Genomic DNA, 51,493 nt, shown 5'->3' on the forward strand with positions numbered 1-51,493 from the left:
GGATGCCTTGCTGCCGCGTCTGTTGGAGCGGGCCCGTGGCTGAAGCCTATCCGTGGCAAGACAGCCTTTGGCAGCAACTGGCCGGTCGCGCCCAGCACGCCCACGCCTATTTGCTGCATGGCCCGGCCGGGATCGGCAAGCGTGCGTTGGCCGAGCGGCTGATGGCCAGTTTGCTCTGCCAGCGCCCAACCGCAGAAGGCGCCTGCGGCGAGTGCAAATCCTGCCTGCTGCTCAAGGCCGGTAGCCACCCCGATAACTACATCCTGGAACCTGAAGAAGCCGACAAGGCAATCAAGGTCGATCAGGTGCGTGATCTGGTCAGCTTCGTGGTCCAGACCGCGCAGATGGGCGGGCGCAAAGTCGTGCTGATCGAGCCCACCGAGTCGATGAACATCAACGCCGCCAACGCCTTGTTGAAAAGCCTCGAAGAACCCTCGGGCGATACCGTGTTGCTGCTGGTCAGCCACCAGACCAGCCGTCTGCTGCCGACCATCAAGAGTCGTTGCGTGCAACAGGCCTGTCCGTTGCCAAGCGAAGCCATGAGCCTGCAATGGCTGGCCAAGGCCTTGCCCGATTGCACGGAAGAGGAGCGTGTCGAACTGTTGACCCTGGCCGCGGGTTCGCCGCTGGCTGCGGTCAAGCTGCAAGGGCAGGGTGTGCGTGAGCAGCGTGCGCTGGTCGTCGAGGGCGTGAAGAAGTTGCTCAAGCAGCAACAGTCGCCGACGCAACTGGCTGAAGAATGGAAATCCATTCCGATGTTGCAGCTGTTCGACTGGTTCTGCGACTGGTCGAGCCTGATTCTGCGTTATCAGCTGACTCAGGACGAAGCCGGGCTCGGTCTGGCGGACATGCGCAAAGTGATTCAGTACCTGGCGCAGAAAACCGCCCAGGAAAAAGTCTTGAATATTCAGGACTGGATTCTCGCTCAGCGGCAGAAAGTGATGAGCAAGGCCAATCTCAATCCGGCATTGTTGCTGGAAGCGCTGTTGGTGCAATGGGTGTCTTTGCCTGGCCCGAAGTGAGCGTCTACGCCTAGACTCTGATCATCAGCCATGGAGGTCAGCATGAATGAACTTGTCAGCCTGGGCCCGCGTAACGGCATCCTGTCCCTGACCATCAAGGACAAATCCGTGCTTTATGCGGCCTACATGCCGTTCATCAAGAACGGCGGTCTGTTTATCCCGACCAACAAAAGCTACAAGTTGGGCGACGAGGTATTCATGCTGCTGCACTTGATGGATGAACCGGAAAAAATTCCGGTGGCCGGTACCGTGACCTGGATTACCCCCAAAGGGGCTCAGGGGAATCGCGCTGCCGGTGTCGGCGTGCAGTTCAATGAAGGCGATGACACCGCTCGAAGCCGAATCGAAACCTACCTGGCCGGAGCCCTGAAGTCCGACCGTCCCACTCATACGATGTAGTTGCCGTCTTTTATGCTCGTAGATTCCCATTGTCACCTTGACCGTCTCGACCTCGCCGCACACGACGGCTCGCTGGATGCTGCACTTGCCGCTGCTCGTCAGCGCGGGGTAGGGCACTTTCTGTGTATCGGAGTCAGTGTCGACAACGCCAAGGACGTCAAGGCCCTCGCCGAGCGTTACGACGATGTCGATTGTTCGGTGGGCGTGCATCCACTGGATGTTCAGCCGGGCGCCGCGCCGGCGCTGGACTGGCTGCTGCAGGAACTCAATCACCCGCGGGTGGTGGCAATCGGTGAAACCGGTCTGGATTACCACTACGAGCCGGAAGCGGCCGAGTTGCAGCAGGAGTCCTTCCGTTTGCACCTGCAAGCGGCCCAGCAGACCGGTAAGCCGGTGATTGTCCACACCCGTGGCGCCCGCGCCGATACGCTGGCGTTATTGCGTGAGGCAGCATTGCCGCAGGCGGGGGTGTTGCATTGCTTCACCGAAGATTGGGACATGGCCAAGGCCGCACTGGATCTGGGTTTTTATATTTCGTTGTCGGGGATCGTGACGTTCCGTAATGCGGACGCCTTGCGCGATGTGGCCCGGCAAGTACCGGCGGACCGCCTGCTGGTGGAAACCGATTCGCCGTACCTGGCGCCGATCCCTCATCGCGGCAAGCCGAACCTTCCGCAGTACGTGCGGGATGTGGCGGAATTTCTGGCCATGTTGCGCGGCGAATCCTACGAACGCTTTGCCGAGCAGACTACGGAGAACTTCAAGCGGCTGTTTCCGTTGGCGCACGTCAAGTCGATTTGACAGGTTGAGCCGCCGGCTCAAATCGCAGGCAAAAAAAACCCGGGTTCTGGGGGGTGAATCCGGGTTAAGACCATTAGGAGTAAAACAAAGGTACGCGGTCCTTTGGTACCTTCATCGGCGCAACACTTGGGGGAGATGCCACGCCGACAGTTCAAGTATTGATCACTATTGCGCCGAGTCCAGTTTGCTCCTGCTGTTTCTTAAACAGATTTGGAATACAGGCGCTTCGCTTGGGTTCTCACTGCTTGGCGATCGACGCGACAATGGCGACAGTTTCGTCAATCACGCGCTTTTCGGTGTAGAAGTGTGGCGAAAAACGAATGCCTGGGCCACGTGGGATACAGACCACCTGTTCGGCTTTCAGGGCCTCATAAACGGTCTGAGTATCGATGCCATCGATACTGAACGAAAGAATCCCCCCGCGCCGGGCTGGATTCAGCGGGCTATGCAGTACGACGCCGGGAATTGCGCTCAGGCCGTCCTGCAGCCATTTCACGCGCTCGGCGATCAGTGCGGCGACGTGCTCCATGCCGACTTCTTCCAATAACGACAGGCTGGCTTCCAGCGCCATCGCCCCGAGCATGTTCGGGCTGCCGCATTCAAAGCGTCGTGCACTCTTGGCCGGTTCCCATCCGGTGCGAGTGTAATCGCCCATGTGTTCGAGCATGTGCCAACCGAATTCGTGCAGTTTCAGTTGTTCACGCAATTCGCTACGTACATAGAACACCCCCAGGCCTTCTGGCCCGAGCAGCCATTTGTGGCCGTCGGCCATGGCGAAGTCGCATTGATAGCTCTGGACGTCGAAGGGCAGGGCGCCCAGCTGCTGGATGGCGTCGATGCAAAACAGCACGTTCTGTTGTTTGCAGCCGGCACCCAGGCGTTGCAAGTCGAGGCGCAGACCGCTGGCGAATTGCACCGCGCTCACCGACATCAAGCGGGTGCGCGGTCCGCAGGCTGCCAACAGGGCGCCTTCCGGGTCATCGCCGGTGAGACTGGCCTGCACCACTTCCACGCCTTGTGCCGCCAATGCTTCCCAGACAATGCGATTGGAAGGGAATTCTTCATCGCTGATGACGATCTGGTCGCCGCTTTGCCATGGCAGTCCGAAGGCGACAAAAGACAATGCTTCAGAAGTATTTTTGACCAGCGCCACATCATCCGTCGACGGTGCATTAAGCAGGCGCATCAGCCGTTCACGCAGGCGTTGTTCCAGGTCCATCCAGTCCGAATAGTCCCGTGCGCCCAGTAAAACGTTCTCTTGAGCGAAGCGTGTCACCGCCATGGCGGCGCGATTTGGCCAGGGTGCAACGGCTGCATGATTCAAATAACGCAGGCCTGGAGCCTGTACAAATTCATCAAGAAACATAGTCATGGTCGGATGATCCGTGCAATTTGGCGCAAGTTAGGCATAATACGCGGCTTCGTATTTTGACCCCTACAGACCTTTTCTTATGCATAAAGAACCTCGTAAGGTCCGTGAGTTTCGTCGCCGCGAGCAAGAAATTCTCGACACCGCGCTCAAGCTGTTCCTCGAACAAGGTGAAGACAGTGTCACCGTCGAGATGATCGCTGATGCCGTGGGTATCGGCAAAGGCACCATCTACAAGCACTTCAAGTCCAAGGCGGAGATCTATCTGCGCCTGATGCTCGATTACGAGCGTGACCTGAACGAGCTGCTGCACTCTGCCGATGTCGATAAGGATAAGGAAGCCCTGTCCCGGGCCTATTTCGAATTCCGCATGCGCGATCCGCAACGTTACCGGTTGTTCGATCGCCTGGAAGAGAAGGTGGTCAAGGGCAATCAGGTGCCGGAGATGGTCGAGGAGTTGCACAAGATTCGCGCCTCCAACTTCGAACGCCTGACCTTGTTGATCAAGGGCCGCATCAGCGAAGGCAAGCTTGAAGACGTGCCGCCGTACTTCCACTACTGCGCTTCCTGGGCGCTGGTGCACGGCGCTGTCGCGCTGTATCACTCGCCGTTCTGGAGCAACGTGCTGGAAGATCAGGAAGGTTTCTTCCAGTTCCTGATGGACATCGGCGTGCGCATGGGCAACAAGCGCAAGCGCGATACCGACACACCGAGCAGCTGAACCATTCAGATGCCTTATTGCGCCATGTTTTCTCTGTATGGCGCAGTGCCCCAGGAATATACTCAGGCTTAGGTATTGCTAAAACTTGATTTGTGAGTCAAGTTTTAGCGCTTCCGAATCTACTTTCGCCGGAGTGATCCATGATCGTTGACCGACAAGGCAGGCAGTTCCGCAATTTGCGGGTCAGTCTGACCTCCGCCTGCAACTACGCCTGTACCTATTGCGTGCCCAATGGCAAGCGACTGGTGGCTGCGCAGGATGAACTGTCGGCCGAGGCCATGGCGCGCGGCGTTGCCTACCTGATCGAAGCCGCGGGCATCGAGCGCTTGCGCATCACCGGTGGCGAGCCGCTGGTGAGCCCGAAGCTGGAAACCTTCATGACGGCTGTCGGGCAGATGGGCCTTGCCGACATCAGCCTGACCACCAACGGTCAGCTGCTGGCGAAGAAACTGCCCTTGCTGGTGGATGCCGGCATTCGGCGGATCAACGTTTCCCTTGATACCCTGGACGCCGATGCATTCCGCAGCATTGCGCGCGGTGGCGATCTGGCGACGGTGCTCAACGGCATGGACCAGGCTCGCGCAGCGGGCATCAAGATCAAGGTCAACATGGTGCCGTTGCGCGGGCAGAACCTCGATCAAGTGATGCCGTTGCTCGATTATTGCCTGGAGCGCGGTTATGAATTGCGCTTCATCGAGCTTATGCGCATGGGCCATCTGGCCAGCGATTCGAACGCATTCCTGCAGCAGTTTGTCAGCCTCAAGCAGTTGCTGGGCCTGATCGGCGAGCGTTATGAGTACCTGCAGGCCGACGCGCCGGTGGATGCCACAGCCGTGCGTTACGAAATTCCGGGGCGCGGCTATTTCGGTGTGATCGCCAATGAAAGCGTGCCGTTCTGCCGCACGTGCTCACGCTTGCGGCTGTCCTCCACTGGCTGGCTGCATGGCTGCCTGTCGTCGAGTAACCGCCACTATGTCGGTGACTTGCTGGACAAACCCCGTCATCAAGCATTGCCGGCGCTCCAGCGTCTGCTGGTGAAAGCTCTGGGCGACAAGCAGGAAGTGGCATTCTCTGGTGGCGCAACAATCATGAAGATTATCGGCGGCTGATAAATCTCTGTGGCGAGGGAGCTTGCTCCCGCTGGGTCGCGAAGCGGCCCTGAAAACATATCCCCGCGACCTGTCGGGCATACCGCATTTGCCTGTTTTACGACGGCTGCGCCGCCGAGCGGGAGCAAGCTCCCTCGCCACAGGAGCTCATTCTCAATCTGGAAATGTTCAAGTCCTCAAGGACTGGCGCGGAAGCTGCATCCTGCCGACATTCGCCGGTTTTCCGTCACCGGCCTCTGGAGGATAGGATGCGTAGCCTGGTTTTGCTGCTGGCCTTTTTGGCGCTTGGCGGCTGCATGAATGTCAGCGACATGGGCGAAGGGGTTCGCTACCACATGAGCGACTCTGGTCTGCTTGATCACAGCGACAGCCATCGCGTGAATAATCTGCGCATCCAGCCGGACTCGTTTATCTACATCGCCCAAGGTGCTTTTGCGCCGCCGGGCAGTGCCTATCCGCGGCCGAACGTGGTCGCTGAAGAAGCCTTCAACGGCTTCATCGAATATTTCCCGATGGTTCGCCGTGCCCGCGCCCCCGAAGGTCTCGACACCGCCATGGGCGAGGCGCGTGCAGCTGGCGCGCATTACCTGCTCTACACCCGATTTGCCAAGGCCGACGACCGTATCGGCAACTCGGATGAATTGCTCGATCAGGGTGCCGTGGATCGCCTGGGGATCGACAGTGGAGTGATTCAGATCATGCTGATCGAGACCAGCACCCAGTATTTGATCGATACTGCACGAATCAAGAGTCGTGGCGGTTTACTGACGTTCCACGACAACAAGCCAGAAGACTTGATCGCTCAGCCGCTTGCGCAATACGCTCGTAGCCTGCTGGGCATGAGCGATCAGTAACTCACCAGGAGAGCAGCATGAATGGTCCGCAAAAAGCTAATGATCTGTTGGGGCAAATCCCCAAGTCCAAAGGCTTGCCACCGGTCCATTTGTGGAACCCCGACTTCTGCGGCGATATCGACATGCGCATCGCCCGCGACGGCACCTGGTATTACCTGGGCACGCCGATCGGGCGCAAGCCGATGGTCAAACTGTTCTCCACCATCATTCGCCGCGACGGCGATGATTACTTCCTGATTACTCCGGTCGAGAAGGTCGGGATCAAGGTTGATGACGCGCCTTTCATTGCTGTGACGCTGGAGGTCGAAGGCGAGGGCGAAGCCCAGTTGTTGCGCTTCACCACCAATGTTGATGAGCAGGCCGAGGCGGGTGCCGAGCATCCGTTGCGGGTAGTGATCGATCCAGTGACCCAGGAGCCTGCGCCTTACGTGCATGTACGCACCAACCTTGAAGCGCTGATCCATCGCAACGTGTTTTATCAACTGGTCGAACTGGCCGTGACCCGCGAAATCGACGGGCAACGCTGGTTGGGTGTCTGGAGTGGCGGCGAGTTTTTCCCTATCGGCCTTGAGCCGTAACCTGGAAAACGGCCCAGTGTTTAAACCGGGCCATGGCCGATGGGCTTACAAGCCTTTGCTCTTGAGCCTGGCAGCATGTTCCAGATAGAGACTGACCGGGCTCACGTTCCAGCTGGTGATCCCGGCCATTTGATTGACGGCGTCAAAATGGTCCATGGGGTAATCCGAGCGAATCACTTTCCCCAGGTGTGAGCTGTATCGTCCGACCAGTCCGTCATTGGCGTGTTTCTCTTTATAAAATAACTTTGACAGCACAATGCAGTTGATGTGGGTTGGATCGAGTACTTGCGGGGTTTGGAAGTTCTGCAGGATCCCGCTCCAGGAGTAGTAATACACGCCGTTTTCAATTTCGTTGCCTTCACCGCCCCAGACTTCCGGCACCCCTTGCGGGTACTTGCGATTGAATTCAGCCAACCCTGCGCTGGTCAGCGATTCGAATGCTGCTTGAGGGTCCTGAGGGTTTTGCGGGTGGCCACTGATCAGCGAAATGAACGTGCCGACTGCGCTGAACAAGGCCAGTACGAACGCTTCGGGCAACTCTCCGGGTGTCAGCGCCTTATGCAATTGGTCGGCAATCTCGGAGCCGTGATTGGGGCAGCTGACAGAGGTGACCGACGCGACCTTTTCCGGGTGCAGCGCTGCTACGTAGCGTGCGGCCAGGGGACCTTGGCTATGGCCGATCAGATTGACCTTGGCGGCGCCTGTTTCCTGCAAAATGCGGTTGACCTGTTCGAGCAGTTTTTCACCGCGTTCTTCATTGCCGTTGACGGCTGGAATATTGACCGTAAACACCCGAGCGCCAGCGTGTTCCAGGGCTTCCTTGATATCGAAGAAGTAGGGATAACCGGCAATCGTATCGAAACCGAAAAGGCCGTGAACCAAAACAATCGGGTATTGCGTAGACGCATCCATGTTCATGCTTATACCTGTCGATAGCGGATTCAAGTGGAACAGATGCTATTGACTGCTTGATCTGTCGCGGCTAACCGTAGTTTACAAAGCACGATGGTACAAATTGCTCCGGGTGGAGCAATGACCCCAGGTCGTGCTGGATGGTCAGCCGATTTCTTCGATGAATTCGTCCATGAAACGCTTCAGGCGTTCATGACGCAACTGAGCCAAATGCTTGCCGGTTGGTGTCTGGAAGCCATTGGCGAGGTGCAACAGCTTGGTCTGGAAGTGGTCGAGGCAAAAGCGTTTGTCGTCGTACTCGCGGGATATCGCCGTGGGATCCTGCGGATCATACAGCGTGCTGCCCATGCGCCCGGCGATGTAAAACGTGCGGGCAACACCGAGCATGCCAAGGGAGTCGAGGCGGTCGGCGTCCTGGAGGATTTGCGCTTCCAGGGTCGTCGGCGTGATGCTCGCCGAAAAGCTATGGGCCTCGATGGCGTGAGCGACTGCTGCGCTTTTGTGCTTGGGCCAATTCAACTGGCTGAGGATTGCCGAGGCTTTTTTCGCGGCCAGTTGCGATGCTCGAGAACGCAGCGGCGAGTTCTTTTCCACCGCCACGCAGTCGTGCAGTAACACCGCTGCCAGCAGTACCTCAAGGTCTCCACCTTCCTCGGTTTGAATCTGCTGAGCGTTGCGCCACACCCGTTGCAAGTGCGACAGATCATGGGCGCCATCCTCGGACGGCTCCAGCGCATGGGGCAGCAAGGTTGAGGCGAGGTTTTGCAGTGGCGCGAAGGCAACGAGGCTCATAACAATCCTTTTGTGGCGACGCCCGTAGATTAAGTTTTGAAGTGACATGTGACGAGCGCTGATTGCCGACATAGTATGGCGGTTTCAACTGTTCACAAGGCACGTCCATGTCGATCGAAATCCGCCCGGCCACCCCCAGTGATGCGCCACAAATACTCGCGTTCATCACCGAGCTCGCTGACTACGAACGCGCCCGGCATGAAGTCATCGCCAGTGTCGCCGACATCGAGCGCAGCCTGTTCAGCGAAGGCGCTACCGCCCATGGTCTGATCTGTCTGCGCGACGGCTTGCCGATTGGCTTCGCGGTGTTTTTCTTCAGCTACTCGACCTGGCTCGGCAGCAACTGCCTGTACCTCGAAGACCTCTACATCACCCCCGAACAACGCGGTGGCGGCGGCGGCAAACAACTGCTGCGCCACCTCGCAAAAATCGCCTGCGCCAACGACTGCGGCCGCTTCGAATGGAGCGTGCTGGAATGGAACACCCCGGCCATCGACTTCTACAAATCCCTCGGCGCCCAGCCGCAGGAAGAGTGGGTGCGTTACCGCATGGATGGGGAGGTGTTGCGGGGGTTTGCCGAGGGCAGATGATTTGTCGCGAGGACCTGTTTGAAGGTCTTCGCGAATAAGTTGTGGAGGCCGTTTTAGTCCGGCATTCTGTTCGCCCTTTGCGCGCTCACGGACGACACCTGCAATGCCTTTGGCACTGTTTTTTTCCCCGTCCCCCGTGAGGCCTTCGCCGCATCAGCGAGCGAACGGTGATGAGCGGATTTTGGGCGTCAATGCGTCTGTATGGACTGGTGAAAAACCTTGGTTCCACTGACGTCATCCTTCAGCAGTCTGTAGAAATTCTTTGCACCGTCAGCTGCGCTGGCAGCAAAGCCATTCGCGCGTTAGTGTCGCGTCTGGATGCCGAGTTAGTGGTGCACAGGGTCGATATTGAGCTATTTCAGGGAGAAATAACGGTGCGCAAGTTTGTTTTTTATATATTCGTCTCATTGTGTGCTTCGTGTTCTTTTAATCATGGAAGAGCAATAGCGACGTTAAATTATTCGGGTGTTGAACATACTCCTGGCAGCGTGGCTTATCAGATTGGCTTTACAGCGGATACAGACCTTTTAGGGCTGTTTGAGTCTGCAATCGGTGAGGGGTTGGTGTGCGCGCTGGAGGATGATGTTGATTTTTCCATTGGGCATTACATCAAGCGTTCAGGAAGAGGGGCGGTGGAGTATGTGAAAGACCCTGTTGGTGGGCATTACGTCTCAAGAGTGATGTTTCGAGAGACTGGAGAGTCGGAGGGGGAAGAAAATCTTCTCACAGGTGAAGCGTTGGGTGAGGTCTTGAAAACACGGGAGTTCATCGTTTGCAGTTTCAGGGTTCATACGACTAAATATAAAACCTATTTTTCGAATCCAATGCCTGTACCTACCTCTGATCTGTTGGGGGTGCTTGGTCGGTGAGCCATTTTTCGGTGCGGAAGTTGAGCTTGTGGGGCTTGATCCTGGCGTGCTCTTCTTGCTCGCTTGATCATGGAAGGTCTGTCGCGACGCTGGAGTACTTAAGCGTCGAGGAACTTCGTAATACGGGTATTTATCAGATTTATTTTCATTCGAGTGAACCTGTTCTTGAATTGTTTAAGTCTCGAATTGGCGAAGGGCTTGTTTGTTCGCTGGATGATGATCTCGACTTTGCGCAGGCGCATCACATTAAGCTCTCAGGCTTTGGGTTAGTTGAGTTGGTTAAAGATAAAGAGCAGACCAGCTACAGGGCAAATATGATTTTCACTGACTCTGAAGAGGGTAAGGGCAGAGAGAGCTATCTCGAGGGAGATACCTTGAAACCGTTGTTGCTCAAGCGAGATTATATTTCTTGCGTGTTTCGAGTCCATACCACCCGCTACAAGACCTACTTCTCAACAGTTATGCATGTTCCTACGGCAGACTTATTGAAAGCAATTAGCAAGAAATAAAGGTGTTGGTTCTTTCAGTCAGACTGGCAAGTGAAAGGGGCGCACCGTCCCTACGTCAGGACGAACGGTTCGAATTTGAGCATCAATGGATCAGGTGAGGGGGATACCGATCGGCTTGGTATGGGTGAATCTGCTGCGGTGAAATTTTGCTCAGAAAGCATCGGGTTCGGAGCGAAAGATCAAGAATGGTTTTTACTGCATCCCAATATGTGGGAATTAAATTTACATATTGAGATTTTTCTTCCGCAAGGTTTATAGTCCAGCTCACTCACTGCCAAAAACAAAACAGGTGAAGCGATGCTGGCGCAATTGATCGCGCTCGATTGGGGGACGACGTCCCTTCGTGCGTACAGGCTCGGCCCGAATGCTGGCGTCCTTGATCAGCGGTCACTGGCGTCAGGGATCATGCAGTTGCCGAAAGCGCCGCGGGTGATCGCCGGCCTGTTGTGTGCCGACGGTTTTGAACTGGCATTCGACGAGGCCTGCGGTGATTGGCTCGATGCACAGCCTGCTCTTCCGGTGATTGCCTGCGGCATGGTCGGCAGTGCTCAGGGCTGGCGTGAAGCGGCTTACTGCGATACTCCGGCGAATGTCGCCAACCTCGGCACTTCCCTGCAAACCGTCCGCAGCTTGCGCGGCGTCGATGTGCATATCGTGCCCGGTGTCATCCAGCGTTCGCGGCTGCCGAATGTGATGCGCGGCGAGGAAACCCAGGTCCTTGGCGTGCTGCAAAACCTGCCTGCCGGGGCAGGGGACAACCTGTTGATCGGCCTGCCGGGCAGCCATTCGAAATGGGTCGAAGTGGTCGAAGGCTGCATCACTCATTTCGACACGTTCATGACTGGCGAACTGTTCGCTGTGCTGAGCGAACACAGCATTCTCGGGCGCACGCAACAGCGCGGCGCAGCCTTCGACTGCGCAGCCTTTGATCGCGGCGTGCAGGTGGCGTCGTCGGCGGATGGTGAGATCGGCCCATTGTCGACGCTGTTCAGTTCTCGCAGTCTCGGCTTGACCGGTGAACTCAGCGCCGAGCAGCAGCCTGACTATCTGTCTGGTCTGTTGATCGGCCATGAACTGGCGGCGCTGGCAACGGTGCATCGCCACCACAGCGCAAAGCTTGCTTCGATCGTTCTGATCGGCAATGCCCAACTCTGCACCCGCTATCAGCGTGCGCTCGCTATCTGCGGTTTTCCTCATGTGACCTTGGCCGAACAAGCCACCGAACGCGGTTTGTGGCAACTGGCGGTCGCAGCCGGGCTGATCGGTAAAACCGCTCCCGTTCAACCCGACTAGAGGTCTGACATGCTCAAGCAAGCACTGGCAACAAACGGACTGATCGCGATCCTTCGGGGCCTGCGCCCACAAGAGGCGGCGGCCATCGGCGAGGTTCTGTACCAGTCCGGTTTTCGGGTTATCGAAGTGCCGCTCAATTCTCCTGAACCCTATGAAAGCATCCGCATTCTGCGCAGCACCTTACCCGCCGATTGCCTGATCGGCGCGGGTACGGTGCTGACTCCGGAGCAGGTCGCGCAGGTGAAAGCCGCCGGTGGACAGGTGATTGTCATGCCGCACAGCGATGCCGAGGTCTTGCGTGCGGCAAAGGCGGCCGGCTTGTATCTGGCGCCGGGTGTGGCGACACCGACCGAAGCGTTCGCAGCACTCGCAGAAGGCGCGGATGTGTTGAAGATGTTCCCGGCCGAGCAGATGGGACCGGCGGTAGTGAAGGCCTGGCTCGCAGTATTACCGGCCGGGACCATGCTGGTGCCAGTGGGCGGGATTACTCCTGACAACATGCAGGCGTTTGTCGAGGCAGGGGTCAAAGGCTTTGGCCTGGGTTCCGGGTTGTTCAAGCCGGGTCTCACGCCTGCGGAAGTGGCCATTCGGGCCGGGGTGTATGTCGCAGCCTGGAGCGCGCTGCACTTCGAGTTGTAGTGACGGCACGGGGGCAACCATAATGCCGCCCGTTCACTCGCTTAACGGTAAGGCTGGACTATGCAGGAAGAGCTCTCGAAAAATGCCGCGCCAACCGGCACGCAAACGTTGCTGCGCGGTTTGGCTGTGGTGCATGCCGTGGCTGGCGGTGCTCGTGATCTCAAGGAAATCGCCCGGCTGATAGGCACTACCCGCAGCACCACGCACCGCTTGGCCAGTTGCCTGGTGGACGAGCGATACCTGCGCGTGGTGCCGCAAGTGGGTTACCTGCTCGGGCCCAAGTTGATCGAGTTGGGTTTTCAGGCCCGCGAAGAGCTGCCGCTGGTGACCCTTGCCGGGTCCTATCTGGACGAGTTGTCGGCGTTGACCGGCGACACCATCCATCTGGCGATCCGTGAAGGCGACGAGGTGTTGTACTTGCACAAGATTCCGGGGCGCAATGGCCCGGAAATGCGCTCGCGAGTCGGTCATCGCATGCCACTGGCGCGCACCGGGATCGGCAAGGCGCTGATGCTCGATGACTCGCAGCAAGAGTGGCAGCGGTTGTATCAGATCAGCTTGCCGGCGGGTGGGAAGAGTCAGTTCTGGCCGCAGCACCCGGAGCAATCCTGGGAGCAGTTTCAGCAGCGCATGCTGGAATATGTGGCGGGTGGTTATGCCTTCGACCTGGAAGACAACGAACCGTCGATCCGCTGTGTGGCGGCACCGGTTCGCGACGCCAGTCGGCGGATCGTCGCGGGCATCAGCATCGCCAGCACGGTTCCGTACATGCCGCTGGAGAAAATGGCCGAGCTTATTCCCTTGATCAAAGGAGTCACGGCTCGGCTGTCGGCAGAGCTAGGGGCCAGGTTATAAGCCGCTAACGTCTGATCAGACGTGCGGTGGGTTGAGCAGGTTTTTGGGGAATGGAGCGTTATCTTGGGAATGAAAATGGTACGGATGCTATGGGTGTTGATGGTTGTTTTGTGTTCGTCGTGCATGCAGTTACACGTACCGGATGCGCGGGTTGAGTTTACCTCGATCAAACACCAAGGCTATGGTCAGTATGAGTTACGTTTCAGGTCCGATCGGGACGTGGCGAACATCTACAAGTCCAACGGTATCAACGATGGTGTCAATGCGTGGATTACGTGCTCACTGGACGGTGATAGGAACTTTTCAAACAATCACACTATGACCTTGTCGATGCAAGGTTTTCTGGAGGATGCCCATCTTGTTGAGGGTGATCGTCGCTACGAGTTCTGGACCTCGGTCAGATTTACCGAGGATAGCGATCATCACAGCTCTCAACGTGACATCAGGAAGGAAGTGCTGCTCCCGTTGCTGAAATCCCGGGAGTACATTCCCTGTAAAACCGTGAGTGTTGCGTGGTTTTTCAAGACGTACTATTCAACGATCATGTATATCCCGACGTCGCGCATCATTGCCGAGGTGGATAAACAGATCCTTTCACCCGCCTATGTGATTCTGCCGCCAGAAGATCGTCCGTTTTCCTGGTTGTTGTTTGAGCCTGTTTGTATCAACGAATGGGTTTGGAATGGCGGTGAGACCATTGTCCATGGCGGTGTATGCAGCAGTTTGCCTTACAGTGGGCTGTTGAGTTCGTTTGCGCCCTATAAAGACAAGTACCGCGTTGTTAACCAGGAAACCGGCTTGGCGAAACCGGACGCTCCCTACATTATTGTGCGCATGGATGGGCGTCAGGAGGCGGGTGTGACCGACTCCTTGGGCTACACCCATCAAGTGGGGGCCGATGAGCCTGAAACAATAAAGCTCTATGTCCCTGACAAGGGGCTCTGATCCAGGGTGGATTGGCAGGCTCAAATGAAAAAAAACGGGCGGGACTCTTGGGTCGAAGAGCCCACAGCCCGGTGGATTGCTCCGCTAAGCGACAGGGCCTGACTCAGGCTTTAAGCGTTGCCATGTCGATGACGAAGCGGTATTTCACGTCACCGGCGATCATGCGGCTGTAAGCCTCGTTGATCTGGCGGATGTCGAGCATTTCGATGTCGCAGGTGATGTTGTGCTCGGCGCAGAAATCCAGCACTTCCTGGGTTTCTGCAATACCCCCGATCAACGAGCCGGCCAGCACCCGACGACCCAGCACCAGTTTGGCGGCGTGGACGGGCGGGTCAATCGGCTCGATCAGGCCGACCAGGATGTGCACGCCGTCGAAGCGCAGCGTATCGAGGTACGGGTTGAGATCGTGCTGCACCGGAATGGTGTCGAGCAAAAAGTTGAACTGTCCGGCTGCGGCCTTCATCTGTTCGGCGTCGGTGGAGACGATCACGTGGTCCGCCCCCTGGCGGCGACCTTCTTCGGCCTTGCTCGCTGAGCGGGTGAACAACGTCACTTCAGCGCCCATGGCCTTGGCAAACTTGATGCCCATGTGACCGAGGCCGCCCATGCCGAGAATCCCGACTTTGTCGCCGGCTTTCACGCCATAGTGTTTGAGCGGCGAGTAGGTGGTGATTCCCGCACAGAGGATCGGTGCGGCGCTGGCCGGGTCGAGTTTCTCGGGGATACGTACGACGAAGTGCTCGCTGACCACGATGCTATCCGAGTAACCGCCCATGGTGTTGCTGCCGTCGACCCGGTCCGGGGTCGCGTAGGTCAGGGTCGGACCTTCGAGGCAATATTGCTCGAGGTCGGCATGGCAGGCTTCGCAGTGGCGGCACGAGTCGACCATGCAGCCGACGCCGACCAGATCACCCACCTTATGGGCGGTGACATTGGTGCCAATGGCGGTGACTTTGCCGACAATTTCGTGGCCTGGCATCAGCGGGTAAACAGCAATGCCCCATTCGTTGCGGGCCTGGTGGATGTCGGAGTGGCAGACGCCGCAGTAGAGAATCTCGATCGCTACGTCGTCGGCACGCGGGCTGCGACGTTCGAAGGTCATCGGGGCGAGGGGAGTGGTGGCCGACTGGGCGGCGTAACCGATGGCGGTGTACATGGTGAACCTCGCAAAAGCAGTGACGGGTGAGGTGGGGGATTTTCCGCGCCGCCCGCTTCACCGGCCATGACGATTCCTCCGCGTCTTATGCCTATTCCTCCGGCATCCTCGGTGGAGCGGTCGCATTGGCGCTCAGACCTGCGATGATGCTTTCATCCTTTTTTCGCGAAGTTTTTGCCATGTTGTTAACCCGTCATCTCGATGCCAATGCTGCGCTGGTTGGGCTGATTCAGCCGTTGGCGACCCGTGATGGTTTCGTGCCGACACGCTTGCCCGGCGTGCACGTACTCAGAGCCAGTTGCGATGTGGCGCGTGGCCCGCAGATCTATGAGCCGAGCCTGATGATCATTGCCCAAGGCAGCAAAGTCGCCTATCTGGGCGCGCGTACGCTGGAATACGGTGCCGGGCATTACCTGATTCAGGCACTGCCGGTGCCGTTCGAATGCGAAACCTTTGCCATGGCTGATGCGCCATTGCTCGGGGTTTCGATTGCCATCGACCGCGCGCTTTTGGGCGAACTGGTGTTGGCCATGGGGTTGGTGCATGGGCGCAATACGCCTGCGCAAACCCCCGAATCCATGACCTCGGCGGTACTCGATGACGGCATGCGTGGCTGTGTCGAGCGCTTGTTGCACTGCCTGCACGATCCGCTGGAGTGTCAGGTCATGGGGCAGGCACGGTTGCGTGAGTTGTTGTTCGTGGCGTTACGCGGTCCGCAGGCTGATGTGCTACGGGCGTTGGTCGAGCAACAGGGACAATTTGCCCGGATTGCGGCGTCCTTGAGTCATTTGCATGCGCACTTCACCGAGCCGCTGAACGTCGAGACGCTGGCCAGTTGCGCGAACATGAGTACGTCGACCTTTCACGAGCATTTCAAGCGCAGCACCTTGTTGTCGCCGGTGCAGTATTTGAAGCGCTTGCGATTGCTCAAGGCGCAGCAGTTGTTGCTGTCGGAAGGGCTGGGGGTGGCGCAGGTTGCGCATCGGGTGGGTTATCAGAGCACGTCGCAGTTCAGTCGCGAGTATAAGCGCTACTTCGAGCGTAATCCGGGGGATGAACGGGTGGCTTAGATTTCAGGCGCAGTTACAGAGGGCGGTGTCGTTTTCTCCGGGCAACAAAAAGGCCCCCATTTCGGGAGCCTTGATGTTTGGCAATTTGACTTACATGTTCGGGTAAGTCGGGCCGCCAGAACCTTCCGGCGTTACCCAGGTGATGTTCTGCGCAGGGTCCTTGATGTCGCAGGTCTTGCAGTGCACGCAGTTCTGGGCGTTGATCTGGAAGCGCTTCTCGCCGTCTTCCTTGGTGATCACTTCATACACGCCAGCCGGGCAGTAGCGCTGAGCAGGCTCATCGTACAGCGGCAGGTTCTTGCTGATCGGGATGCTCGCGTCGGCCAGTTTCAGGTGGCAAGGCTGTTCTTCTTCATGGTTGGTACCGGAGATGAACACCGAGCTGAGCTTGTCGAAGCTGAGTTTGCCGTCCGGTTTCGGGTAGTCGATCTTCTTGCTGTCGGCCGCGAGCTTGAGGCAAGCGTAGTCCGGCTTGGTGTCGTGCAAGGTGAACGGCAGTTTGCCGCCGAAGATGTTCTGGTCGAGCCAGTTGAAGCCAGCGCCAATGATGGGGCCGAATTTGTGCATCGCCGGGCCGAAGTTGCGGCTGGCGAACAGTTCTTCGTAAAGCCAGCTGGCTTTGAACGATTCAACGTAGCTGTTCAGTTCATCAGCGCCTTCGGAGCCTGCGAACAGGGCGTCGGCCACGGCGTCAGCGGCGAGCATGCCGGACTTCATGGCGGTGTGACTGCCTTTGATCTTGGCGAAGTTCAGGGTGCCGAGGTCGCAACCGATCAGCGCGCCGCCCTTGAAGACCATCTTCGGCAGCGAGTTCAGGCCACCTTTGCAGATCGCGCGCGCACCGTAGCTGATGCGCTTGCCGCCTTCCAGGTACTGCTTGAGCACCGGGTGATGCTTGAGGCGCTGGAACTCGTCGAACGGCGACAGGTAAGTGTTGCTGTAGGACAGGTCGACGATAAGGCCGACTACAACCTGGTTGTTTTCCAGGTGATAGAGGAACGAGCCACCGGTGTTTTCGGTGCCCATGATGTCCAGCGGCCAACCGGCGGTGTGCACCACCAGACCTGGCTGATGCTTGGCCGGATCGATTTCCCAGATTTCTTTCAGGCCAATGCCGTAGTGCTGGGCGTCGGCATCGGTGTCGAGGTTGAAGCGCTTGATCAGTTGCTTGCCGATGTGGCCACGGCAGCCTTCGGCGAACAGCGTGTACTTGCCACGCAGCTCCATGCCTGGGGTGTACAGGCCTTCTTTCGGATTACCTTCACGGTCAACGCCAAGGTCGCCGGTGATGATCCCGCGAACCACGCCGTTTTCGTCGAACAGTGCTTCCTGAGCGGCGAAGCCCGGGTAGATCTCTACGCCCAGGTTCTCGGCCTGCTGAGCCAGCCAGCGGCACAGGTTGCCCAGGGAGATGATGTAGTTGCCTTCGTTGTGCATGGTCTTGGGCACAAAGAGGTCTGGAATCTTGATCGCGCCATCGGCGTTTTTCAGAACGAAGATGTCATCGCGAGTGACCGGAGTATTCAGCGGCGCGCCGAGTTCTTTCCAGTCCGGGAACAGTTCGTTCAGCGCCCGAGGTTCGAACACCGCGCCAGACAGAATGTGAGCGCCGACTTCGGAGCCTTTTTCGACCACGCAGACGCTAATTTCCTTACCGGCTTCGGCGGCCTTCTGCTTCAATCGGCAGGCGGCGGAAAGACCAGCGGGGCCGGCACCGACGATGACCACGTCGAATTCCATGTATTCGCGTTCCACAGGTTATCTCCTACTCAAGGCTCAACAGTTTTTTTTCTAATTGGAGGTTTGGTGTCGCATCCATGAATCCCTGCACAACGCTGGGAGAGGACAATCGATGAGCCACCTTTCTCTCTAGGCGGCGCATTATATCTACACCACTCTTAGCGTCCAATACAAACGTTTGTTTGAATTTGCTCCAGCCCAGAGAAATCAAAGAAGCGCGGCTTATGACTGGCCATTTTGGCGTATTGACCGGAATAGGTGTTCCGGTCAAGATACGGGCGGTTTTGCGCTCGCCGTAGGCTGACTGTTGGTTTCAAGAGCACCTCTAAAGACAGGGCGAAGGCGGTACAAGGTGACGCGCAGCACGGGGTTGTCGCGAAGTTTACACGTCGCGACAAAGAATGACTCGTTAGTCACCACTGACGAACGGTCATTACGCTTCGTGAGCTGGGTCACCCAGTACAAATGCCGGCGTTTTTAGAGGTGCCCTTGTGCCCGATGAGTATCAACCGCCAGGTTCGCCTAGGCGACTTTCTTTTCACCGGAGAGTAACGAGGAATCCATGAAGGTTCTTGTAGCTGTCAAACGAGTGGTCGACTATAACGTCAAGGTTCGCGTCAAAGCGGACAACTCCGGCGTCGATCTCGCTAACGTCAAGATGTCGATGAACCCTTTCTGCGAAATCGCAGTGGAAGAAGCCGTACGCCTGAAAGAGAAAGGTGTTGCGACTGAAATCGTCGTCGTCTCCATCGGCCCGTCCACCGCTCAAGAGCAACTGCGCACCGCGCTGGCTCTGGGTGCCGACCGCGCCATCCTCGTCGAATCCGCCGAAGACCTGACTTCCCTGGCTGTTGCCAAGCTGCTCAAGGCTGTTGTCGACAAGGAACAGCCTTCGTTGGTGATCCTTGGCAAACAAGCCATCGACAGCGACAACAACCAGACTGGCCAGATGCTCGCAGCACTGAGCGGATACGGTCAGGGCACTTTCGCTTCGAAAGTCGAAGTCACTGGCGACAAAGTTGCCGTGACTCGCGAAATCGACGGCGGCGCGCAGACCGTTTCGCTGAAACTGCCAGCCATCGTCACCACCGATCTGCGTTTGAACGAGCCGCGCTACGCGTCCCTGCCAAACATCATGAAAGCCAAGAAGAAGCCGCTTGAAGTGCTGACTCCTGACGCTTTGGGCGTTTCCACCGCCTCTACCAACAAAACCCTGAAAGTCGAAGCGCCGGCTGCACGCAGCGCAGGCATCAAGGTCAAGTCGGTGGCTGAACTGGTCGAGAAACTGAAAAACGAAGCGAAGGTAATCTGATCATGACTATCTTGGTAATCGCCGAACACGACAACAAAGTAGTGGCCCCAGCCACGCTGAACACCGTGGCGGCTGCCGCCAAAATCGGTGGTGACATCCACGTTCTGGTTGCCGGTCAGGGCGTTGGCGCTGTAGCTGAAGCTGCCGCGAAAATCGCTGGCGTGGCCAAAGTGCTGGTCGCCGATAACGCTGCCTACGCACACCAACTGCCAGAAAACGTTGCACCGCTGGTAGCGGAGTTGGGCAAGGGCTACAGCCACATCCTGGCTGCTGCCACCTCCAACGGTAAAAACATCCTGCCGCGCGTTGCCGCTCAGCTGGACGTTGACCAGATCTCCGAGATCATCTCGGTTGAAAGCGCTGACACCTTCAAGCGCCCAATCTATGCCGGCAACGCCATCGCGACCGTTCAGTCCAACGCTGCGGTAAAAGTCATCACCGTGCGTGCTACCGGTTTCGATCCGGTTGCCGCCGAAGGTGGTTCGGCTGCCGTTGAAGCGGTTGCGGCTGCTCACGACGCTGGCACTTCCAGCTTCGTTGGCGAAGAACTGGCCAAGTCCGATCGTCCGGAACTGACCGCTGCCAAGATCGTCGTTTCCGGCGGTCGCGGCATGCAGAACGGCGACAACTTCAAGCACCTGTACGCCCTGGCCGACAAGCTCGGCGCTGCTGTTGGCGCTTCCCGCGCCGCGGTCGACGCAGGTTTCGTACCGAACGACATGCAGGTCGGTCAGACCGGCAAGATCGTTGCGCCACAGCTGTACATCGCCGTCGGTATCTCCGGCGCGATCCAGCACCTGGCCGGCATGAAAGACTCCAAAGTGATCGTTGCGATCAACAAGGACGAAGAAGCGCCGATCTTCCAGGTGGCCGATTACGGCCTGGTAGCGGACTTGTTCGAAGCCATCCCCGAGTTTGAGAAGCTGGTCTAATCCAGCGGCTTGACTTATAAAGAGCCCGGCCTTTTGGCCGGGTTTTTTATTGTCTGCGATTTGAGTGTGGGGAAATACGCCATGGATTTGCGTCGCTGGAGCGCCTTGTGGGTGCTGCTGAGCCTGTCGGCTTTGCCCTTGCTGTCAGTCGCTGCGGGCAAATGCGAGCGTCTGGTGGTGACCGGCAGTCCGGATGCACCACCGTATCTGTGGCAAGACCCGCAAGACCCGACGCACTTGATCGGTACCAGCGCCGACTTGTTGCAGCAGATGGCGGGGGAGTTGGGAATCAAGGTCGAGTTGCTGTACGCCGGCAATCGATCTCAAGCGTTGGATGAAGTGCGTAGCGGGCGTATCGACATGCTGGCCGACGCGCCTCTGATGGACAATCAACTCGAATCACTGGACTACATCCAGCCGCCATTGCTGGAAAACGACTACCTGGTCTGGACCCGCAAGGGCTCGGCATGGGTCTACAACGAAGCGCAGGATTTGCGTGGGCATGTTGGCGCAGTCTCGGCAAAGGCTCGTTTGACACAACCGTTCGAGGCCTACGCACAAGAGCAATTGACCTTGATGAGTCTGCCAAACCTGACACAGGCTTTTCAGAAGTTGCTGCTGGGTGACGCGGACTATGTGCTCGCCGGGCGTTATGCCGGGATAGCCATGGCGCAGACATTGGGCATGGCCAACGATGTGCAAGCGTATCCGCAACCGATCGACCGACCGGGGCTGTTCCTTGCCATTTCCCGCAACTCTGCCTGCAACGATCCATGGTTACGCGGACAGCTGTCGAAAAAGATGACAGAATTGCCCGCGTCCGGCCTGACGGAGGCCGTGCTGCAGCGCAATCTGGAGCGCTGGAAAGCACACTTGCAGCAACCCGTCAGCACACCAAAACAGTAGGGATTTTTAGTGACTCTTCGACCTCTTTTCGCTGCCATGGCCGTTATGGCCCTGGCGGGTTGTGCTGCCGATCCGGCGCCGAATGAACAATTGCGTTTGACCGAACGGGCCCTGGAACAGGCCGCCGCTGTCGGGGCAACGACTGAAGACGTGCCAGAGCTGAAACTCGCTGAAGGCAAGTTTGCTCAGGCTAAGGCCGACATGACCACTCAAGCCTTCAAGGATGCGCGGATGCAGGCCGAACAGGCAGAACTGGACGCGCGTCTGGCCGAGGCCAAGGTTCTGACAGTGAAGAGCCAGGAAAAGCTGAACGTGCTCAACACCCGCATCACTCGCCTGCGCAAGCAACTGGGAGATGCCCAATGAGCCTGAAAAACACCATTCTGGGCGGTTTGCTGCTGGTGGGTTGCGCAGGGCTTGCCGGCTGCGCAGGTCAACACAGCGCGGCGGCATTGCAACAAGCCAGCGCTGACTTTCAGAAGGTCAAGGAAGATTCGAACGTGCTGCGCATCGCGCCCAAGGACGTGATTCGGGCGGGTGAGTCGCTTGCCCGGGCTGATCGTCTGTCGACCTACTGGGGCAGCGGCCCGGATGTTAAGCATTACGCTTACCTGAGTCAGCGTTACAGCGAAATTGCCCGTCAACACACCGAGCAAGCGCTGAATGACGAACGTGGGGCCAAGCTTGAGCTGGAGCGTCAGCGCCTGCAGTTGGCGTTGCGCGAGAACAAACTGCTCAGCGTGCAACAACAGGGTAAATGGCTGGAAGAGCAAATCATCAACCTGGCTACGACCCAGACTGATCGCGGTCTGGTCATGACCCTGGGGGATGTGCTGTTCGACACCGGTGAAGCCGAGCTGAAAAACTCGGCAAATCGTACCGTATTGAAAATTGTCCAGTTTCTGCAGCTCAACCCCAAGCGCGTGGTGCGTATCGAAGGTTATGCCGACAGCACCGGCGGCAAGCAGGACAACCTGAAGCTGTCTCGCGATCGCGCCCAGTCGGTGGCGGACATGCTGATCGATCTGGGGATCGAAGATAAGCGCATTCAAGTCGAAGGCTACGGCGATGAATACCCGGTAGAGGCCAACGCTTCCGAGCGGGGGCGTGCGCAGAACCGCCGGGTCGAAATTGTGTTCTCCGACGAAAAAGGCCAGCTCGGCGCTGCCCGCTAAGGTCAGCGTTACTGGAAAACCCGGCCCCCTCAGCGGTGCCGGGTTTTTTTTGCCTGCGAATTGGATCGCGCCATATCCAAAAAAGCAGTACAGTTTTTGCTGTCACTGCACTGTATGGTCGACTATTGTGGCAACTGTCCCAGTACACTTCTAAACTGTTCCGGTAAAGTTTCACACAAGAATAAAATGCCCGTGAAATCGAGTGCTGCGTCATGACCAATCTCTTGCTCTATCAACGAATCGCTCAGCAATTGGCTGAGGATATCCGGCGTGGTGTCTATCAGCCCGGCGAGCGCGTGCCTTCTGTGCGCAAAATGAGCTCGCAGCTCAATGTCAGCCACGCGACGGTGCTTCAGGCATATGCCAACCTCGAAGATCAGGGGCTGATTCGCGCACGCCCGCAGTCGGGTTACTACGTCCACCAGACCCCGGCACTGACCGCGCCGACGCCGGATATCGCGCGTGTCGAACGTCCCGGCCTGGTCACGCGCAGCAGTATCATTCAGCAAGTGTTGGTCGAGTCGCGTCGCGAAGGGGTGTTCCCGCTAGGTGCTGCGGTGCCCAGTGTCGACTATCTGCCGGTACGGGCACTGCACCAGCAATTGGCCAAGGTCACGCGGTTTCACAGCCCGCGGGCGTTCAGTTACATGTTCAGTCCGGGTTTTGAACCGTTGCGTCGCCAGGTGGCGATCCGCATGCGTGATGCCGGTGTAGTGGTCGACCCATCGGAAGTGGTCATCACCCATGGTTGCGTCGATGCGCTGCAAATGTCGTTGCGCGTCCTGACGCGTCCTGGCGATCTGATCGCGGCTGAGTCGCCGACCTACTACGGCTTGTTGCAGCTTGCCGATTTGTTGGGTTTGAAAGTCATCGAGATCCCCAGTGACCCGGCGACGGGCATGAGTCTGGAAGCCTTGCAACTGGCCGCCAACCAGTGGTCGATCAAGGCGTTGGTGCTGACCACGCGCCTGAGCAACCCACTGGGTGGCACCATGCCGGAAGAGCGGCAAAAACAGCTGCTGCGTCTGGCTTCGGACTTCGATATCCAAGTGGTCGAAGACGATATTTACGGCGAACTGATGTTCGAGCAAGGCCGTACCAAATCGCTGAAAGCCTATGACCGGCTGGATCGGGTCATCTATTGCTCAAGTTTCTCCAAGACCCTGTCACCCGGTGTGCGCATCGGCTGGATGATTGCCGGCAAGTACCAGCAGGAAATCCAGCGGCTGCAGACCTTCAGCACCCATTCGGCGTGCAGCGTGACGCAGATGGGGATCGCAGCCTATCTGGAGAACGGCGGCTACGATCGTCATTTGCGCTACATTCGCCAGGAATACCGCAAGAACCTCAGCGCCTTCCAGTTGGCGGTACAGCAGTATTTCCCTGAGGGAACTCAGATAACCCGGCCCACGGGTGGCTTCATTCTATGGGTCAGCCTGCCGGGGCGGGTCAATACGCAGGAACTGCATGTCCGTGCGTTGCAGCAGGGCATCAGTATCGCGCCGGGGCTGATTTTCAGTAACACCGAACAATTCAATCACTGCATTCGCTTGAACTGCGGCACGCCGTGGAATCGTGAGGCCGAGCGGGCGCTGATGACACTCGGGATGCTGGCCACTCAGCTTTGTCAGGAGACGGCTGGCGGTTTTTGACGTGCACCAGGGGCTGGATTGCTATGCGAGCTTGTCAGGAGCCTTACAACAAGCGAGCATATGGCCCTCTGCCGTTAGCGCTGTAGTGTTCATGAAAGCGATTTTTCCTGCTGGTTTGATGTTGGCGTGCCTCTTGAGTGTCTTCATGCCGGGTAGCGCAATAGCTGCGGTCGCCCCGGATAAAGGGGGCATCAGCACTTCTGAGGTGAAGGCAAAGCCCGTTGTGCCGACAAAAAAACACATACCAGCCAAAAAGGCCGAAGCAGTAAAGAAGCCGAAGTCACAAAAGAAACGCCCACCCATTGCCTCAAAATCAAAATCCGCGAGCGAGGTGGTCAGAACCACGTACTTGCCTCCAGCCAAGCTGGATTTGAGCCTGCCGCCGGACATGGTTAAGCAGTTACAACCTGTTGGCACTGTTCCGCTAGTCAAACATGCCCCTTTGCTGCCGCCCATGTTTGGTGAAAAAATCAAGGCTGACAGCCCGTTCCAGCTTAACGGTCGCCTGCTCAGTAACGAAATGCAGTTGCAAATGCGCAAGGAAGAGCACCGAGAGGTCGACGGTGCGGCACTGGAATTCCAGTTCAAGCAGTAAAATCGCACATTGCTCTGTGACCCGCGCACCTGACGCTTGGTCGGAGACTGGTCAGTCACGCGTGTTTGAGCGAAAAACCTCTATCCGGCCAATTTCAAACGGCTGTTTTAGCGGGTACTCTAGTCCACGTTATCCAACACATTACCCGTCGCGAGGAGCGTGTCGTCATGAACTGCCGTGAAGGCTGTGGCGCCTGTTGCATTGCCCCTTCCATCAGCACACCCATCCCCGGCATGCCAAACGGCAAAGCGGCGGGAGAACGTTGTGTGCAACTGTCTGTCGATAATCTGTGCCGTATTTTCGGCAAGCCTGAACGGCCGGCGGTCTGTGGCGCGTTTCAGGCGGATGTCGAGGTGTGTGGCAACAGCCGGGAAGAAGCCATCAAGTTGATCGGTTGGTGGGAGAAAATGACCGCGGCGTAGTGTGTTCAACGAACGGAACTTCAACAATAAGGAATAAGACTATGGGTTCGCTGCATCGTATCGCTGTGTTGTGTGGTTTGACCGTTCTGTTGGCCACGACAGCCCAGGCCGAAGACTGGAAAACTGCCAAGGATGAGGACGGAATCAAGGTTTCCCTGAGTGAAGTCGCCGGGTCTCAGTACAAGGCCTACCGCGGTGTGACCGTAATGAAGACCTCCGTGGCCAAGTTGCGCGCGCTTCAGGAAGACGTGTCTGGCGCGTGTGCCTGGATTCATGAGTGCAAGGTGCAGAAGTTGCTCAAGCACGAAGGCGATCAAAGCTGGACCTACACGCAGTTCAGCACCCCATGGCCGGTGACTGCTCGTGACTCGGTATTGCACGTGACTACTGTCGAAGGCGCCGATGGCAGCCTGACGCGTAAGCTTGAAGGCGTACCGACCTACCTGCCTGAAGAAAAAGGCTTTGTTCGTGTCACCCAGGTCCAGGGTTTCTGGAAACTTGTTCCAAAAGGCGCGGACCAGGTCGAAGTGACCTATCAGGTTCACACCGAACCAGGTGGTAGCGTGCCGTCCTGGCTGGCCAACAAGTTTGTGGTCGACGCCCCCTTCAATACCTTGAAAGCCCTGAAAGCACGCGCCGAGAAGTAATGCCGTGCTTTTCGCAAAGAGGCTGCCAACCGGCGGCCTTTTTCATATCAAACCGATGGATTCAGGAGGAACGATTTTCCGGTATTCGGGGTCGAGATGTTGTAAGCCCATCTGTGGGTTTTACCAAGGAGGCACCGATGCAAAAGTGGGAAGTCACCTTCGTAGATGATCACGGCGTGCAGACCGTGGAGCAATTCGATTGCGAACAAAAACCCACGATGGAGCGGGCCGCGCAATTGATTCGCTCAAAACTCCTCCCTGTTCCGGCCGAGCTCGATCTCAATGATCTGGAGGGGCGAACCGAGGACCCGACGGTCAAAAGCCTGAAAGATCAGAACAGCATTGAAATTCTCAGTATCACTCCAATTGCATAACCACTTGATGCGACTCGCAAACAGGCCTTGGCAGCAACTCTGACTTGGGGCTACTCTGCAAACGAGATCAGCGAATGGATCGCTAAGGTCTGGTCTTGTCAGCTACATGCTTGTTTCCCGGCGGCAATTTGATTGCCGTATCGCCCTCACCATTCGGTTGCGGGCGCAGGGAGTACGGAAAGTCTATCCATCAGTTTGAGGAGGACGTTTCATGAGCACAGCCTATCAAGAAGACATCAGCAGCAGTGTGCTGCGCCGCATGAAAGAAGGCGGTTTTGATTTTTCACGGTTCCATCCCATCGAGTTCTACGCCATTTTTCCGGATGAGGAGCGGGCACGCAGGGCGGCAGGGCATTTTCGCGGTGAGTCCTTGAATGCGCAGGTCAGCGTGCGTGATGACGGTGCCTGGCATTTGGAGTTGAGCAAGGTGATGTACGCCACTTATGGCGGCATCGGTGACTTTGAACAGGACTTTGAGGCGGTGGTCGAGCCTTTGGGGGGGATTATCGAAGGATGGGGCGTCAAGCAGGAGGTACGAGGGCTACTCGCATAACACTATGAACAGCGACAACACTCAGCAACGGCTGACCTCAGGGTTGGCCGTTTTCGTTTTCGGACATTGAGAAGTCAAAGGATCGCAACCGCACACAGGCCGTGAAATCAACTCTGGCTAGGCGGGTATTGACCATGAGCATTGCTTCGCAATGAAGCGGGGGACGAACGGGTTGGGGCATTTACTGCACAGGATTGGTGCGGCGTGTCTTCGGTGATTAGCCAACCGATTGATAGTAAAGCGTTTATGCCACTGGCACGGGCCTTGCGAAGTCCAGGTGTCCGGGTGACAAGGAGTACGGCATGATCCGCACCTATTTTGATGAAATGTACGACGCTGGCGGCCTGGTCCGCCCGCACTATCGGGAGTTCGCCCGTTGGTTAGCTGAAACGCCTGACGAGCTTTTGGCACAACGGCGACGCGAGGCCGATCTGTTATTTCATCGTGCCGGGATAACCTTCACGCTCTATGGTGATGAGCAGGGGACAGAGCGCCTGATTCCCTTCGACACCATTCCCCGCAGCATCCCCGCCAGCGAATGGCGGATCGTTGAGCGCGGCTGTATTCAGCGGGTCAAGGCATTGAACATGTTCCTCGCCGACCTGTATCACGAGCAGCGCATCATCAAGGCCGGCATCATCCCGGCCGAACAAGTGCTGGCCAACGAGCAATACCAGCTCGCCATGCAAGGGCTGGATCTGCACCGCGATATCTATTCGCACATCTCTGGCGTCGATCTGGTGCGCGATGGCGACGGCACGTACTACGTGCTCGAAGACAATTTGCGCACGCCCAGTGGCGTCAGCTACATGCTCGAAGACCGCAAGATGATGATGCGGCTCTTCCCCGAGTTGTTCGCCGCCCAGCGCATCGCGCCCATCGATCATTACCCGAACCTGTTGCTCGACACGCTGAAAAGCTCCAGCCCGCTGGACAATCCGAGTGTCGTGGTACTGACTCCCGGGCGCTTCAACAGTGCGTTCTTCGAGCACGCGTTTCTGGCGCGGGAGATGGGCGTGGAGCTGGTGGAAGGCGCGGACCTGTTTGTGCGCGACGACAAGGTGTTCATGCGCACCACGGACGGGCCGAAAGCCGTCGACGTGATCTACCGTCGCCTCGACGATGCTTTCCTCGATCCGTTGGCGTTCAATCCGGATTCGATGCTCGGCGTTCCAGGACTGCTGTCGTCCTATCGCTCCGGCAATGTGGTGCTGGCAAATGCCATCGGCACCGGTGTCGCGGACGACAAGTCGGTTTATCCGTTCGTGACCGAGATGATTCGTTTCTACCTGGACGAAGAACCAATCCTGAAGAACGTGCCGACCTGGCAGTGTCGCAACCCGTCAGAGCTTTCTCACGTGTTGGCGAACCTGCCTGAGCTGGTGGTCAAGGAAACCCAGGGTTCCGGTGGTTACGGAATGCTGGTCGGGCCCGCGGCCACCGCCGCCGAAATCGAAGCGTTCCGCGCACGCATCAAGGCCAAGCCCCACGCGTATATCGCCCAACCGACGTTGTCCCTGTCGACCTGCCCGACGTTTGTCGAAAACGGCATCGCGCCGCGGCACATCGACTTGCGTCCGTTTGTCCTGTCTGGCCGCGAAACCCGGGTCGTACCCGGTGGCCTTACCCGTGTAGCCCTGCGCGAAGGATCCCTGGTGGTCAATTCGTCCCAGGGTGGCGGAACCAAGGACACCTGGGTGGTCGAGGATTGAAGGAAGCCTGCCATGTTAAGTAGAACCGCCTCGGATTTGTACTGGATGTCGCGTTACCTGGAACGGGCGGAAAACCTCGCACGGATGCTCGACATCAGTTATTCGCTGTCATTGATGCCGCAGGATGGGCGCGGCGATGGTCTGCACGAATTGGCGATGCCCTTGCTGATCACCGGCACGCTGGACGATTACCTTGAGCGCCACGGTCAATTGCATGCCGAGCGTTTGCTGCACTTCTTCGCCCTGGATGCAGCGAACCCGGCCAGCATCTACAGTTGCCTCGGCGCCGCGCGGGCCAGTGCTCACGCAGTGCGTGGGCGGATTACCGCCGACATGTGGGAAAACATCAACGCAACCTGGCTGGAGATTCGCGGTATCGCCGAACAGGGCCTCAGTCGCTATGGCATGAGCCGTTTCTGCGAGTGGATCAAAGAACGTTCCCACCTGTTCCGGGGCGCGTGCTACGGCACCATCATGCGCAACGATGCCTTTCGCTTCATTCGCCTGGGGACCTTCATCGAAAGGGCCGACAACACGCTGCGCCTGCTCGATGCCCGCTACGAAATGGCCGGTGATCAGGCCGAGGCGGTCAGCGATGGTACGGCCCACGCGTATTACCAGTGGAGTGCGTTGCTGCGGGCCTTGTCGTCGTTCGAGGCGTACACCGAGATCTACCGCGACGCGCCTGGCGCGAGGCACGTCGCCGAGCTGTTGCTGCTACGTGCCGACGTACCGCGTTCGCTGCGTGCCTGCACTGAGGAAATCGACCAGATCCTCGCCAGCCTGCCGGGGACCAATGGCCGTCCTGCGCAACGTCTGGCAGCAGAAGTGGATGCGCGGCTGCGTTACACCGGTATCAACGAAATCCTCGACGAAGGCCTGCACGCCTGGCTGACCGAGTTCATCCCGCTGGTGCGCCAGTTGGGCAACGCCATACACAGTTCCTATCTGGAGGCTGCATGAGACTTTCCATTAGCCACGAGACCACCTATCACTATGAAGATCAGGTGCGGGCAAGTATCCAGTATTTGCGATTGACGCCTCACGACAGCGAGCGTCAGCACGTACTGAGCTGGCGGCTCGACCTGCCACGGCCAGTGCGTGCGCAACTCGATCCGTTTGGCAACATCCTGCATGTGCTGACGATGGACGAGCCGCATGAGGCGATCATCATCGGCGCACGAGGGCTGGTGGACATTGATGAGTTGCGTGAGGCTGAGCATGAGAGCCAGTCAGCGCTGCCGTTCTTGCGTTTCACTCGACTGACCGAGGCGGATGAAGCGTTACGCGCATTCGCCGAGAAGCAATGTCACCAACGGCGCGATCGCACAGCGTTGATCGACTTGATGCATGGCCTCAACCAGCACATGACCTACACGCCGGGCTCCACCGAAGTCGACACCAGCGCCGCTCAAGCGTTCGCCGGGCGCGCCGGGGTCTGCCAGGATCACGCCCATGCGTTTCTTGCCTGCACGCGCAGCCTGGGGATTCCAGCGCGGTATGTGTCGGGTTATCTGTTCAGCGAAAATAGCGAACACCTGGCCAGTCACGCCTGGGCTGAAGCCTGGCTCGATGACGCGTGGTACAGCTTCGATGTCACCAATGAACTGGCCAAGCCCGAGCGTCATCTGAAACTGGCGGTGGGCCTCGACTATCTCGATGCCTGCCCGGTACGCGGCATGCGTCGTGGCGGCGGGGAGCAGATGCACGCCAAGGTGTTCGTCGCGCCGACGCCGGTGATCTCAGTGCAACAGCAGTAGCCCGTCCCTGATCGTTCCCACGCTCCGCGTGGTAACGCCGCCACGGACGCTCCGCGTTCGGCTCTGGATGTGACGCAGAGCGTTACGGGATGCATTCCCACGCGGGAGCGTGGGAATGATCGATAAGGGTTGTTTTAGAGTTTGATCAACACCGATTTCAACTCGGTGTAATGCTCGATCGCCGCATACCCCATCTCCCGGCCCACGCCGGACATCTTGTAACCGCCAAATGGCAGTGCCGGGTCGAGGGCGCTGTGACAGTTAACCCAGACCGAACCGGACTTGATCCGGGGAATCATCCGGTGCACGGCCGCCAGGTCGTTGGACCAGATACTCGCCCCCAAGCCATACGGACTGTCATTGGCCATGCGCAATGCATCGGCTTCGTCATCGAACGGAATCGCCACCAGCACCGGGCCAAAGATCTCTTCCTGAACCAGCGAATGCTTTTGATCGACGTCGACAATCACCGTCGGTTTGACGAAGAACCCGGGGCCGAATTGCTCACCGCCACAGGCAATGGTCGCGCCGCTTTCACGGCCCATTTCAATGTAGTTGTACACCCGCTCTTGCTGGCGCGCCGAGATCAGCGGGCCCATGTCGATGCTCGGGTCCAGGCCATTGCCGAGCTTCATCGCGTTGGCGATGCCGGCAATGTCGGCCACCACATTGTCGAAATGTTTGCGCTGCACATAGAGCCGCGAACCTGCGCAGCAGACCTGGCCCTGGTTGAAGAAGATCGCGCTGGCCGCCCCGGCAGCGGCACTGCCGAGGTTGGCGTCGGCCATGACGATGGTCGGCGATTTACCGCCCAGCTCCAGGGTGACCCGGGTCATGGAGTCCATGGCGATCTTGCCGATCTGCTTGCCGACGGCGGTGGAGCCGGTGAAGGTCAGTTTGTCCACTAATGGGTTATGGGTCAGCGCGGAACCTGCGGTGATCCCGGTGCCGGTGACTACGTTGAATACTCCGCTCGGGTAGCCGGCTTCCAGCACCAGCTCGGCGAGTTTCAATGCGGTCAGCGGCGTTTCATCCGCCGGTTTCAGTACCACGGTGCAACCGGTCGCCAGGGCCGGGCCGAGTTTCCAGCAGGCCAGCAGCAGCGGGAAGTTCCAGGCAACGATGGCGCCGACCACACCCACCGCTTCACGGCGGATAAAACTGTGGAATTGATCATCGGGCATCAATGGCAGCGAGACTTCAACGCTGGAGCCTTCGATCTTGGTCGCCCAACCGGCCATGTAGCGCAGGAAGTCGATGGACAGCTGCACATCCATGACTTGCGCCATGGCCGCGCTTTTACCGTTGTTCAGGCATTCCAGCTGCGCGAGCAGTTCAGCGTCGCGTTCCATCAGGTCAGCGAGTTTCCACAACAGGTTTTGCCGCTCCCGAGGTCGGGTGCGGGTCCAGGCCGAATCATCGAACGCATGACGCGCGGCGAGCACGGCGCGATCAACGTCGTCTGGCGTAGCCTTCGGGACAACGCACAGCACTTCGCCGGTTGCCGGGTTGTGCAAGGGCATGGTCTGGCCGTCGGCGGCCTCGACCCACTCGGCGCCGATCAGCATGCGTGGGGCGCGCTGGATGAACGCCGAAACGGCAGGAAGCAGATAAGGGAGTGGCATGGTAAGACCTCGTCTTGTTCGTGTGACGAGGTCTTTCGCAACGGTTGTGCCAGTTTACCGAAGGGCTGTATTTGGCGGGGTCCAGGGCCAAATACAGCAGAGAGGAGCGCACGGCGTTGTTGCAAACTGAGACACGGGTGAGACAGCTATAACCCTTGACGGCTCAACATGCGATCAATCACCGCCCACAGCTGCGGATCGTCAAAGTCCTCGATCACCAGATGCGCGCCGGCTGCCAGCAGCGTCTCGCGGCGTTGGCTGGTCACCAGGCCCACGGTGAAAATCCCGGCGTTCACTGCCGCTGTCAAGCCGGGGATCGAGTCTTCGAACGCCAGGGTCACTTCGGCGCTGGCCTGCAAACGTTCGAGGCCGGTGAGGTAGGGCAGGGGATCGGGTTTGGCGCGGGGCAGTTCCTCGGCGACCATGATATGTTCGAAACGCTCACGCAGACCCAGTGCTTGCAGCATGTGATCGGCGTTGGCCCTTGGCGCGTTGGTCACCACGGCGATGCCGATGTTTTGTTCCTTGGCGAAATCCAGTAAGCGCACCAGCCCGGCAATCGGTGTCAGTTGCGGCGACAGTTCACGGAAACGCACTTCCTTGCGTTCGGCGAACGCTTCGCGCTCGGCCACCGAGCGGTCCGGGAACAGGTAGCGACACATGTTGGCGTTGGCCTGGCCACTGACATGGGCTTCGAACTCGGCTTTGCTGAAGACCCGACCATCCTCCTCCAGCAACAGCTGTTGCAGCGCCAGCAGATGGAGCGCATCGGTGTCGGTCAGGGTGCCGTCGAGGTCGAAGAGCAAGGCATTGAGCATGGCGCAGTTCCCGTAGCTGAAGCGGTTAAGCGGATAGCGGGCCATCGTATACGCAGGGCGTCATCTATGCTCGTCTCAGAGTGCAACAGTTGTCGCGATATTAGACGCCGCGGACCTTTTTCAGCAGTGATCAAAATCCATTGTTTATGGCTAATTGATTGATTTTAAAGGCTATTAATAAGCTGGCACGCTCCGTGTATTGCTCCTTCGCAGACGTTTCTCCTGCCTCCGTCAGCGACCGGCTCGCCGACGGCAGAGACCCTGAAAACGATCATTCAAAAAATAAGAAAGCACCGTGCGAGGTTCGACGTTGATGAAGAGAAAACTCCGATCAGGCATGAGCGCCAGTCTGCTGGCGCTCGCTGCGTGTGCCGCCCTGCATGCTCCGCAAAGCATGGCGGCGCGTGACGCCCAAAGCATTCTCAAGGAAACCTGTCAGGGCTGTCACACCCCTGAAGCCGGCAATGCCTTGAGCCGTATCAGCCACCAGCGCAAAACCCCCGAAGGCTGGCTGATGAGCATCGCCCGGATGCAGACCATGCATGGTTTGCAGATCAGTGATGAGGACCGTCGCACGCTGGTCAAATACCTCGCCGATACCCAGGGCCTGGCACCGAGCGAAACCGATGGCGTGCGTTATGCGCTGGAGCGTCGGCTCAACACTGTCGAGCATTTCGACGACCAGACCAGTCAGATGTGCGGTCGCTGCCACTCCGGCGCGCGAATCGCCCTGCAACGGCGGCCTGCCCAGGAGTGGGAACGTCTGGTGAACTTCCACCTCGGCCAATGGCCGTCCCTGGAGTACCAGGCGCTGGCCCGCGACCGTGACTGGTTCGACATTGCCCGTAAAGACATGGTGCCGCTGTTGGCCAAGCGCTATCCGCTGGACAACCCGGCCTGGAAAAACTGGCAGAAAACCGCACCGAAAGCCGACGCGCTGGTGGGCGACTGGAGTTTCAGCGGCCACTTGCCGGGCAAGGGTGAACTGGCCGGCGTGATGAGCGTCAGCGCCTCGGGCGCCGACCAGTTCAAGGTCACGGTCAAAGGCCAATACGCCGATGGCAGCCCGTTCAACGGCGACGGCAGCGCGATTCTCTACAGCGGGTATGAATGGCGCGGCAACGTGACCATCGACGGGGTGGTCATGCGCCAGGTGTTTGCCGCCAAGGGCACTGAGCTGCAAGGCCGGATGTTTGAAGCCGAACACGATGAACGCGGCCTCGACTTTATCGCCGTCAAACAGGGTTCCAGCCGTTTGCTGGCGGTGCAGCCGGGTTACCTCAAGGTCGGTAGCGAGACTGAAGTCACCCTGATCGGCAGCGGCCTGCAAGGCACGCCGAACTTCGGCAGAGGTGTGCAAGTGGCGCAAGTGCTGGAGCAAAGTCCGGAGCGCATCAAGGTCAGGCTCAAAGCCGCCGCCGACGCCAAGCCGGGCGCGCGCGAGGTCACGATTGGCAACTTGAAAGGCGCGACGCTGGCGGTCTACAGCCAGATTGCCGAGGTCAAGGTGGTGCCGGAGTTTTCGGTAGCGCGGATCGGTGAGGGTGGCGGCTCGACGCCGAAAGTCCAGGGCCGTTTTGACGCCGAAGCCTGGGGCAAAGGCGTCGATGGCAAGCCGTACCGCATTGGTGTGTTTCCGGCGCAATGGAAGGTCGAAGCCTTTGATGACCGCGCCAAGGAAGATCAGGACGTCAAGTTCGCCGGCACCATGCAGGCCGACAGCGGCGTGTTCACCCCTGGCGATGCCGGGCCGAACCCTGCGCGCAAGATGTCCACCAACAACGCCGGCAACCTCAAGGTGATCGCCGCCGTCGACGACGCAGGGAAATCCCTGACCGGCGAGGGCCACATGATCGTCACCGTGCAACGCTGGAACAATCCACCCATTCCCTGATTTGAAAACGTGAGCTGGCTGACGTAACGGTTTCGGACACTTTTCAGGAATGACCGCAGGCCTCGCCAAACGGGGTTTGCACAGGAGGTTGTAATGGGCGCCATTTTGAATCTGGTCGAGCGCAATCTGCACGAAGTGCATGTCGATGCCGACCGCATGCTGTTCCATATCCCCAGCAGTTCGCTGTTCGCCAGCGATGAGCTGACCGGGACCATCATCGATACCTTGCGCGGTCCTGGCTGTTCCTCTGAGGACTTGATCGAGCGCTTGGCGGCACGCTTCAACGGTGAAGAAATCAGCGAAACCCTGCGCGAGTTGATCTCCCTGGAACTGGTCAGCGACGGCTCGCCGCTGACCCCGGACATCGGCACCAAACGGGTCGAACGCACGGCGATCAACACCGTGGTGCTCAACGTCAATACTGGCTGCAACCTGAGCTGCACCTATTGCTACAAGGAAGACCTCGACAAGCCGTCGGCCGGCAAGAAGATGGACGTCGACACCGCCGTCGCGTCAGTGGAAATGCTGCTGCGCGAATCCCCTGACGAAGAGCGTTTCACCGTGGTGTTCTTCGGTGGCGAGCCGTTGAGCAATCGCAAACTGATCGAGTACATGGTCGACTATTGCGAGAAGCGTTTTGCCGAGGCCGGCAAGTTCGTCGAGTTCGTCATGACCACCAACGCCACGCTGCTCACCGAGGAAACGGTCGATTACCTGAATGCCCATCGCTTTGGTTTGTCGGTGAGCATCGACGGACCGAAAACCGTGCACGACCGCAACCGCATCACCGTGGGCGGGCAGGGCACCTATGACGTGGTCCGGCGCAAGGCCGAGATGTTGCTGTCGCGCTATAACAGCCGCCCGGTTGGCGCGCGCGTGACCCTGACCACTGGCGTCACCGACGTCGAGACCATCTGGGATCACTTGTTTAACGAGCTGGGTTTTGCCGAAGTCGGTTTTGCCCCGGTGACCTCGGGTGACATCAGCAGCTTCAACCTGTCGAGCGACGAACTGATCGAAGTCTTCGCCAACATGAAAAAACTCGGCCGGCGTTATCTGCAAGCGGCGCTGGAGCATCGCAACATCGGTTTTTCCAACCTGCACCAGTTGATCACCGACATCCACGAGGGCCACAAGAAAGCCCTGCCGTGTGGCGCCGGGCTGAAGATGCTGGCGGTGGATCACAAGGGCGAACTCAACCTCTGCCACCGTTTCACCGGTTCGTCATTGCCGACCTTCGGCAACGTCCACAGCGGCGTGAAACAGGTTGAGTTGAACGATTTCCTGTCCCAGCGCCTGGACCGGACCAACACCGGCTGCGAAGACTGCCAGATCCGCAACCTGTGTTCCGGTGGCTGCTACCACGAGAGCTACGCCCGTTATGGCGACCCGACTCATCCGACCTATCACTACTGCGAACTGATGCGTGACTGGGTCGACTTCGGCATTGAGGTCTACACCCGGATCATGGCTCACAACCCTGCGTTTATCAGCAGTTACATCACTCCGCGCAAGGCTCACTGATATGAAACATCTCAAGGCAATCAATAACAAAGCGCAGAAGCTCGATCAGGCCGCGGCCGAAAACCGTATCGAAGAAGTGGTGGCCATGAGTTCCGTCGCCGGCTGCGCCTCGACCACCGATCCGGGTTGGGAAATCGACGCCTTTGGCGGTGTGTCGTCGCTGTGCCAACCGATGGAAGCTGACCTTTATGGCTGTTCCGACCCTTGCTGGTGGCCGGCCCAAGTGCCGGACATGATGAGCACCTACCCAGACTGGAACAAGGACGCCCAAGCTTCCAACGAGAGCTGGCGCAACCTGGGCACCGTGTTCCCTAAAGACAAGTAATCGGACCGAAGAAGGATTCCAGCATGCTTCGCATCAATGCCTGCGGCCTGGCCGCTTCCGCCCTCCTGAGTGTCTGCTCACTCAGTGTTCTGGCCGATGAAAACACTGTGCTTCAAAATGGTCACGAGTACATGCTGACCACCAATTACCCGAACAACCTGAACGTCATCGACCTTAAAACCGATAGCTTGTACAAGACCTGCAAACTGCCGGACGCCTTTGGCCCCGGCACTATTCAGCTGTCGCCGGACCGCAAGACCGCCTACGTGCTGAACAACCACTACGCGGACATTTACGGCGTCGAACTCGACAGCTGCAAGCAGGTGTTCCATGCCAGCATCACCCAGCAACCGGGGGAGAAGGCGCGGTCGATGTTCGCGTTCACCCTCAGCCACGACGGCAAGGAGCTGTACACCGTCGCCAACCCGACCTTGATGCTCAATGATCACTATGAAGTGCAACCGCCGCGGCTGGATGTCTACGCCACCGATGCCGGCATGAGCGCCAAACCGCTGCGCAGTTTCCCGGCACCGCGTCAGTTGACCATCATGCAAAGCGGTGATGACGGCACGCTGTATGTGGCGGGTGCGGACATCTACAAGGTCAACGTGAAGACCGGCAAGTTCGACGTGCTGATCCCCAGTCGCCACTGGAAACGTCCGAACTACAGCGCACCGGACGTGCTCTACGTGTGGAACCAGCAGACGTATCGGCATGATTTTTCGCTGCTCTACACCACGGCGAAATTCAAGGACAAGAAACAGGACCCGGCCACTGCCGAAAACCTCTATGGCCTGTTCAGCATCGACCTGAAAACCGGCAAGACCGAAACCACCGATTTCGGCCCGCTGACCGAGATCTACTTCAGCGGCATGCGCTCGCCGAAAGACCCGAACCTGATGTTCGGCGTGCTCAATCGTCTGGCCAAGTACGACATCAAACAGAAGAAGCTGCTGCAGTCGGCAAACCTGGATCACTCCTACTACTGCATTTCCTTCAACAAGGACGGCAGCAAGATCTACCTGGCCGGGACTTTCAACGACGTGGCGATCTTTGATGCCGACAGCCTGCAACAGATCGGCAGCATCAAAATGCCGGGTGGTGACATGGCGATCACCACGGCGCAGGTGTTCGTTCGGTAATCGCGGTGCCTGCACGGACGCTATCGCGAGCAAGCCCGCTTCCGCTCTGGATCGGGCTTGCTCGCGAAGAGGCACTTACAGACGCTCGAACATCAAACCCCGGGAACCGGGCAACTCAGGTCACCTTCCTGGCACTCGAGGTAAGTCTTGAAGGCCTCGACACGTTTTAGCGTCAGCCCGGCCAGGCAGTTGCTGTAGATCATCGGGTAAACGCTGCCGCCAGCCACCCCGGACGCCGAGAACTCGCACTCGGCATCGCGGAACGCCACCCAGGCACGCTGTGCACCGACCAGCAGTTTTTTGCTCTCGAGGTTGTCCTTCAAGCGGTCATTGATCTGCTTGTAGAGGGCGTTGAGCTGGGTGTCGGCCTTCTTGTAATCCTTGGCGGCACACTCGCTCATCGTGCGTTGGTCGGCGGCATTAGCGCAGTCGTCGGCGTGAGCGAAGGGCGCCAGCAACAGCGGCGCAAGTGCCAGTAAAAAACGTGGAGGCATGGAAAGCTCGCGTGGGTCTTCGAGGAGTTGAATAGGCTGATTGAAGTGCAGTCGCCACACTTGTGCAACCCGTGGCGGTGGTTATTCGGCAGACTCGGTCATTCCTTCATAAGCCAGCCATGGCACATCGTGAGAGGTCCAGATGTGTGCCTGCGGCGTCATCTGCGGATCATCATCAAGGGTCGCCACCCGCACAATTACATGCGGCTGAGCCAAACGCTCGGCCACCAGGTGCGAGCCGCACTGCGAACAGAAGTGCCGCAGCTTGCCGGGCGAGGACTCGAAGGATGACAACTTATCCAAACCTTTGACCCAACGAAAATGCTCGCGCATGACCCCGGCCGTCGAAGCGAATGCCGCCGCATGCGCCTTGCGACAGGTATGGCAATGGCAGTGGCTGATCGGCATGTCGAGGCTGTCGAGTTCATAGGTGATGGCCTTGCACAGGCAACTGCCGTGGAGTGTTTTCATGCTGATTCATCCTTTGAAAAGTGGTGCTTTGCGTAGGGTATTTCTTTTAGGGCGATCGGATAAGTCCGAGACGCGCCGACTAAAAAGTTCCAGTGACAGGAACACATGCCGGGTTTGGTCTACGCTGCGAAACTGGAAATCATCATCCAGCACTGCGACAAGGAGGTCTGCATGCGCCCTATGGCATGTGCGCCAATTATTCTGGCGTTCACTTCTACCTTTGCGTTATCGGCGATAGCCGCACAACCCGCCCTCGATCCTATCGAGACCCTGAATCGAATCAACCGCAACTACAACACGCTGAATAACGACTGCAAGGAAATCGATTCCGGGGCCGCGCGCGGTCATTATTATTGCAGCGGCGTGACGCTGCGCATGGTCAATGACGGGCCCTTCAATCCCTGGGATTACAGCCCTTATGCGATCAAGATCGGTGCGACCTCTTACTCCTGGATTCGCAAGGACCTGAGCACCAGCATTCTGATTCATCCCGCCGGTTTCATCATGCGCACCCCAACGGATGCGGCGGCGTTGAACCGGCCGGTCAAGGAGCAGGGTTGGACCTGCATCTATGCTTTCGATGGCGGCACCGGACCGGAACGCAAGTGGTATGGCTGCGGCTTCTTTGACAGTAAGGAGCCACCCAGAAACGCCCAGGGCACGCTGAACAACAAGAATGCCCAGTGGGCTTACGGCACCTGTGCCGAAGTCGGGGTCACCACCGCAGAAAAGTGGAGCCAGCAATACACCGGGCTGTTAAAGGGCCCCATCCAGTCCAGCCAGTGTTCCTGGAATGCCGAAAAACCCAGTGATTGGAATGCCATGATCCGGGTGCATGAGTCCCGTGCAACCACCACCATGAAGGACCCGTTTTCGATCAAGACCCAAGTCAACGAGTTCATGCTCAAAAACGCTTCCGCCACCAACGATGGCAGCGAGAACATGAAGTACATCGATGCCTTCATCTACAACGTCAACAGCACGCAAAACTTCGCCACCCGAGGCGACCAGGCGCCGCCCAAGCCGGAAGACGGTCTGAAGAGTGCGCGCAACTTCCAGAAAAAATTGAATGACCAGGGCTACCCAGTACCGATTCTGCGCCTGGACTTCACCAAGCCCCCAGAGCAGCGCTTCAGCTACGTGGCCGCCGATCAGGTGATCGCACTGAACGCCAACGCTCCCGTTGACCCGGTCGCCAGCACACCGCCCCGTCAGTACATCGCGTCGGCCAACTGGGTCAAACGCTATGACCCCGGCACCCGCAAGGATGAATGGACCTTGAGCGTCGTACCCACCGCCGAGGGGCGGGCGCTGCCGAGTAATCAATTGAGCGCGTTGTACGACGAACTGTTCGCCATGAAGGGCAGCGACCAGAACTGGCGTGAAGAAGAAAAGTCTGCCGGCAGCATGCGTCAGCAACTGAACTGCGTGCTGGTCAATTACCGCAGCAAGACGCCGTGGAACCTGGAGCCTTTCAGGCCCACTGTTTCAGACAGTGAAGCGAAAGCGGCCGGTTGCAACCCGGTCCCGCGCTGAACGAGAAGGACATGACGGCCTGCACTGGCCGTCCCGTTTCAACCACCAGGAGGGATCCCTATGAAAGGAATCAAAGCACCCATTGCCAGCGCTGTTGCCATCGCTGGCCTGTCATTTTTTTCCACGGCCCACGCCGATTTGGGCAGCGATACGGTTACCCGTCTCAACCAACTCTATAACGACACCCGGCAAGATTGCGGCGGGCCATCCAAACCGGCGTTTCTGTGTTCGGGTGTGCTGTTTCGGGCGACCTGGCCTTCGACCGATTACCAGTTCTACAGCATCAGCCCGAAAAGCCAGGCGAGTGGCGGGGTATCCGCCTCGTATCTGCGCAAGGATTCGAAGTTCCGCAAGCTGGCCTATGGGCTCAAGAGCGGCTTCATTTTCGACACCATCTTCGGTAACCCCAAGGACCATCAGGATTACGCCGTGTTGTGTTCGTTCCCGATCGATGCAGCCACCGATGATCGCGGGCAACAAGGTTGCACCGACTCGCGGCGAACCCCCGGCAACGTGGAAAAATTCTGTCACGAACAAGGCGTGGCCACTGCCGAGCAATGGGCTGCCAATTACCAGCAGAACAGGGGGGATCATTCACGCCAATGCTCATTCGACGTACGTGATGAACGCAACAGTGCCTCGGGCCCGGCCTTCTACCAAAGCATCCGCGCGATGAGCAAGATTGCTGCCGAATCGTTCGGCACCCAGAACGAACTGCGCTTGGCCAAGTGGGAAGAGAGTCCGCCGAAATCTCCATCGATCCTTGCACTGTTCTATACCGAAGACAGCGGCCTGGAGGGCGCCCGGCTTAATCAGATCCAATGGTACAAGGCGGTGCAGCAGCACTTGCCGGTCATCAACATGAAATTGCCGCAAACCCCTCAACAAGACGCAGCCTTTGTCTACGACAGTAAAAAGCAGGTGATCTACCCCACGACTGAAAAGAACGGCTGTGATCGCTACGTACAAAGCGCAAGCTGGGTTGAGCGTGACGACCCGGGCTTTGGCAAGAAGGTCATGACCCTCGAAGTGACGCCGACCGATTGCGGCAGAAAGGTACAGGACGGCCAGACCAACAACTTCTTCAACGAACTGGCTGCCGATCACTACCTGGACGCGAACTGGAAAGACAACCCGGACAACCGTGACAGCAACATCGGCAGCATGCGCCGCCAGTTGGTCTGCCATTTCAACATTGCCCGCAACAAGCCTGAGTGGAACCTGGAACCTTCCAGACCTTACACCTCCAATGAAGACTCCATCGCCAAGGGTTGCAACAACACCTGATACGCAGACAGGCAGTGAAGATCGACCCCAATGGCGATTGCGCAACCTGAAGGCTGCGCAATCGCCATTGGGGCCTGGTGTTGATCACAGGAGGTGACGCATGAACCCGGCGGCAAAACCTGGCGGTCGGATCAGTCGTGAGTGTGGTGGGTGTTTGATGCCTGTAACAATGCGTCGGCTGTCGTTTCAATCTCATCGTGCATGTGCAGCTTCGCAAGCCAACTCTTGGGGATTCCTTTTACACCGTAAAAAGCTCCGGCCAACTGCCCGACAATAGCGGCGGTAGTGTCAGCATCATCACCCAGGTTGGCGGCTTGCAGAATGGCGTCTTCGAAGCTGTCGGTGTGATGGAAACACCACAGCGCCGCCTCTAACGAGGCAACGCAGTAGCCTGTACCCACGATCTCGGATTTTGGTTTGGCGAGATAGTTGCCACTGGCAATCGCGGCGACTTTGGGTTCTGAAAAGTGTCCGTGGCCCAAGTGCCGTAAATCCGATTTCGACGCGCCCTGCAATGCTTCGCAAATCAATCCAGCGAACAACTGGCAGCATTCGATGGCTTCAGGCGCAGCGTGAGTGGTTCGAGAGCTATCGCTGGAAAACGTCCTGACATGGCCTATAGCAGGGAAGTAAAACAGCACCACTGGTGCCAATCGCATCAGCGAACCGTTACCTGCGCTGAACGGATCGGTCGATCCGGCGAATGGATTGCCGGTTTCCTGATAATGAGTCAGGGCTTCGCGCACGGTCATGCCGATATCAAAGCAGTCGCCAGTCGAGCTCAGGTAACCCCATTGCCACCAATTGAGATAGCGCCCCATCTGGTCGAAGGCGTCAAAACCATTTTTTGTGAGCAGGCTTTCGGCCAGGCACAGCGCCATCGACGTGTCATCGGTCCACTGGCCCGCTTTCAGATTGAACGGGCCGCCACCTACCATATCGGTGAGCGCCGGGAACGACCCGCGCGGTTTGAACTCTACGCTTGTACCGACTGCGTCGCCGCAAGCCAGCCCCAGCAGGCAGCCGCGATAACGCTCCGAAAGGGTAAGCAACATGAAGCATCCTTGTTCTGGGCCAGTTCACTGGCGACGTTAGCATTTCCAGGCGCCATGACAGAAAGGTAAAGCCTGTCTGAATGTTTTATGCAACCAGAAAGTTGCGCATTCAGCTATCCGGGCCTAGTGTTCATCAAAGGAGGTGACCTATGCACTCATCAGATCGCATCGAAAGAAAGATCCTGCTCAAGGCTCCACGCTCCACCGTCTGGCGCGCCCTGGCCAATGCCGAGTCCTTCGGCAAGTGGTTTGGTGTCGCGCTCGAGGGCAAACGCTTTGTTGCCGGTGAGCGAACCCGGGGGCAAATCACTTATCCGGGCTATGAACATCTGGTCTGGGACGTGCAGGTGGTGCGGGTCGAGCCCGAGCGGGTATTTGCGTTTCGCTGGCATCCGTATCCGGTGGACCCGACCGTGGACTATTCGTCGGAGCCTACCACCCTGGTGCTGTTCGAGCTCGAAGACATGGAGGGCGGCACGTTGCTGAAGGTCGTCGAATCCGGTTTCGATAACATTCCGGAAGAACGCCGTTTGAAAGCCTTCCGCATGAACAGTCGTGGCTGGGATGAACAAATGACCAACATCGAGACGTACCTTGCCACCCCCTGACGCCTTAACGCTGGATACGCCGTCGGCCACTACTGCGCTGGGCCGCTCGGCGCTGACCTTCGCCGCACTCGGCGACGAAACCCGGCTGCGGTTGATCGATGTGTTGTGCGGCGGCGGGGCGATGTCGATTGCGCAACTGACCGCTGGCACCGACATCAGCCGTCAGGCCGTGACCAAACACCTGCGGGTGCTGGCTGACGCCGGCCTGGTGCGTGACACCAAGCGGGGGCGTGAGCGCCGATGGGTCTTCGAGCCGACGCAACTGGACGAGGCTCGCCGCTCGCTGGAAGTGATCAGCCAGCAGTGGGACCACGCGTTGGTGAGTCTGAAATCCTTTGTCGAACAATGAATTGCGAGCCGAAACTCGCACCTCAAGTGCTTGAGACCTGAGGTCTCTAAGGGTTTTCGGAAGTGCTGTAATGGCGAATGTCTTACACGAAGTAGCAGCTATGTCTCCTGTTTCAGATTGGATCCGAAGCGTAATCTACACCCATCAACTGAAGCGCAGGACGCGCTCAGGGTCATGGATGATCGACCATTTGCAAGGATCGCAGCGACAGGATGTCGTCATGGTCTTGAAAACCCGCTTCGGCGGGTTTTTTTTTTGCCTGCAGGAAATGGCCCATTGGGGCTGAACCTGACGTATAGCCAATGGCTTACGCACGGCCGATGGTATGTCGTCTTTTGCGCCTGTGGATTCAGGCCTAATCTGACTCCATCAACTGCAGCGCAGGACGCGCTCAGGGTCATGGATGACCGACCATTTGCAAGGAATGCAGCGACAGGATGTTGTCATGGTCTTGGAAAACCCGCTTCGGCGGGTTTTTTAATGGGCGTTGTAAAAGTCTGTTTCAGACCTGACCAAGCGCTTAACCGAGACGTGCAGCCACACGCTCGGTGATCAGCGTGCGCTGATTGAGCGAGGCGGCAGCTCGCCGACGAGCTTCCTCCAGCACGGCTTTTGGTGCGCTTTGCGGGTCGCCCGAGTTGAAGGGTGGTGCGGGCGCGTATTCGAGTTGCAGTTGCACCAGCTGCGCCACGTCATCGCCATACAATTCAGCGGCCAGGGTCAGGGCAAAATCGATCCCCGCCGTGATCCCGCCACCGGTCAGCAGATTGCCGTCGCGTACCACCCGCTCCCGAACCGGAATGGCGCCTAACAGGCTCAGCAATTCATGATAGGCCCAGTGGGTCGTCGCACGTTTTCCCTTGAGCAAACCCGCCGCGCCGAGCACCAATGCACCGGTGCACACCGAAGTCACGTAGCGTGCCTGGGCGGCGTGTTTGCGAATGAATGCCAGGGTTTGTGGATCTTCCATCAACGGCCCGACGCCGCTGCCTCCGGGAATGCAAATCACATCCAGGTCGGGGCAGTCATCGAACGTGGTGGTCGGCTTCAGGACCAGGCCGGTGCTTGCCGTCACGGGGACCAGGTCCTTCCAGATCAAATGCACCTTTACGTCCGGCAGCGAGGCCAACACATCGTAAGGTCCGGTCAGGTCCAGTTGCTGCACCTGTGGAAACAACAGAAAACCGATCTGCAACGTCATGACGCTATCTCCTTGGTCTGCGTGTTCACACCCTTATTGGGTGGACGGTTTGACTGTAGGCTCGTAGGATTTGGCGTATACGCCAATCAGCCCTCGAATTACGCCAATCATGCCGAACTCACCGAAAACCGTTCATGTGCTGGCCTTCGCCAATGTGCAATTGCTCGACGTCACCGGGCCATTGCAGGTGTTTGCCTCGGCCAATGACATGGCCGCGCAGCGAGGATTACCGCCGCCCTATGCGCCGACGGTGATTGCCGATGGCGGCGGGGCGGTGATGTCCTCGGCCGGCTTGGCGCTGTTGGCCGAACCGTTGCCGAGCGAACCTTCCGACACGCTGATCATCGCGGGTGGCTGGGGTGTTTACACGGCGGCCGAAGACGCGGTGCTGGTGGACTGGGTGCGTCAACAGGCTGCGGTTTCCCGGCGTGTGGCGTCGGTGTGTACCGGGGCGTTTTTACTGGCCGCCAGCGGCTGGCTCGACGGTCGTCGCGTGGTCACCCACTGGACCCGCTGCGATCAGCTGGCGCAAAAGCACCCGCAACTGCGGGTCGAGCCCAACCCGATCTTTATCAACGACGGCCCGGTCTGGACCTCGGCCGGGGTTACGGCCGGCATCGACCTGGCGTTGGCGCTGGTGGAAGCAGATCTGGGGCGCGGGATCGCCCTGGAAGTCGCCCGGCAACTGGTGGTGTTCCTCAAGCGTCCGGGTGGCCAGTCACAGTTCAGCGTAACGCTGGACCTGCAACAGCACGGCAATCGCTTTGATGAACTGCACGCCTGGATCGCCGAAAACCTCTCTCTGGACCTCGGCATCCCGGCGCTGGCGCTGCAAGCGGGCATGAGCGAACGCAGCTTTATCCGACACTACCGCGCCGACACCGGCCAGACCCCGGCGCGGGCCATCGAACTGATCCGCGTCGAAACCGCACGACGATTGCTGAGTGACACCGGAGTGCCGATCAAACGGATCGCCGTGCAATGCGGGTTTGGCAGCGAAGAAACCCTGCGCCGCAGTTTCCTGCGGGCCATGGGGGTGACACCGCAGGCGTACCGCGAGCGGTTTTCGCGCGAAGACTGCTGTGCCACAGAGACCTGCGAGATGTAAGGCTTGCGCTTACTTCACCAACGTCAACTCACCATCGCAATACCGCACTTCACGGCCTAACCACGCCAGATCGACCTGGGGCAGCACCGCCGAGGGTTTGCGCAATTCACGCAGCAAGGTCGAGCCGTGGGACAAGCGTCCGCCCATGCGTGCGATCACTGCCCGCGCGGTCTGGTAGTGCGCGTGTCGTCCGGGGTCCAGGGTGTCTTCAAGCAGAATGTCGTCACCCAGAATGCCCTGGACCTGCCCCGGATAGATCATGAACCCCGTGGCCTGCTCGGTGCCTTCACGACCGTCCTGCCAGAAGCTGCCGTCACGCGTGCGAATGTCCGGATGGGGTCCGAACCAGTGCGCCCGATCCGCCATCGGCATGGCATGGTGCAGGCGAAAGAACAGCCGCATCAGGTTGTCGCGATACCACTCGCGCACTTGCAGGTAGTAACCGCGCAAGCCTGGCGCACCCGCTGAATGAGCCAGGTGGATGGCCCGGGACCATCGCGGGAATGCCTGCAACGGTAGCTCGGTCGGTGCCGGGCGTGGCGTCGCCGGATCGGTTTCCCATGGCAGTCGATGTGGGCTGTGCTCAAGGTCGTCATACGCCGTCGGTGGGCGCCCCAGCAGATCGCCACCACTGCTGGCCAACGCTGTGGCGATACACAGGTTTCCCTGCACCACAAACACATAGAACCGGGTAAACCAGTCGGCGAGTTGCTGGCCGTCGGCGCTTTGCGCGATCAGGTCTGTCAGCTCCTGGTCGAAGCGCTGCAATCGTTTTTCCAGCGTCAGCAAATGCCCGCGAGCGATGCGTTGCATACGCAGCAATAACGGCAACGAACGCAATACACGCAGAGGCCGCCAAGGCAGCTCCGGCGTCGCGCCACCGACTTCACCGGCGTAGCTGCTGGCGGAGATCCCCCAGTCCGCCAGGCGCGCGAGAAACAGGTCGTTGTTGATATAGGAGGCGCCGCCGAACACCGCAGTGAACGGCTCGTTGTCCTGCAATACGCGTGGGTCCCAGCGCGCCATGATCGCCGGAATACTGGCCGCTGCACGTCGTTGGGCGTACTCCACCAGACGGCTCGGTTGTGGCGGCAGGATTTCGGCGATGTTGGCGGCGGTCAGGTGCCGACGCCAGCCGTAATCGCTGATCGGCCGGTATTGCAGCAACCACAGTTGCGTACCGTCCCAGGCCCATTCGACGTCGCCGGGCACATAGTGGAAGACCCGCAACACGTTCTGTAAAAAGCGCCACAGCAGGTTCGCGGTCAAGCCATGGGATGGCTTGAATGTGTCGCTGCTCCAGGAGGTACCGAGCCGCGAAACAATCGCCCGCTGCGGACTCACCTGGCCGTCGGCCAGTGACTCGAGGTGACCCTCGACCCATTCCAGCTCGACCGAGAGATGACGTACAAAGGCAATCCCGGACAGCAGGGGAGTGATGAAGCGTTGCACCACGACTTCTTCGACCCCGGACGAACTCAACTCGGCAATCCGCGCAGGCACGCTGTGCGTTGGTTCACGCAGGAACGTGGTGCTCAAACCGGCGTTCGCCGCATCGGCCTGATCCTCTCCATAGCTGGAAGAGCGCACCGCCCAAGTGGCATTCGGTTGGCCGGCGAGAAACGCCGGCAAGCGTGAATCGTTGCAGTCATTGAGGGACAGCGCAGGGGGAACGGCTTGCCCGGCCAGTGTCGCCAGTTGCAAGCGCCCGCCCTTGGTGTGCGCGACGAAGCCGCGCTCACCCGATTCCAGCCACTGCGCGAACTCGGCGGGTGAGTCGATCCATGGATAATGGCCCCATCCGGGTTTCAGGCTGATGGTCAAATCGGCACGGGCCAGAATCGCCGACCATGCAGCGGCTTGCTCGATGCCCAGTACTTTGTCCTGATCGCCCCAGACCAGCTCGACCGGATCGTTGATCCATTCCAGCAATGGCAGCGCAGTGTCCGCTCGCACCAGATCCCAGTGCGGTACAAAAGCCCGGCAACGCTCATAGCCGGCGCCCATGCGTCGGTACTGCGCGGGTGTCCAGGTCTGGCTGGAAAACTTGTGCGCAAACAGCGTGGGTTTGTTCGCCAGTAACCAGTGGATGGTCTTGCGAATGGGCAGTGGTGACATCAACGCCGGCAGACGTCGTTGCCACAAAAACGCCCCCACCGGCGCCAGCAAAACACTCCTGCAAAAGTGCCCCGGTTGCCGTTGCAGCGCATGCAATACCAGCAACGCATTCACGCCGACCGCCATGATTGCGCTGCCTTTGACGGTCGCTGCCAGCAACGCCTGAGCGTAGGCGGCGAGGTCCTCGCAGGGCGCTTGAGGGTTGTTCCCGAAACCTGGCAGTTCCAGCGGCACCACCTGATAGCGCTGAAAGTACGGCAGCACATCATCCCACCAATCAGCAGCGCTGCCGTTGCCGGCCAGCAGGTACAGAAGGGGCTTGCTCATCAACAATCCTCAGGCCAGGTCGCGCAGGGCAGCGTCGAGGGTCGGGTAATGGAACGTATAGCCGGCCTCGGTCAGGCGATTTGGCACCACCCGTTGACCGTCGAAGAACAACTGCGCCATTTCGCCAGCCAGGGCACGCACCGGGGCCGCCGGGATGTGGAGCCACACGGGGCGCTTCAGGACTTTACCGACGCTGTCGGCGAACACCGCCTGACTGACCGCATCCGGCGCGACCAGGTTGTAGGTGCCGCTCAGGCGGTTGTCGTCGAATGCACGGGCGATCACTTGAATAACATCGTCGCGGTGCACCCAGCTCATGATCTGCTGGCCATCGCCCATGCGCCCACCGAAACCCAAACGGAATGGAATCAGCAACGGCAACAACGCGCCGCCCGGGCCGAACACCACACCCAGACGCATGACCACCTGACGCACGCCGAGTTCGCTGGCCGGTTGCGCGGCGGCTTCCCAGCGTGAGCACAGCTCAGCCATGAAACCCTCGCCCTTGGTGGCACTTTCATCAAGGCTTTCACTGGCGTCACGCACGCCGTAAAAACCGATGGCCGAGGCCTGAACCCACAGCGCCGGTTTATGTCGGGCATTCTTCAACCAGGTCATCAACCCTTGCGTGGTGTTGACCCGACTGGCCAGCAATTGCGCCTGACGCTTGGCACTCCAGCGCGGACCGGCAACCGGTGCGCCCGCCAGATTGATCACCACATCGAAGGTTTCGTTGTAGCCCAGTTTGCTCAGCGAGCGCAGGCAGCGAGCACGGCCGTCAAACAGGTAAGCGGCTTTCAACGGATCGCGGGCCAGCACGCTGACGGTGTGGCCGGCGTCGAGCAGTTGATTGACCAGGGTTTCACCGATAAATCCGGTGCCACCGGTGACCAGTACACGCTTATAGGCAAGCCCCGCGAACGGGTTAGCCGGTTTGCCTTCGCGCTGCATGCGGAGCGCTGCCAATCCATCGCGAATACCAGAAGCGGTGACGCCGATCGCAAACAGCGTCAGCAACCAACCGCGCCAGCCGAAATCGATAGGGCTCAGGGCGGTAGGCAGCGTTGCCCATTGCGCCAGTTGCACACCGTATAACGCGAAGAACGCACCGCCATTGACCGCCAGTACCGTGTGCATGATGCGCTCGATGGCCGGCAACTTGCGGCTGCGATCCTCGACCACGAAGTCCCACAGTGTCAGGCCGATCTCCAGCGCGAACAGCAGCGCAATGACAATTGCCCACGTGCCCTGGAAGGCCAGGTGTGCCATGCCCAGAAACAGGATGCCGTAGAAACATGAACGCAACGCGTGGATCGACAGCTCCAGCCGTGCGCTGTGGCGATAGGGCAGGGCGACGGTCAGTTCGTGGTGATAAAGGGTATCCAGCGCACCCAGAACAGCTTGGGCAATCAACAGCGTGAGCGCCCAGTCCAGAAGGGAAAAATCAGCCATGGTCGGATTCACTCAATACATTGACAGGGGGAGGACGGCGGTCATGGCGATACAGCCAGAACAGGGGCGGCAGCAGGGTGAGCAGCGCAAAGCTGTCAATCCACAAGTGTGACCAGACGTTGGCCTGAATCGAAATCAGCATGTCCTGAGGGGCCCAGAGCACGATCCCGGCAATTAACCAGCCCCACGCCATAGGGCTTTCAAGGCGGTTGCCGATGTGCAACAGCGCCAGCATGTACAGCGAGTAACTTTGCAGGGTGGCGCCGAACAACGCCAGCCACCAGACCTGTTGTGCGCGGGCAGCAGCAGGCGCGGCGTCTGCCCAGAAGCCCTGTTCGATGATTTGCAGATAGCCATCGAGCAAACCCGAGTGGCCAGCCCAGGTCAGCATGACGCTGACAAGCAGATGCGCCATGGCGGCGGCATACAACCAACCCACCAGCGTGCGCCGGAGGGTAGAAGAGGTGGGTAACATTCCTTGTCCTGATCGCGTCCTTTGGGGCGGCAAGTGTAACGATGTTTTGCCCGGCTTAGTGCTGAAAAGCGAGACGTGGCAAAGGGGGGACTTTAGGGCAAGGTCGTGAATCAGGATGATTGGCCCACTTGTGGGCGGGCCATCAGGTCGGCGCCTAGGCTTCCATTTCCGACGGTTGGTTGAAGTATTTCGAGCGGTCGGGGGTGAAGGTCACGACCATTTTGGTGCTGGAGCAGGTCATCGACCGTTCCTGAGTCAGGTCGATGTCCAGGTCTTCACCGCGCAGGCCTTGCCATTGGGCGAGGTATTTGAGGGAGCCGAATTTATCGCGCTTCTTCAGGCTGCGGCTGACGCCACCTTTCCAGCCGAGCACCGGGAGTTCGCCGGCCAGGCAGCGTTTTGCAAGATCGGGGAATTTGGCGGCACGTTCGCGGCCGACTTCCCAACATTTGATCAGGCCTTTGTCGTCGGCTTCCCACAGTTGATCCCGGGTCAGGCCCGAGCGGGGAGGTGCTTTGATGCTGCAGTGGATGCGATGGCTCATTCTGGTTCCTTGAATGCGGGTTTTTGTAGAACAGCTCCGCTGTACCCGTTGAGGGGGCGATGGTATGAGGCGGATGGTTGGCATGCAACCGCATATTTCAGAGTGCGGCGAGGTGAGTTGTTTAGTGTTTGTAGGGGGCAGGGCTATTCATCATTAAACGCGTTTCGTCAGGTAGACCGCGTCTTCGTTCATCGCGGGCAAGCCTTGCTCCTACAGAAGCGGTGTTGACCGGGGAATTCTCCGACGAGGTTTTCAGGTTGTGGTTAGGAAGGGCACGGGACTAGTGTTTGCGGGTCGCTGCCAATTCAGCGGCCGGGTTTGGTCACCTGTTCAATGTCAGGCGCATGAGCGCCAACCTAAGCATGTCGGCGCTTTTTTTTGCACTTGCCGTTATGCTTCGCGGTGGGCTGTGCGCGGGGCACTTTCGAGTGCGCCGGGTGCCTGACTTCCCGGTTGACCAACCTGCGTACCGCCCACCACCCATCGTTTGGTCACGATGCTGGTGAGCTTCATGAATGTCAGGAGTTTTACCCATGGTCAAGATCACCCCCAATCCCCCCGAAAACCCCAGCGTTTCCCCATACGATTCCCTCGATTCCAGCAAGCTGCATGAAGCCGCCGAACGTGCGCTGGATTACCACTTACCACCGTTCACCCCGCCACCGAAACTCGATACCCGGCCGGGCAAAATGTTTGTGGTCATACCCGATGTCGATAACGAAACCTTGCTGGCCCACGCCAGCGAAACCCTGGCATCGGTGAATGTGTTGGCCAGCGATCTGGCCTTTGAACTGGAAGGTTCGCGGCGTCATGTGGCGTTGGCGATTCAGCAGATGATTGTACTGAGCGAGTTGCTGGTAAATCGGGCGCTGGATAA

55 protein-coding genes (1 of these 55 only partly in view) are annotated in these 51,493 nt (G+C 58.6%); 40 read left to right on the forward strand and 15 right to left on the reverse strand.

Annotated features, from left to right (window positions below; all coding sequences use genetic code 11):
• The 4 genes in view from tmk to AC1RJ3_RS27115 are tightly spaced (at most 42 nt apart) and all read left to right on the forward strand, a layout consistent with a single transcriptional unit that may run on beyond the window.
• Nucleotides 1–43, forward strand: the 3' portion of a protein-coding gene (gene tmk, locus AC1RJ3_RS27100; RefSeq protein ID WP_054593342.1) for a dTMP kinase. It extends 590 nt beyond the left edge of the window; only the last 43 of its 633 coding nucleotides appear in the window; its start codon lies beyond the left edge, outside the window; the stop codon is at nt 41–43.
• The gene (locus tag AC1RJ3_RS27105) at nt 36–1,022 is read left to right on the forward strand and encodes a DNA polymerase III subunit delta' (protein WP_054593341.1); all 987 of its coding nucleotides are present in this window, start codon (nt 36–38) and stop codon (nt 1,020–1,022) included. Before tmk ends, AC1RJ3_RS27105 begins: the two co-directional genes overlap by 8 nt.
• Nucleotides 1,023–1,064: 42 nt before the next feature.
• On the forward strand, nt 1,065–1,421 hold the full coding sequence (locus AC1RJ3_RS27110) for a PilZ domain-containing protein (RefSeq protein ID WP_347927539.1): 357 nt from the start codon (nt 1,065–1,067) through the stop codon (nt 1,419–1,421).
• Between the two features lie 12 nt (nt 1,422–1,433).
• Nucleotides 1,434–2,222 carry a TatD family hydrolase gene (locus tag AC1RJ3_RS27115; protein WP_054593339.1) on the forward strand — a complete coding sequence of 263 codons (789 nt, stop codon included), beginning with the start codon at nt 1,434–1,436 and terminating at the stop codon, nt 2,220–2,222.
• Nucleotides 2,223–2,460: 238 nt separating this feature from the next.
• Here AC1RJ3_RS27115 and AC1RJ3_RS27120 read toward each other — a convergent pair whose 3' ends face one another.
• A complete protein-coding gene (locus tag AC1RJ3_RS27120; protein WP_493081498.1) occupies nt 2,461–3,594 on the reverse strand; it encodes an aminotransferase class V-fold PLP-dependent enzyme in 1,134 nt (377 codons plus the stop codon).
• 79 nt (nt 3,595–3,673) lie between these two features.
• Between AC1RJ3_RS27120 and AC1RJ3_RS27125 the strand changes: the two genes are divergently transcribed.
• The 4 genes from AC1RJ3_RS27125 to AC1RJ3_RS27140 all read left to right on the forward strand — a co-directional run bounded on the left by AC1RJ3_RS27125 (nt 3,674) and on the right by AC1RJ3_RS27140 (nt 6,853).
• Complete coding sequence (locus AC1RJ3_RS27125) at nt 3,674–4,312, forward strand: TetR/AcrR family transcriptional regulator (RefSeq protein ID WP_019689364.1); 639 nt, start codon at nt 3,674–3,676, stop codon at nt 4,310–4,312.
• 140 nt (nt 4,313–4,452) lie between these two features.
• The gene (locus tag AC1RJ3_RS27130; RefSeq protein ID WP_347927533.1) at nt 4,453–5,421 is read left to right on the forward strand and encodes a GTP 3',8-cyclase MoaA; all 969 of its coding nucleotides are present in this window, start codon (nt 4,453–4,455) and stop codon (nt 5,419–5,421) included.
• A 248-nt stretch (nt 5,422–5,669) separates the two neighbouring features.
• Nucleotides 5,670–6,275 carry a DUF4823 domain-containing protein gene (locus AC1RJ3_RS27135; RefSeq protein ID WP_103317646.1) on the forward strand — a complete coding sequence of 202 codons (606 nt, stop codon included), beginning with the start codon at nt 5,670–5,672 and terminating at the stop codon, nt 6,273–6,275.
• A 17-nt stretch (nt 6,276–6,292) separates the two neighbouring features.
• Nucleotides 6,293–6,853 (forward strand): DUF1285 domain-containing protein, encoded by a 561-nt coding sequence (locus AC1RJ3_RS27140; RefSeq protein ID WP_054593335.1) that lies wholly within the window; start codon nt 6,293–6,295, stop codon nt 6,851–6,853.
• A 45-nt stretch (nt 6,854–6,898) separates the two neighbouring features.
• Here AC1RJ3_RS27140 and AC1RJ3_RS27145 read toward each other — a convergent pair whose 3' ends face one another.
• Nucleotides 6,899–7,771, reverse strand: coding sequence for an esterase/lipase family protein (locus AC1RJ3_RS27145; protein ID WP_347927531.1), 873 nt, complete (start codon nt 7,769–7,771; stop codon nt 6,899–6,901).
• 138 nt (nt 7,772–7,909) lie between these two features.
• Entirely contained in the window at nt 7,910–8,557 is a 648-nt protein-coding gene (locus AC1RJ3_RS27150; RefSeq protein ID WP_347927529.1) for an HD domain-containing protein, read from the reverse strand.
• Between the two features lie 107 nt (nt 8,558–8,664).
• Here AC1RJ3_RS27150 and AC1RJ3_RS27155 point away from each other — a divergent pair, with 107 nt between their 5' ends.
• From AC1RJ3_RS27155 to AC1RJ3_RS27185, 7 genes are all read left to right on the forward strand, one after another.
• Nucleotides 8,665–9,147, forward strand: coding sequence for a GNAT family N-acetyltransferase (locus AC1RJ3_RS27155; protein ID WP_493081502.1), 483 nt, complete (start codon nt 8,665–8,667; stop codon nt 9,145–9,147).
• Between the two features lie 170 nt (nt 9,148–9,317).
• Entirely contained in the window at nt 9,318–10,016 is a 699-nt protein-coding gene (locus AC1RJ3_RS27160) for a hypothetical protein (RefSeq protein ID WP_493081504.1), read from the forward strand.
• Nucleotides 10,013–10,525, forward strand: coding sequence for a hypothetical protein (locus AC1RJ3_RS27165; protein ID WP_493081506.1), 513 nt, complete (start codon nt 10,013–10,015; stop codon nt 10,523–10,525). The genes AC1RJ3_RS27160 and AC1RJ3_RS27165 overlap by 4 nt, the downstream gene beginning before the upstream one ends.
• 297 nt (nt 10,526–10,822) lie before the next feature.
• Entirely contained in the window at nt 10,823–11,818 is a 996-nt protein-coding gene (locus AC1RJ3_RS27170) for a 2-dehydro-3-deoxygalactonokinase (protein WP_493081508.1), read from the forward strand.
• Between the two features lie 9 nt (nt 11,819–11,827).
• Nucleotides 11,828–12,457 carry a 2-dehydro-3-deoxy-6-phosphogalactonate aldolase gene (locus AC1RJ3_RS27175; protein WP_493081510.1) on the forward strand — a complete coding sequence of 210 codons (630 nt, stop codon included), beginning with the start codon at nt 11,828–11,830 and terminating at the stop codon, nt 12,455–12,457.
• A gap of 60 nt (nt 12,458–12,517) precedes the next feature.
• Nucleotides 12,518–13,312, forward strand: coding sequence for an IclR family transcriptional regulator (locus tag AC1RJ3_RS27180; protein WP_493081512.1), 795 nt, complete (start codon nt 12,518–12,520; stop codon nt 13,310–13,312).
• 63 nt (nt 13,313–13,375) lie between these two features.
• Nucleotides 13,376–14,257 (forward strand): hypothetical protein, encoded by an 882-nt coding sequence (locus tag AC1RJ3_RS27185; protein ID WP_493081514.1) that lies wholly within the window; start codon nt 13,376–13,378, stop codon nt 14,255–14,257.
• Nucleotides 14,258–14,360: 103 nt separating this feature from the next.
• Here the strand turns inward: AC1RJ3_RS27185 and AC1RJ3_RS27190 are convergent, their stop codons facing one another.
• The gene (locus AC1RJ3_RS27190; protein WP_493081516.1) at nt 14,361–15,413 is read right to left on the reverse strand and encodes an NAD(P)-dependent alcohol dehydrogenase; all 1,053 of its coding nucleotides are present in this window, start codon (nt 15,411–15,413) and stop codon (nt 14,361–14,363) included.
• A 179-nt stretch (nt 15,414–15,592) separates the two neighbouring features.
• On the opposite strand from AC1RJ3_RS27190, the gene AC1RJ3_RS27195 reads away from it, so the two are divergent.
• Entirely contained in the window at nt 15,593–16,483 is an 891-nt protein-coding gene (locus AC1RJ3_RS27195; RefSeq protein ID WP_103317630.1) for an AraC family transcriptional regulator, read from the forward strand.
• Between the two features lie 90 nt (nt 16,484–16,573).
• Here the strand turns inward: AC1RJ3_RS27195 and AC1RJ3_RS27200 are convergent, their stop codons facing one another.
• Nucleotides 16,574–18,238, reverse strand: coding sequence for an electron transfer flavoprotein-ubiquinone oxidoreductase (locus AC1RJ3_RS27200; RefSeq protein ID WP_347927512.1), 1,665 nt, complete (start codon nt 18,236–18,238; stop codon nt 16,574–16,576).
• 547 nt (nt 18,239–18,785) lie between these two features.
• On the opposite strand from AC1RJ3_RS27200, the gene AC1RJ3_RS27205 reads away from it, so the two are divergent.
• The 14 genes from AC1RJ3_RS27205 to AC1RJ3_RS27270 all read left to right on the forward strand — a co-directional run bounded on the left by AC1RJ3_RS27205 (nt 18,786) and on the right by AC1RJ3_RS27270 (nt 30,263).
• Nucleotides 18,786–19,535 carry an electron transfer flavoprotein subunit beta/FixA family protein gene (locus AC1RJ3_RS27205; RefSeq protein WP_489112303.1) on the forward strand — a complete coding sequence of 250 codons (750 nt, stop codon included), beginning with the start codon at nt 18,786–18,788 and terminating at the stop codon, nt 19,533–19,535.
• A gap of 2 nt (nt 19,536–19,537) precedes the next feature.
• A complete protein-coding gene (locus tag AC1RJ3_RS27210; protein WP_054593323.1) occupies nt 19,538–20,467 on the forward strand; it encodes an electron transfer flavoprotein subunit alpha/FixB family protein in 930 nt (309 codons plus the stop codon).
• Between the two features lie 81 nt (nt 20,468–20,548).
• Entirely contained in the window at nt 20,549–21,373 is an 825-nt protein-coding gene (locus AC1RJ3_RS27215; RefSeq protein WP_493081519.1) for a substrate-binding periplasmic protein, read from the forward strand.
• A gap of 9 nt (nt 21,374–21,382) precedes the next feature.
• Nucleotides 21,383–21,739: a DUF4398 domain-containing protein gene (locus AC1RJ3_RS27220; RefSeq protein ID WP_347927505.1), complete on the forward strand. Its 357-nt coding sequence runs from the start codon at nt 21,383–21,385 to the stop codon at nt 21,737–21,739.
• On the forward strand, nt 21,736–22,548 hold the full coding sequence (locus AC1RJ3_RS27225; RefSeq protein WP_103317623.1) for an OmpA family protein: 813 nt from the start codon (nt 21,736–21,738) through the stop codon (nt 22,546–22,548). Before AC1RJ3_RS27220 ends, AC1RJ3_RS27225 begins: the two co-directional genes overlap by 4 nt.
• Nucleotides 22,549–22,760: 212 nt before the next feature.
• Nucleotides 22,761–24,200 carry an aminotransferase-like domain-containing protein gene (locus tag AC1RJ3_RS27230; RefSeq protein ID WP_054593319.1) on the forward strand — a complete coding sequence of 480 codons (1,440 nt, stop codon included), beginning with the start codon at nt 22,761–22,763 and terminating at the stop codon, nt 24,198–24,200.
• 91 nt (nt 24,201–24,291) lie between these two features.
• Nucleotides 24,292–24,795, forward strand: coding sequence for a translation initiation factor 2 (locus tag AC1RJ3_RS27235; RefSeq protein ID WP_493081522.1), 504 nt, complete (start codon nt 24,292–24,294; stop codon nt 24,793–24,795).
• 167 nt (nt 24,796–24,962) lie between these two features.
• On the forward strand, nt 24,963–25,217 hold the full coding sequence (locus AC1RJ3_RS27240) for a YkgJ family cysteine cluster protein (protein ID WP_347927500.1): 255 nt from the start codon (nt 24,963–24,965) through the stop codon (nt 25,215–25,217).
• A 41-nt stretch (nt 25,218–25,258) separates the two neighbouring features.
• Nucleotides 25,259–25,864 carry an START domain-containing protein gene (locus tag AC1RJ3_RS27245; protein ID WP_493081524.1) on the forward strand — a complete coding sequence of 202 codons (606 nt, stop codon included), beginning with the start codon at nt 25,259–25,261 and terminating at the stop codon, nt 25,862–25,864.
• A gap of 137 nt (nt 25,865–26,001) precedes the next feature.
• Nucleotides 26,002–26,238 (forward strand): hypothetical protein, encoded by a 237-nt coding sequence (locus tag AC1RJ3_RS27250; protein WP_054593316.1) that lies wholly within the window; start codon nt 26,002–26,004, stop codon nt 26,236–26,238.
• A 211-nt stretch (nt 26,239–26,449) separates the two neighbouring features.
• Nucleotides 26,450–26,791, forward strand: coding sequence for a ribonuclease E inhibitor RraB (locus tag AC1RJ3_RS27255; protein WP_019689386.1), 342 nt, complete (start codon nt 26,450–26,452; stop codon nt 26,789–26,791).
• Between the two features lie 302 nt (nt 26,792–27,093).
• Nucleotides 27,094–28,503 (forward strand): circularly permuted type 2 ATP-grasp protein, encoded by a 1,410-nt coding sequence (locus AC1RJ3_RS27260; RefSeq protein ID WP_103317616.1) that lies wholly within the window; start codon nt 27,094–27,096, stop codon nt 28,501–28,503.
• Between the two features lie 12 nt (nt 28,504–28,515).
• A complete protein-coding gene (locus tag AC1RJ3_RS27265) occupies nt 28,516–29,466 on the forward strand; it encodes an alpha-E domain-containing protein (protein ID WP_216743253.1) in 951 nt (316 codons plus the stop codon).
• Nucleotides 29,463–30,263, forward strand: a complete 801-nt coding sequence (locus tag AC1RJ3_RS27270; protein ID WP_493081527.1) for a transglutaminase family protein — start codon at nt 29,463–29,465, stop codon at nt 30,261–30,263. The genes AC1RJ3_RS27265 and AC1RJ3_RS27270 overlap by 4 nt, the downstream gene beginning before the upstream one ends.
• Nucleotides 30,264–30,397: 134 nt before the next feature.
• Here AC1RJ3_RS27270 and AC1RJ3_RS27275 read toward each other — a convergent pair whose 3' ends face one another.
• Together AC1RJ3_RS27275 and AC1RJ3_RS27280 are read right to left on the reverse strand one after the other, a co-directional pair.
• Nucleotides 30,398–31,888, reverse strand: a complete 1,491-nt coding sequence (locus tag AC1RJ3_RS27275; RefSeq protein ID WP_493081529.1) for an aldehyde dehydrogenase family protein — start codon at nt 31,886–31,888, stop codon at nt 30,398–30,400.
• A gap of 146 nt (nt 31,889–32,034) precedes the next feature.
• Nucleotides 32,035–32,706, reverse strand: a complete 672-nt coding sequence (locus AC1RJ3_RS27280; RefSeq protein ID WP_493081531.1) for an HAD family hydrolase — start codon at nt 32,704–32,706, stop codon at nt 32,035–32,037.
• Between the two features lie 313 nt (nt 32,707–33,019).
• On the opposite strand from AC1RJ3_RS27280, the gene peaA reads away from it, so the two are divergent.
• The 4 genes from peaA to peaD all read left to right on the forward strand — a co-directional run bounded on the left by peaA (nt 33,020) and on the right by peaD (nt 37,591).
• Complete coding sequence (gene peaA / locus AC1RJ3_RS27285; RefSeq protein ID WP_493081533.1) at nt 33,020–34,600, forward strand: quinohemoprotein amine dehydrogenase subunit alpha; 1,581 nt, start codon at nt 33,020–33,022, stop codon at nt 34,598–34,600.
• A gap of 93 nt (nt 34,601–34,693) precedes the next feature.
• Nucleotides 34,694–36,124, forward strand: coding sequence for a quinohemoprotein amine dehydrogenase maturation protein (peaB, locus tag AC1RJ3_RS27290; protein WP_493081535.1), 1,431 nt, complete (start codon nt 34,694–34,696; stop codon nt 36,122–36,124).
• A gap of 1 nt (nt 36,125) precedes the next feature.
• Entirely contained in the window at nt 36,126–36,449 is a 324-nt protein-coding gene (gene qhpC, locus AC1RJ3_RS27295; protein WP_054596428.1) for a quinohemoprotein amine dehydrogenase subunit gamma, read from the forward strand.
• Nucleotides 36,450–36,472: 23 nt separating this feature from the next.
• Nucleotides 36,473–37,591 carry a quinohemoprotein amine dehydrogenase subunit beta gene (gene peaD, locus AC1RJ3_RS27300; protein ID WP_493081537.1) on the forward strand — a complete coding sequence of 373 codons (1,119 nt, stop codon included), beginning with the start codon at nt 36,473–36,475 and terminating at the stop codon, nt 37,589–37,591.
• Between the two features lie 92 nt (nt 37,592–37,683).
• Here the strand turns inward: peaD and AC1RJ3_RS27305 are convergent, their stop codons facing one another.
• Together AC1RJ3_RS27305 and AC1RJ3_RS27310 are read right to left on the reverse strand one after the other, a co-directional pair.
• Entirely contained in the window at nt 37,684–38,085 is a 402-nt protein-coding gene (locus AC1RJ3_RS27305; protein ID WP_347927483.1) for a lysozyme inhibitor LprI family protein, read from the reverse strand.
• 81 nt (nt 38,086–38,166) lie between these two features.
• A complete protein-coding gene (locus AC1RJ3_RS27310) occupies nt 38,167–38,556 on the reverse strand; it encodes a GFA family protein (protein WP_054596431.1) in 390 nt (129 codons plus the stop codon).
• A gap of 171 nt (nt 38,557–38,727) precedes the next feature.
• Here AC1RJ3_RS27310 and AC1RJ3_RS27315 point away from each other — a divergent pair, with 171 nt between their 5' ends.
• Together AC1RJ3_RS27315 and AC1RJ3_RS27320 are read left to right on the forward strand one after the other, a co-directional pair.
• Nucleotides 38,728–40,092, forward strand: a complete 1,365-nt coding sequence (locus AC1RJ3_RS27315; RefSeq protein WP_493081540.1) for a DUF2599 domain-containing protein — start codon at nt 38,728–38,730, stop codon at nt 40,090–40,092.
• A 60-nt stretch (nt 40,093–40,152) separates the two neighbouring features.
• Nucleotides 40,153–41,379 carry a DUF2599 domain-containing protein gene (locus AC1RJ3_RS27320; protein WP_054596432.1) on the forward strand — a complete coding sequence of 409 codons (1,227 nt, stop codon included), beginning with the start codon at nt 40,153–40,155 and terminating at the stop codon, nt 41,377–41,379.
• Nucleotides 41,380–41,510: 131 nt separating this feature from the next.
• Here AC1RJ3_RS27320 and AC1RJ3_RS27325 read toward each other — a convergent pair whose 3' ends face one another.
• The gene (locus tag AC1RJ3_RS27325; protein WP_493081542.1) at nt 41,511–42,434 is read right to left on the reverse strand and encodes an ADP-ribosylglycohydrolase family protein; all 924 of its coding nucleotides are present in this window, start codon (nt 42,432–42,434) and stop codon (nt 41,511–41,513) included.
• Nucleotides 42,435–42,583: 149 nt separating this feature from the next.
• Between AC1RJ3_RS27325 and AC1RJ3_RS27330 the strand changes: the two genes are divergently transcribed.
• Both AC1RJ3_RS27330 and AC1RJ3_RS27335 read left to right on the forward strand, forming a co-directional pair.
• Nucleotides 42,584–43,042 (forward strand): SRPBCC family protein, encoded by a 459-nt coding sequence (locus AC1RJ3_RS27330; protein ID WP_493081544.1) that lies wholly within the window; start codon nt 42,584–42,586, stop codon nt 43,040–43,042.
• Entirely contained in the window at nt 43,029–43,391 is a 363-nt protein-coding gene (locus tag AC1RJ3_RS27335) for an ArsR/SmtB family transcription factor (RefSeq protein ID WP_493081546.1), read from the forward strand. The genes AC1RJ3_RS27330 and AC1RJ3_RS27335 overlap by 14 nt, the downstream gene beginning before the upstream one ends.
• 520 nt (nt 43,392–43,911) lie before the next feature.
• Here the strand turns inward: AC1RJ3_RS27335 and inhA are convergent.
• Nucleotides 43,912–44,592, reverse strand: a complete 681-nt coding sequence (gene inhA, locus AC1RJ3_RS27340; RefSeq protein ID WP_493081548.1) for an isonitrile hydratase — start codon at nt 44,590–44,592, stop codon at nt 43,912–43,914.
• Between the two features lie 109 nt (nt 44,593–44,701).
• On the opposite strand from inhA, the gene AC1RJ3_RS27345 reads away from it, so the two are divergent.
• On the forward strand, nt 44,702–45,700 hold the full coding sequence (locus tag AC1RJ3_RS27345) for a GlxA family transcriptional regulator (RefSeq protein WP_493081550.1): 999 nt from the start codon (nt 44,702–44,704) through the stop codon (nt 45,698–45,700).
• 9 nt (nt 45,701–45,709) lie between these two features.
• Here AC1RJ3_RS27345 and AC1RJ3_RS27350 read toward each other — a convergent pair whose 3' ends face one another.
• The 4 genes from AC1RJ3_RS27350 to AC1RJ3_RS27365 all read right to left on the reverse strand — a co-directional run bounded on the left by AC1RJ3_RS27350 (nt 45,710) and on the right by AC1RJ3_RS27365 (nt 50,616).
• Nucleotides 45,710–48,145, reverse strand: a complete 2,436-nt coding sequence (locus AC1RJ3_RS27350; protein WP_493081552.1) for an alpha/beta hydrolase — start codon at nt 48,143–48,145, stop codon at nt 45,710–45,712.
• A gap of 9 nt (nt 48,146–48,154) precedes the next feature.
• Nucleotides 48,155–49,597, reverse strand: coding sequence for a TIGR01777 family oxidoreductase (locus AC1RJ3_RS27355; RefSeq protein WP_493081554.1), 1,443 nt, complete (start codon nt 49,595–49,597; stop codon nt 48,155–48,157).
• The gene (locus AC1RJ3_RS27360; protein WP_493081556.1) at nt 49,590–50,072 is read right to left on the reverse strand and encodes a cell division protein; all 483 of its coding nucleotides are present in this window, start codon (nt 50,070–50,072) and stop codon (nt 49,590–49,592) included. The genes AC1RJ3_RS27355 and AC1RJ3_RS27360 overlap by 8 nt, the downstream gene beginning before the upstream one ends.
• A gap of 154 nt (nt 50,073–50,226) precedes the next feature.
• Nucleotides 50,227–50,616, reverse strand: coding sequence for a hypothetical protein (locus tag AC1RJ3_RS27365; RefSeq protein WP_493081558.1), 390 nt, complete (start codon nt 50,614–50,616; stop codon nt 50,227–50,229).
• A gap of 533 nt (nt 50,617–51,149) precedes the next feature.
• Here AC1RJ3_RS27365 and AC1RJ3_RS27370 point away from each other — a divergent pair.
• A partial coding sequence (locus AC1RJ3_RS27370) for a DUF6124 family protein (protein ID WP_493081560.1) occupies nt 51,150–51,493 on the forward strand: 344 nt, incomplete at its 3' end.

This window comes from Pseudomonas sp. GW822-FHT04C11 (assembly GCF_058800905.1).

Coding starts and splice junctions, on each gene's coding strand:
- AC1RJ3_RS27110 (WP_347927539.1), top strand. CDS start 1,065: ATGAATGAACTTGTCAGCCTGGGCCCGCGTAACGGCATCCTGTCCCTG.
- AC1RJ3_RS27115 (WP_054593339.1), top strand. CDS start 1,434: ATGCTCGTAGATTCCCATTGTCACCTTGACCGTCTCGACCTCGCCGCA.
- AC1RJ3_RS27120 (WP_493081498.1), bottom strand. CDS start 3,594: ATGACTATGTTTCTTGATGAATTTGTACAGGCTCCAGGCCTGCGTTAT.
- AC1RJ3_RS27125 (WP_019689364.1), top strand. CDS start 3,674: ATGCATAAAGAACCTCGTAAGGTCCGTGAGTTTCGTCGCCGCGAGCAA.
- AC1RJ3_RS27130 (WP_347927533.1), top strand. CDS start 4,453: ATGATCGTTGACCGACAAGGCAGGCAGTTCCGCAATTTGCGGGTCAGT.
- AC1RJ3_RS27135 (WP_103317646.1), top strand. CDS start 5,670: ATGCGTAGCCTGGTTTTGCTGCTGGCCTTTTTGGCGCTTGGCGGCTGC.
- AC1RJ3_RS27140 (WP_054593335.1), top strand. CDS start 6,293: ATGAATGGTCCGCAAAAAGCTAATGATCTGTTGGGGCAAATCCCCAAG.
- AC1RJ3_RS27145 (WP_347927531.1), bottom strand. CDS start 7,771: ATGAACATGGATGCGTCTACGCAATACCCGATTGTTTTGGTTCACGGC.
- AC1RJ3_RS27150 (WP_347927529.1), bottom strand. CDS start 8,557: ATGAGCCTCGTTGCCTTCGCGCCACTGCAAAACCTCGCCTCAACCTTG.
- AC1RJ3_RS27155 (WP_493081502.1), top strand. CDS start 8,665: ATGTCGATCGAAATCCGCCCGGCCACCCCCAGTGATGCGCCACAAATA.
- AC1RJ3_RS27160 (WP_493081504.1), top strand. CDS start 9,318: ATGAGCGGATTTTGGGCGTCAATGCGTCTGTATGGACTGGTGAAAAAC.
- AC1RJ3_RS27170 (WP_493081508.1), top strand. CDS start 10,823: ATGCTGGCGCAATTGATCGCGCTCGATTGGGGGACGACGTCCCTTCGT.
- AC1RJ3_RS27175 (WP_493081510.1), top strand. CDS start 11,828: ATGCTCAAGCAAGCACTGGCAACAAACGGACTGATCGCGATCCTTCGG.
- AC1RJ3_RS27180 (WP_493081512.1), top strand. CDS start 12,518: ATGCAGGAAGAGCTCTCGAAAAATGCCGCGCCAACCGGCACGCAAACG.
- AC1RJ3_RS27190 (WP_493081516.1), bottom strand. CDS start 15,413: ATGTACACCGCCATCGGTTACGCCGCCCAGTCGGCCACCACTCCCCTC.
- AC1RJ3_RS27195 (WP_103317630.1), top strand. CDS start 15,593: ATGTTGTTAACCCGTCATCTCGATGCCAATGCTGCGCTGGTTGGGCTG.
- AC1RJ3_RS27205 (WP_489112303.1), top strand. CDS start 18,786: ATGAAGGTTCTTGTAGCTGTCAAACGAGTGGTCGACTATAACGTCAAG.
- AC1RJ3_RS27210 (WP_054593323.1), top strand. CDS start 19,538: ATGACTATCTTGGTAATCGCCGAACACGACAACAAAGTAGTGGCCCCA.
- AC1RJ3_RS27215 (WP_493081519.1), top strand. CDS start 20,549: ATGGATTTGCGTCGCTGGAGCGCCTTGTGGGTGCTGCTGAGCCTGTCG.
- AC1RJ3_RS27225 (WP_103317623.1), top strand. CDS start 21,736: ATGAGCCTGAAAAACACCATTCTGGGCGGTTTGCTGCTGGTGGGTTGC.
- AC1RJ3_RS27230 (WP_054593319.1), top strand. CDS start 22,761: ATGACCAATCTCTTGCTCTATCAACGAATCGCTCAGCAATTGGCTGAG.
- AC1RJ3_RS27235 (WP_493081522.1), top strand. CDS start 24,292: ATGAAAGCGATTTTTCCTGCTGGTTTGATGTTGGCGTGCCTCTTGAGT.
- AC1RJ3_RS27240 (WP_347927500.1), top strand. CDS start 24,963: ATGAACTGCCGTGAAGGCTGTGGCGCCTGTTGCATTGCCCCTTCCATC.
- AC1RJ3_RS27245 (WP_493081524.1), top strand. CDS start 25,259: ATGGGTTCGCTGCATCGTATCGCTGTGTTGTGTGGTTTGACCGTTCTG.
- AC1RJ3_RS27250 (WP_054593316.1), top strand. CDS start 26,002: ATGCAAAAGTGGGAAGTCACCTTCGTAGATGATCACGGCGTGCAGACC.
- AC1RJ3_RS27255 (WP_019689386.1), top strand. CDS start 26,450: ATGAGCACAGCCTATCAAGAAGACATCAGCAGCAGTGTGCTGCGCCGC.
- AC1RJ3_RS27260 (WP_103317616.1), top strand. CDS start 27,094: ATGATCCGCACCTATTTTGATGAAATGTACGACGCTGGCGGCCTGGTC.
- AC1RJ3_RS27265 (WP_216743253.1), top strand. CDS start 28,516: ATGTTAAGTAGAACCGCCTCGGATTTGTACTGGATGTCGCGTTACCTG.
- AC1RJ3_RS27270 (WP_493081527.1), top strand. CDS start 29,463: ATGAGACTTTCCATTAGCCACGAGACCACCTATCACTATGAAGATCAG.
- AC1RJ3_RS27275 (WP_493081529.1), bottom strand. CDS start 31,888: ATGCCACTCCCTTATCTGCTTCCTGCCGTTTCGGCGTTCATCCAGCGC.
- AC1RJ3_RS27280 (WP_493081531.1), bottom strand. CDS start 32,706: ATGCTCAATGCCTTGCTCTTCGACCTCGACGGCACCCTGACCGACACC.
- peaA (WP_493081533.1), top strand. CDS start 33,020: ATGAAGAGAAAACTCCGATCAGGCATGAGCGCCAGTCTGCTGGCGCTC.
- peaB (WP_493081535.1), top strand. CDS start 34,694: ATGGGCGCCATTTTGAATCTGGTCGAGCGCAATCTGCACGAAGTGCAT.
- qhpC (WP_054596428.1), top strand. CDS start 36,126: ATGAAACATCTCAAGGCAATCAATAACAAAGCGCAGAAGCTCGATCAG.
- peaD (WP_493081537.1), top strand. CDS start 36,473: ATGCTTCGCATCAATGCCTGCGGCCTGGCCGCTTCCGCCCTCCTGAGT.
- AC1RJ3_RS27305 (WP_347927483.1), bottom strand. CDS start 38,085: ATGCCTCCACGTTTTTTACTGGCACTTGCGCCGCTGTTGCTGGCGCCC.
- AC1RJ3_RS27310 (WP_054596431.1), bottom strand. CDS start 38,556: ATGAAAACACTCCACGGCAGTTGCCTGTGCAAGGCCATCACCTATGAA.
- AC1RJ3_RS27315 (WP_493081540.1), top strand. CDS start 38,728: ATGCGCCCTATGGCATGTGCGCCAATTATTCTGGCGTTCACTTCTACC.
- AC1RJ3_RS27320 (WP_054596432.1), top strand. CDS start 40,153: ATGAAAGGAATCAAAGCACCCATTGCCAGCGCTGTTGCCATCGCTGGC.
- AC1RJ3_RS27325 (WP_493081542.1), bottom strand. CDS start 42,434: ATGTTGCTTACCCTTTCGGAGCGTTATCGCGGCTGCCTGCTGGGGCTG.
- AC1RJ3_RS27330 (WP_493081544.1), top strand. CDS start 42,584: ATGCACTCATCAGATCGCATCGAAAGAAAGATCCTGCTCAAGGCTCCA.
- inhA (WP_493081548.1), bottom strand. CDS start 44,592: ATGACGTTGCAGATCGGTTTTCTGTTGTTTCCACAGGTGCAGCAACTG.
- AC1RJ3_RS27345 (WP_493081550.1), top strand. CDS start 44,702: ATGCCGAACTCACCGAAAACCGTTCATGTGCTGGCCTTCGCCAATGTG.
- AC1RJ3_RS27350 (WP_493081552.1), bottom strand. CDS start 48,145: ATGAGCAAGCCCCTTCTGTACCTGCTGGCCGGCAACGGCAGCGCTGCT.
- AC1RJ3_RS27355 (WP_493081554.1), bottom strand. CDS start 49,597: ATGGCTGATTTTTCCCTTCTGGACTGGGCGCTCACGCTGTTGATTGCC.
- AC1RJ3_RS27360 (WP_493081556.1), bottom strand. CDS start 50,072: ATGTTACCCACCTCTTCTACCCTCCGGCGCACGCTGGTGGGTTGGTTG.
- AC1RJ3_RS27365 (WP_493081558.1), bottom strand. CDS start 50,616: ATGAGCCATCGCATCCACTGCAGCATCAAAGCACCTCCCCGCTCGGGC.